At 51.0% G+C, this 54,717-nt stretch carries 63 protein-coding genes, 3 tRNA genes and 4 pseudogenes (1 of these 70 only partly in view); 38 read left to right on the top strand and 32 right to left on the bottom strand.

Features of this window, described 5'->3' with window-relative positions; translation table 11 throughout:
- Nucleotides 1-566, top strand: a protein-coding gene (locus GNG27_RS14985) for an IS3 family transposase (RefSeq protein ID WP_089518920.1); it begins 582 nt to the left of the window's first position. Within the gene, nt 1-566 belong to an annotated coding region that runs on past the window's edge; the region does not span the whole gene.
- A 281-nt stretch (nt 567-847) separates the two neighbouring features.
- On the opposite strand, the gene GNG27_RS14980 is transcribed toward GNG27_RS14985, so the two are convergent.
- On the bottom strand, nt 848-1,159 hold the full coding sequence (locus GNG27_RS14980; protein WP_156264160.1) for a helix-turn-helix domain-containing protein: 312 nt from the start codon (nt 1,157-1,159) through the stop codon (nt 848-850).
- A 98-nt stretch (nt 1,160-1,257) separates the two neighbouring features.
- On the opposite strand from GNG27_RS14980, the gene GNG27_RS14975 reads away from it, so the two are divergent.
- Entirely contained in the window at nt 1,258-1,827 is a 570-nt protein-coding gene (locus GNG27_RS14975) for a helix-turn-helix transcriptional regulator (protein WP_156264159.1), read from the top strand.
- On the top strand, nt 1,821-3,209 hold the full coding sequence (locus tag GNG27_RS14970) for a DEAD/DEAH box helicase (protein WP_156264158.1): 1,389 nt from the start codon (nt 1,821-1,823) through the stop codon (nt 3,207-3,209). The genes GNG27_RS14975 and GNG27_RS14970 overlap by 7 nt, the downstream gene beginning before the upstream one ends.
- Nucleotides 3,210-3,528: 319 nt before the next feature.
- Here GNG27_RS14970 and GNG27_RS14965 read toward each other — a convergent pair whose 3' ends face one another.
- From GNG27_RS14965 to GNG27_RS14950, 4 genes are all read right to left on the bottom strand, one after another.
- Nucleotides 3,529-3,864 (bottom strand): hypothetical protein, encoded by a 336-nt coding sequence (locus tag GNG27_RS14965; protein WP_156264157.1) that lies wholly within the window; start codon nt 3,862-3,864, stop codon nt 3,529-3,531.
- Nucleotides 3,865-3,957: 93 nt separating this feature from the next.
- Nucleotides 3,958-5,820 carry a hypothetical protein gene (locus tag GNG27_RS14960; protein ID WP_156264156.1) on the bottom strand — a complete coding sequence of 621 codons (1,863 nt, stop codon included), beginning with the start codon at nt 5,818-5,820 and terminating at the stop codon, nt 3,958-3,960.
- The gene (locus tag GNG27_RS14955) at nt 5,810-7,687 is read right to left on the bottom strand and encodes a hypothetical protein (protein ID WP_156264155.1); all 1,878 of its coding nucleotides are present in this window, start codon (nt 7,685-7,687) and stop codon (nt 5,810-5,812) included. Before GNG27_RS14955 ends, GNG27_RS14960 begins: the two co-directional genes overlap by 11 nt.
- On the bottom strand, nt 7,684-9,108 hold the full coding sequence (locus GNG27_RS14950; protein WP_156264154.1) for a site-specific integrase: 1,425 nt from the start codon (nt 9,106-9,108) through the stop codon (nt 7,684-7,686). Before GNG27_RS14950 ends, GNG27_RS14955 begins: the two co-directional genes overlap by 4 nt.
- Nucleotides 9,109-9,180: 72 nt before the next feature.
- On the opposite strand from GNG27_RS14950, the pseudogene GNG27_RS14945 reads away from it, so the two are divergent.
- Both GNG27_RS14945 and GNG27_RS14940 read left to right on the top strand, forming a co-directional pair.
- A pseudogene (locus tag GNG27_RS14945) lies at nt 9,181-9,495 on the top strand (DNA cytosine methyltransferase); the annotation flags it as partial.
- Complete coding sequence (locus tag GNG27_RS14940; protein WP_142486323.1) at nt 9,479-9,970, top strand: very short patch repair endonuclease; 492 nt, start codon at nt 9,479-9,481, stop codon at nt 9,968-9,970. The pseudogene GNG27_RS14945 and the gene GNG27_RS14940, both read left to right, overlap by 17 nt.
- On the opposite strand, the gene yedA is transcribed toward GNG27_RS14940, so the two are convergent.
- A complete protein-coding gene (gene yedA, locus GNG27_RS14935) occupies nt 9,942-10,856 on the bottom strand; it encodes a drug/metabolite exporter YedA (protein ID WP_156264153.1) in 915 nt (304 codons plus the stop codon). The two genes, GNG27_RS14940 and yedA, sit on opposite strands and share 29 nt — an antisense overlap.
- Nucleotides 10,857-11,034: 178 nt before the next feature.
- Here yedA and GNG27_RS14930 point away from each other — a divergent pair, with 178 nt between their 5' ends.
- From GNG27_RS14930 to dgcQ, 3 genes and pseudogenes are all read left to right on the top strand, one after another.
- Nucleotides 11,035-11,952, top strand: coding sequence for a DUF808 family protein (locus GNG27_RS14930; protein ID WP_156264152.1), 918 nt, complete (start codon nt 11,035-11,037; stop codon nt 11,950-11,952).
- Between the two features lie 78 nt (nt 11,953-12,030).
- On the top strand, nt 12,031-12,213 hold the full coding sequence (locus GNG27_RS14925; protein WP_156264151.1) for a YodC family protein: 183 nt from the start codon (nt 12,031-12,033) through the stop codon (nt 12,211-12,213).
- A gap of 113 nt (nt 12,214-12,326) precedes the next feature.
- Nucleotides 12,327-13,997 (top strand): annotated as a pseudogene (gene dgcQ, locus GNG27_RS14920) (cellulose biosynthesis regulator diguanylate cyclase DgcQ).
- Here dgcQ and GNG27_RS14915 read toward each other — a convergent pair.
- Both GNG27_RS14915 and yodD read right to left on the bottom strand, forming a co-directional pair.
- Nucleotides 13,979-14,791 carry a mannosyl-3-phosphoglycerate phosphatase-related protein gene (locus tag GNG27_RS14915; protein ID WP_156264150.1) on the bottom strand — a complete coding sequence of 271 codons (813 nt, stop codon included), beginning with the start codon at nt 14,789-14,791 and terminating at the stop codon, nt 13,979-13,981. The pseudogene dgcQ and the gene GNG27_RS14915 sit on opposite strands and share 19 nt — an antisense overlap.
- Before the next feature lie 297 nt (nt 14,792-15,088).
- Entirely contained in the window at nt 15,089-15,316 is a 228-nt protein-coding gene (gene yodD / locus GNG27_RS14910) for a YodD family peroxide/acid resistance protein (RefSeq protein ID WP_039032546.1), read from the bottom strand.
- Nucleotides 15,317-15,444: 128 nt separating this feature from the next.
- Here yodD and dsrB point away from each other — a divergent pair, with 128 nt between their 5' ends.
- A complete protein-coding gene (gene dsrB, locus GNG27_RS14905; protein WP_185902371.1) occupies nt 15,445-15,633 on the top strand; it encodes a protein DsrB in 189 nt (62 codons plus the stop codon).
- 99 nt (nt 15,634-15,732) lie between these two features.
- Here dsrB and rcsA read toward each other — a convergent pair whose 3' ends face one another.
- The 14 genes from rcsA to fliF all read right to left on the bottom strand — a co-directional run bounded on the left by rcsA (nt 15,733) and on the right by fliF (nt 27,221).
- The gene (gene rcsA, locus GNG27_RS14900; RefSeq protein ID WP_142486316.1) at nt 15,733-16,356 is read right to left on the bottom strand and encodes a transcriptional regulator RcsA; all 624 of its coding nucleotides are present in this window, start codon (nt 16,354-16,356) and stop codon (nt 15,733-15,735) included.
- 293 nt (nt 16,357-16,649) lie between these two features.
- Complete coding sequence (fliR, locus tag GNG27_RS14895; protein WP_156264149.1) at nt 16,650-17,435, bottom strand: flagellar biosynthetic protein FliR; 786 nt, start codon at nt 17,433-17,435, stop codon at nt 16,650-16,652.
- 2 nt (nt 17,436-17,437) lie between these two features.
- Nucleotides 17,438-17,707: a flagellar biosynthesis protein FliQ gene (gene fliQ / locus GNG27_RS14890; protein WP_142486314.1), complete on the bottom strand. Its 270-nt coding sequence runs from the start codon at nt 17,705-17,707 to the stop codon at nt 17,438-17,440.
- A 10-nt stretch (nt 17,708-17,717) separates the two neighbouring features.
- Nucleotides 17,718-18,455, bottom strand: a complete 738-nt coding sequence (gene fliP, locus GNG27_RS14885) for a flagellar type III secretion system pore protein FliP (protein WP_142486313.1) — start codon at nt 18,453-18,455, stop codon at nt 17,718-17,720.
- The gene (gene fliO / locus GNG27_RS14880; RefSeq protein WP_156264148.1) at nt 18,455-18,829 is read right to left on the bottom strand and encodes a flagellar biosynthetic protein FliO; all 375 of its coding nucleotides are present in this window, start codon (nt 18,827-18,829) and stop codon (nt 18,455-18,457) included. Before fliO ends, fliP begins: the two co-directional genes overlap by 1 nt.
- Before the next feature lie 2 nt (nt 18,830-18,831).
- Complete coding sequence (fliN, locus tag GNG27_RS14875; protein WP_032612268.1) at nt 18,832-19,245, bottom strand: flagellar motor switch protein FliN; 414 nt, start codon at nt 19,243-19,245, stop codon at nt 18,832-18,834.
- Nucleotides 19,242-20,246, bottom strand: a complete 1,005-nt coding sequence (gene fliM, locus GNG27_RS14870) for a flagellar motor switch protein FliM (protein WP_142486310.1) — start codon at nt 20,244-20,246, stop codon at nt 19,242-19,244. Before fliM ends, fliN begins: the two co-directional genes overlap by 4 nt.
- 4 nt (nt 20,247-20,250) lie before the next feature.
- Nucleotides 20,251-20,718, bottom strand: a complete 468-nt coding sequence (fliL, locus tag GNG27_RS14865) for a flagellar basal body-associated protein FliL (RefSeq protein ID WP_156264147.1) — start codon at nt 20,716-20,718, stop codon at nt 20,251-20,253.
- Nucleotides 20,719-20,829: 111 nt separating this feature from the next.
- Nucleotides 20,830-22,023 carry a flagellar hook length control protein FliK gene (fliK, locus tag GNG27_RS14860; protein WP_156264146.1) on the bottom strand — a complete coding sequence of 398 codons (1,194 nt, stop codon included), beginning with the start codon at nt 22,021-22,023 and terminating at the stop codon, nt 20,830-20,832.
- Nucleotides 22,020-22,463 (bottom strand): flagellar export protein FliJ, encoded by a 444-nt coding sequence (gene fliJ, locus GNG27_RS14855; protein WP_142486307.1) that lies wholly within the window; start codon nt 22,461-22,463, stop codon nt 22,020-22,022. The genes fliK and fliJ overlap by 4 nt, the downstream gene beginning before the upstream one ends.
- A 20-nt stretch (nt 22,464-22,483) precedes the next feature.
- A complete protein-coding gene (gene fliI, locus GNG27_RS14850) occupies nt 22,484-23,854 on the bottom strand; it encodes a flagellar protein export ATPase FliI (protein ID WP_142486306.1) in 1,371 nt (456 codons plus the stop codon).
- Nucleotides 23,854-24,561, bottom strand: a complete 708-nt coding sequence (gene fliH, locus GNG27_RS14845; RefSeq protein ID WP_156264145.1) for a flagellar assembly protein FliH — start codon at nt 24,559-24,561, stop codon at nt 23,854-23,856. Before fliH ends, fliI begins: the two co-directional genes overlap by 1 nt.
- Entirely contained in the window at nt 24,554-25,549 is a 996-nt protein-coding gene (gene fliG / locus GNG27_RS14840) for a flagellar motor switch protein FliG (protein ID WP_156264144.1), read from the bottom strand. The genes fliH and fliG overlap by 8 nt, the downstream gene beginning before the upstream one ends.
- Entirely contained in the window at nt 25,542-27,221 is a 1,680-nt protein-coding gene (gene fliF / locus GNG27_RS14835) for a flagellar basal-body MS-ring/collar protein FliF (protein WP_156264143.1), read from the bottom strand. Before fliF ends, fliG begins: the two co-directional genes overlap by 8 nt.
- Nucleotides 27,222-27,448: 227 nt before the next feature.
- Here fliF and fliE point away from each other — a divergent pair, with 227 nt between their 5' ends.
- Complete coding sequence (gene fliE, locus GNG27_RS14830; RefSeq protein WP_142486302.1) at nt 27,449-27,763, top strand: flagellar hook-basal body complex protein FliE; 315 nt, start codon at nt 27,449-27,451, stop codon at nt 27,761-27,763.
- Between the two features lie 68 nt (nt 27,764-27,831).
- Nucleotides 27,832-28,245, top strand: coding sequence for a lipoprotein YedD (yedD, locus tag GNG27_RS14825; RefSeq protein ID WP_156264142.1), 414 nt, complete (start codon nt 27,832-27,834; stop codon nt 28,243-28,245).
- Between the two features lie 47 nt (nt 28,246-28,292).
- Here yedD and amyA read toward each other — a convergent pair whose 3' ends face one another.
- The 4 genes from amyA to fliD all read right to left on the bottom strand — a co-directional run bounded on the left by amyA (nt 28,293) and on the right by fliD (nt 32,084).
- Nucleotides 28,293-29,780, bottom strand: coding sequence for an alpha-amylase (amyA, locus tag GNG27_RS14820; RefSeq protein ID WP_156264141.1), 1,488 nt, complete (start codon nt 29,778-29,780; stop codon nt 28,293-28,295).
- A gap of 98 nt (nt 29,781-29,878) precedes the next feature.
- Nucleotides 29,879-30,244: a flagella biosynthesis regulatory protein FliT gene (gene fliT, locus GNG27_RS14815; RefSeq protein ID WP_156264140.1), complete on the bottom strand. Its 366-nt coding sequence runs from the start codon at nt 30,242-30,244 to the stop codon at nt 29,879-29,881.
- The gene (gene fliS, locus GNG27_RS14810; protein ID WP_156264139.1) at nt 30,244-30,654 is read right to left on the bottom strand and encodes a flagellar export chaperone FliS; all 411 of its coding nucleotides are present in this window, start codon (nt 30,652-30,654) and stop codon (nt 30,244-30,246) included. Before fliS ends, fliT begins: the two co-directional genes overlap by 1 nt.
- A gap of 20 nt (nt 30,655-30,674) precedes the next feature.
- Nucleotides 30,675-32,084 carry a flagellar filament capping protein FliD gene (gene fliD, locus GNG27_RS14805; protein WP_156264138.1) on the bottom strand — a complete coding sequence of 470 codons (1,410 nt, stop codon included), beginning with the start codon at nt 32,082-32,084 and terminating at the stop codon, nt 30,675-30,677.
- Between the two features lie 266 nt (nt 32,085-32,350).
- Here fliD and GNG27_RS14800 point away from each other — a divergent pair, with 266 nt between their 5' ends.
- The 8 genes from GNG27_RS14800 to sdiA all read left to right on the top strand — a co-directional run bounded on the left by GNG27_RS14800 (nt 32,351) and on the right by sdiA (nt 39,969).
- Nucleotides 32,351-34,114: a FliC/FljB family flagellin gene (locus tag GNG27_RS14800; RefSeq protein ID WP_156264137.1), complete on the top strand. Its 1,764-nt coding sequence runs from the start codon at nt 32,351-32,353 to the stop codon at nt 34,112-34,114.
- Between the two features lie 162 nt (nt 34,115-34,276).
- The gene (gene fliA, locus GNG27_RS14795) at nt 34,277-34,996 is read left to right on the top strand and encodes an RNA polymerase sigma factor FliA (RefSeq protein ID WP_032612078.1); all 720 of its coding nucleotides are present in this window, start codon (nt 34,277-34,279) and stop codon (nt 34,994-34,996) included.
- Between the two features lie 55 nt (nt 34,997-35,051).
- Complete coding sequence (gene fliZ, locus GNG27_RS14790; RefSeq protein ID WP_142486293.1) at nt 35,052-35,603, top strand: flagella biosynthesis regulatory protein FliZ; 552 nt, start codon at nt 35,052-35,054, stop codon at nt 35,601-35,603.
- 88 nt (nt 35,604-35,691) lie between these two features.
- Nucleotides 35,692-36,492 (top strand): cystine ABC transporter substrate-binding protein, encoded by an 801-nt coding sequence (tcyJ, locus tag GNG27_RS14785; protein ID WP_142486292.1) that lies wholly within the window; start codon nt 35,692-35,694, stop codon nt 36,490-36,492.
- Between the two features lie 107 nt (nt 36,493-36,599).
- Nucleotides 36,600-37,586 (top strand): D-cysteine desulfhydrase, encoded by a 987-nt coding sequence (gene dcyD / locus GNG27_RS14780; RefSeq protein ID WP_142486291.1) that lies wholly within the window; start codon nt 36,600-36,602, stop codon nt 37,584-37,586.
- A 21-nt stretch (nt 37,587-37,607) separates the two neighbouring features.
- Complete coding sequence (gene tcyL / locus GNG27_RS14775) at nt 37,608-38,276, top strand: cystine ABC transporter permease (protein WP_142486290.1); 669 nt, start codon at nt 37,608-37,610, stop codon at nt 38,274-38,276.
- Nucleotides 38,273-39,025 carry an L-cystine ABC transporter ATP-binding protein TcyN gene (gene tcyN, locus GNG27_RS14770; protein ID WP_142486289.1) on the top strand — a complete coding sequence of 251 codons (753 nt, stop codon included), beginning with the start codon at nt 38,273-38,275 and terminating at the stop codon, nt 39,023-39,025. Before tcyL ends, tcyN begins: the two co-directional genes overlap by 4 nt.
- 221 nt (nt 39,026-39,246) lie before the next feature.
- Nucleotides 39,247-39,969, top strand: a complete 723-nt coding sequence (gene sdiA, locus GNG27_RS14765) for a transcriptional regulator SdiA (RefSeq protein WP_142486288.1) — start codon at nt 39,247-39,249, stop codon at nt 39,967-39,969.
- Nucleotides 39,970-40,035: 66 nt separating this feature from the next.
- Here sdiA and GNG27_RS14760 read toward each other — a convergent pair whose 3' ends face one another.
- Nucleotides 40,036-40,260 carry a DUF2594 family protein gene (locus GNG27_RS14760; protein ID WP_103180123.1) on the bottom strand — a complete coding sequence of 75 codons (225 nt, stop codon included), beginning with the start codon at nt 40,258-40,260 and terminating at the stop codon, nt 40,036-40,038.
- A 472-nt stretch (nt 40,261-40,732) separates the two neighbouring features.
- Here GNG27_RS14760 and uvrY point away from each other — a divergent pair, with 472 nt between their 5' ends.
- The 6 genes from uvrY (at nt 40,733) to GNG27_RS14730 (ending at nt 44,275) form a co-directional block, all read left to right on the top strand.
- A complete protein-coding gene (gene uvrY / locus GNG27_RS14755) occupies nt 40,733-41,389 on the top strand; it encodes a UvrY/SirA/GacA family response regulator transcription factor (protein WP_142486287.1) in 657 nt (218 codons plus the stop codon).
- Nucleotides 41,386-43,218, top strand: coding sequence for an excinuclease ABC subunit UvrC (gene uvrC, locus GNG27_RS14750; protein ID WP_142486286.1), 1,833 nt, complete (start codon nt 41,386-41,388; stop codon nt 43,216-43,218). The genes uvrY and uvrC overlap by 4 nt, the downstream gene beginning before the upstream one ends.
- Nucleotides 43,219-43,274: 56 nt before the next feature.
- Complete coding sequence (gene pgsA / locus GNG27_RS14745) at nt 43,275-43,823, top strand: CDP-diacylglycerol--glycerol-3-phosphate 3-phosphatidyltransferase (protein WP_032612063.1); 549 nt, start codon at nt 43,275-43,277, stop codon at nt 43,821-43,823.
- 152 nt (nt 43,824-43,975) lie between these two features.
- A tRNA-Gly gene (locus GNG27_RS14740) sits at nt 43,976-44,051 on the top strand.
- Between the two features lie 51 nt (nt 44,052-44,102).
- Nucleotides 44,103-44,176: transfer RNA gene (locus GNG27_RS14735), tRNA-Cys, on the top strand.
- Between the two features lie 12 nt (nt 44,177-44,188).
- Nucleotides 44,189-44,275, top strand: a tRNA-Leu gene (locus tag GNG27_RS14730).
- A 126-nt stretch (nt 44,276-44,401) separates the two neighbouring features.
- On the opposite strand, the pseudogene GNG27_RS23745 reads toward GNG27_RS14730, so the two are convergent.
- The 3 genes and pseudogenes from GNG27_RS23745 to GNG27_RS14720 all read right to left on the bottom strand — a co-directional run.
- A pseudogene (locus GNG27_RS23745) lies at nt 44,402-44,488 on the bottom strand (integrase); the annotation flags it as partial.
- 38 nt (nt 44,489-44,526) lie between these two features.
- Entirely contained in the window at nt 44,527-45,048 is a 522-nt protein-coding gene (locus tag GNG27_RS14725; protein ID WP_231600402.1) for a hypothetical protein, read from the bottom strand.
- A 58-nt stretch (nt 45,049-45,106) separates the two neighbouring features.
- Nucleotides 45,107-45,361, bottom strand: coding sequence for a hypothetical protein (locus tag GNG27_RS14720; RefSeq protein WP_156264136.1), 255 nt, complete (start codon nt 45,359-45,361; stop codon nt 45,107-45,109).
- 1,000 nt (nt 45,362-46,361) lie between these two features.
- Between GNG27_RS14720 and GNG27_RS14715 the strand changes: the two genes are divergently transcribed.
- The gene (locus GNG27_RS14715) at nt 46,362-46,595 is read left to right on the top strand and encodes a hypothetical protein (protein WP_156264135.1); all 234 of its coding nucleotides are present in this window, start codon (nt 46,362-46,364) and stop codon (nt 46,593-46,595) included.
- Nucleotides 46,596-46,914: 319 nt separating this feature from the next.
- Here GNG27_RS14715 and GNG27_RS14710 read toward each other — a convergent pair whose 3' ends face one another.
- Nucleotides 46,915-47,547, bottom strand: coding sequence for a LexA family transcriptional regulator (locus tag GNG27_RS14710; RefSeq protein WP_156264134.1), 633 nt, complete (start codon nt 47,545-47,547; stop codon nt 46,915-46,917).
- Between the two features lie 99 nt (nt 47,548-47,646).
- Between GNG27_RS14710 and GNG27_RS14705 the strand changes: the two genes are divergently transcribed.
- From GNG27_RS14705 to GNG27_RS14670, 9 genes and pseudogenes are all read left to right on the top strand, one after another.
- On the top strand, nt 47,647-47,847 hold the full coding sequence (locus tag GNG27_RS14705; RefSeq protein WP_156265153.1) for a Cro/CI family transcriptional regulator: 201 nt from the start codon (nt 47,647-47,649) through the stop codon (nt 47,845-47,847).
- Nucleotides 47,848-47,872: 25 nt separating this feature from the next.
- Entirely contained in the window at nt 47,873-48,427 is a 555-nt protein-coding gene (locus GNG27_RS14700) for a YmfL family putative regulatory protein (RefSeq protein WP_156264133.1), read from the top strand.
- 163 nt (nt 48,428-48,590) lie between these two features.
- Nucleotides 48,591-48,803: a DUF4222 domain-containing protein gene (locus GNG27_RS14695; protein WP_156264132.1), complete on the top strand. Its 213-nt coding sequence runs from the start codon at nt 48,591-48,593 to the stop codon at nt 48,801-48,803.
- Complete coding sequence (locus GNG27_RS14690) at nt 48,760-49,677, top strand: conserved phage C-terminal domain-containing protein (RefSeq protein WP_156264131.1); 918 nt, start codon at nt 48,760-48,762, stop codon at nt 49,675-49,677. Before GNG27_RS14695 ends, GNG27_RS14690 begins: the two co-directional genes overlap by 44 nt.
- Nucleotides 49,678-49,682: 5 nt before the next feature.
- Nucleotides 49,683-49,865: a helix-turn-helix domain-containing protein gene (locus tag GNG27_RS14685; protein ID WP_156264130.1), complete on the top strand. Its 183-nt coding sequence runs from the start codon at nt 49,683-49,685 to the stop codon at nt 49,863-49,865.
- A pseudogene (locus tag GNG27_RS23740) lies at nt 49,831-49,947 on the top strand (phage regulatory protein/antirepressor Ant); the annotation flags it as partial. The gene GNG27_RS14685 and the pseudogene GNG27_RS23740, both read left to right, overlap by 35 nt.
- The gene (locus tag GNG27_RS14680) at nt 49,944-50,966 is read left to right on the top strand and encodes a DUF968 domain-containing protein (RefSeq protein ID WP_156264129.1); all 1,023 of its coding nucleotides are present in this window, start codon (nt 49,944-49,946) and stop codon (nt 50,964-50,966) included. The pseudogene GNG27_RS23740 and the gene GNG27_RS14680, both read left to right, overlap by 4 nt.
- Before the next feature lie 409 nt (nt 50,967-51,375).
- Nucleotides 51,376-52,833, top strand: coding sequence for a glycosyltransferase family 2 protein (locus tag GNG27_RS14675; RefSeq protein WP_156264128.1), 1,458 nt, complete (start codon nt 51,376-51,378; stop codon nt 52,831-52,833).
- An 11-nt stretch (nt 52,834-52,844) separates the two neighbouring features.
- On the top strand, nt 52,845-53,189 hold the full coding sequence (locus GNG27_RS14670; RefSeq protein WP_156264127.1) for a hypothetical protein: 345 nt from the start codon (nt 52,845-52,847) through the stop codon (nt 53,187-53,189).
- Here GNG27_RS14670 and GNG27_RS14665 read toward each other — a convergent pair.
- On the bottom strand, nt 53,155-53,406 hold the full coding sequence (locus tag GNG27_RS14665; RefSeq protein WP_156264126.1) for a hypothetical protein: 252 nt from the start codon (nt 53,404-53,406) through the stop codon (nt 53,155-53,157). The genes GNG27_RS14670 and GNG27_RS14665 overlap by 35 nt on opposite strands.
- A 166-nt stretch (nt 53,407-53,572) precedes the next feature.
- Here GNG27_RS14665 and GNG27_RS14660 point away from each other — a divergent pair, with 166 nt between their 5' ends.
- Genes GNG27_RS14660 through GNG27_RS14650 form a run of 3 tightly spaced genes read left to right on the top strand, consistent with a single transcriptional unit; the run spans nt 53,573 to nt 54,698 of the window.
- Nucleotides 53,573-54,160: a hypothetical protein gene (locus tag GNG27_RS14660; RefSeq protein ID WP_370462875.1), complete on the top strand. Its 588-nt coding sequence runs from the start codon at nt 53,573-53,575 to the stop codon at nt 54,158-54,160.
- Entirely contained in the window at nt 54,157-54,498 is a 342-nt protein-coding gene (locus tag GNG27_RS14655; protein ID WP_156264124.1) for an HNH endonuclease signature motif containing protein, read from the top strand. The genes GNG27_RS14660 and GNG27_RS14655 overlap by 4 nt, the downstream gene beginning before the upstream one ends.
- Complete coding sequence (locus GNG27_RS14650) at nt 54,498-54,698, top strand: hypothetical protein (RefSeq protein ID WP_103856713.1); 201 nt, start codon at nt 54,498-54,500, stop codon at nt 54,696-54,698. Before GNG27_RS14655 ends, GNG27_RS14650 begins: the two co-directional genes overlap by 1 nt.
- Nucleotides 54,699-54,717: the final 19 nt, after the last annotated feature.

Below are 54,717 nucleotides of genomic sequence, written 5' to 3'. Positions count from 1 at the left end.
CACGTAAAGGCGAGGCCAGTATCGTGTCGCCCAACAGGCTCCAGCGACAGTTCAATCCGGATGCTCCGGATAAGCGTTGGGTAACGGACATAACCTACATCAGGACCCACGAAGGCTGGCTGTATCTTGCCGTGGTTGTTGATCTGTTCTCACGCAAAATTATCGGCTGGTCCATGCAATCCCGGATGACAAAGGACATTGTCCTGAACGCACTGCTGATGGCTGTATGGCGCCGTAATCCCCAAAAACAGGTGCTGGTTCATTCGGATCAGGGCAGTCAGTACACAAGCCATGAGTGGCAGTCGTTCCTGAAATCACACGGCCTGGAGGGCAGCATGAGCCGTCGCGGTAACTGCCATGATAATGCGGTTGCAGAAAGCTTTTTCCAGTTGTTGAAACGCGAACGGATAAAGAAAAAGATCTACGGAACGCGGGAAGAAGCCCGCAGCGATATTTTTGATTACATCGAAATGTTTTATAACAGTAAGCGTCGGCATGGTTCCAGCGATCAGATGTCACCGACAGAATATGAAAACCAGTATTATCAACGGCTAGGAAGTGTCTAGATTATCCGTGGCGATTCAGGTCTGGTCAATCGCCAAACCAACTCGACTGAGGGATGGCAATCTTAGCATTAACCTGCCTTTCCATAATGTAAGCAGCGTCCGCTTTTGGAAACGAGCCATCGGTCTACCTATTTAGGACTCAGCCTTGGATTCCATGTGGCACAATTATTTATTGGTTCGAAATATCTAAGTTAAGGAGTTTAGGAGAGCCGACTAGTCTGCTGAAGATACAGATCTGATGCGTTCATGCAGAGGTTTGATCATCCTGTGATAACCGAGAGCTATAACTGGCTTTTTTTCAAAGTAGCAATGAGTTCAGCCTGTTGTTCTTCTGTCATACTGGCTATCAGGCAAGCTAATTCTGCCGTCATTTCGTTCTCGCAAAAGAAGTAGTTTATAGGAACTCCAAGCTCATCGGCCATGCGCTTAAGGGTATCGATATCTGGGATGTGCCTTCCTTTCTCATAATGGTTCATGCGACCACTCGCTGAACTTGGTTCCATACCAATCCGGATACCCAATTCTCGCTGAGTGATCCCGGCTTTGGTTCTGGCTGCTTTGAGTCTGTCAGGTATCGGGTTTGGGTGCGCCACGTAATCATCATCATTGCCTTGGAGTGCTTAGATTGTCTAAGTTTCGCCAGTTTCTGTATACTTAGCAATCCTAAGTTCAAAAGTTTGGAATTTTGTTAATGACGTCTGCAGTAAAGTTGCATCCCTACATTTATAATTTATTGATAGAGAAGGATTTTAACGAGTTCAGTGCTAATCACCTCAGGGATGCATTACTGAAAATTACGGATGAATACAGTGAGGTAAGCGAAGCTAGGAAGTTCATCTATCGTCAGCTTCACCGACTAGAGGCATTGGGATTTGTATGCAAAATTGAGAAAAGTGATGGGCGATCCAAGAAATTTTACAAAACAACGGAGCTCTTTTATTCAACGGCATTTACAACGGGAAAAATACCCAAAAATTCACGTCTTCGTACTGTGCAGGCAAAAGTTGATTCAGAGGTATCTGATTTAGATATTTTTTTGAATGACCTCAAAAAGGAAAAGCTTATTCACGAGGCCAAACTTGCCGTGGTTCTTAGTGAAATAGAAGAGTACCAGTCTCTAATGGAGCGGTTTCCTACCAAGAAAAGTTATCTGACAGCCCTCTATCAGCAGGCAAAAAATCAGTCGGCTGCATTACTGGGTCGAGTGACGGCTTTATCAAAAGTACTTGGGCAGAATAGCAACGAGCACCGTACATGCTGAGGAAATGGCAGGACCAGTGTGCTGGAGCAGCACTAAAGAAATTCCAATCGGGATCGCCACATTTTTTATGTCTAGCTTGCCCCGGTGCGGGCAAAACAGTTATGGCTGCTGAGGTCGCAAAGCGAATGCTAGAACTCGATATGGTTGATATCATCATATGCTTTGCCCCTTCAGCAGTAGTGGTCTCATCGATAAAAAGCACTTTCTCCCGAATTTTGAAAAGTAACTTTTGTGGAGGCTTGGGATCTTTGGGAACTGCTTACACTTATCATAACCTTATGTATTTTGATAATAATTTCTGGGATTCGTTACAACGACACCGGTTGTTAGTGATTTTTGATGAAATCCATCATTGCTCTGGCGATACAATAGATAATGCCAACGTTTGGGGTGGGGAAATCCTTACTAAAGTTCAAAAATTTGCAAGTTATACCTTGGCATTAACCGGAACCCCATGGCGAACTGATAATGTGCCGATAGTATTATCAAATTACACCGATCCAGATGGTGAGATCTGCTGCGACTACATCTACGGCCTGCACGAAGCCATTATGGATAATGTTTGTCGTAAGCCTAAGATTACGTTGATCAATAGTGATAATTTAGTTTTTTCATCAGATGAGAGCACAAAAAATTTCGGATCTGTCTCTGAATTCTTGAGAGAAAAACTAGTTCCTTATCAATCAATAATTTCACACCCCGAAGCAATGAAGTATGTCATTAAAGCCGGGTGCGAAAAACTCAACGAAATCAGAAAGGTTAATTCTGATGCAGGTGGTCTGGTAGTTGCTTCTTCAGTAGAACATGCGTACCAACTTCTAGAAATTCTGGAAAATGAATTCGCCCAAACGGCAACGATTGTGACATATCATGATAAAGAAGCCCTTTCAAAAATAGGGCATTTCAGGCAAGGAACTACCGAATGGATTGTCAGTGTGGGCATGATAAGCGAGGGTACTGATATCCCAAGACTTCAGGTCTGCTGCCACTTGAGCACTGTTAAAACTGAACTTTATTTTAGACAGGTGCTCGGCAGAATTCTTCGTATAAATCAAAGAAAAAACCAGGAGGCTTGGTTATTTACTATAGCTACAGAAGAATTAACCTTATACTCGGAGAGGTTAATAAAGGACTTACCTAAAGATTATAAAATTATGCAGGAGTCTCCTGATTCATTATTAATTAAAACAGATGGTAATTTAATCGAACCATTAGTGAGAAAGCAGATAAATGATATGAATAATGAGGAACAACTATCCCTTGACATGTGTTTTAATGAAAGTCAACAATCAACCTGCTCTGTGAAAGACAGAACTTACTCTTTAAGAATTAATTCATTTTATCAACAAGTTATAGATGCATTTGTGTATCCCACTGTATGATTACTAATGGCTCAAGTATATTGAGATTGACAGTGGATTTCTGCAAGGATGCATTCACCGTTCTTCGATTGAATTTAATTGTCCGTACATGTTTTTAGAATGTCTTCAAGCAAAGTTATTACCATATCCGAATTATTACGTAAGATATATATGAATAAAATTCATGTTCATCAGAAAGTTAATGTAAAATACATAGGGATTTCATTAGTTCATTATAATAACACGTTGAGAATGCATTTTTAAATCGAAAGCCTGCTTTTGAAGGATCATGAATATCTCAAAGACAGGCCTGAATATATTTAAATAATATTTATTGCTTTTAAGTGAGTTGTTTGCTTTTTTTTAATTCCTGCAGTTCTATGATTAAACATATTTCTCTTGCAAGAGAATTGTCAAGCTGATTTTTTAACTCCAAAATTTCAAAACGAAGCTTTTTTAAATTGATATCATCGTTGTCTTTTCGTTTCGTTTTTAAATTATCAATTTTTCTAATTAAATCAGTGAATATTGGTCTGGACTTTTTTATGCTACCCTTAGATTTTCCTGCCTCAAGCGAAACAGCGTCATAACTTATTTTTGTGCCTAATGCAACTATTATCGGCGCATTGTTGATTAAGCGTTCTAAAGCAGAATAATACTCATCTATATTGTTCATCAATTGTCTCCGGATTTTGAATTATATACATTCAGATATTTTTCAAGCAATTGAAGATCTTGCTTCTCCGTTCTATATGCTAAAGAGTTAACTTCAATCTTTTCTAGTAATTTTAATAACTAACTCGAGTTTGTCTTTTTTGATAATGGCATTTTCACAAGATAAGCAACTAACTAAAGAACGAGTTGAACGTTGAGTACATGCTTCTAATGTTGTACAACCGCCAAGACATGTTTCTGTGTAAGCCAATTGTCCTAGTTTAAATAATCGAAAAGTTTCCTTTTTATCAATAAATATGTTGTTTTTAATATTGTTGTTAATTATATTTCCTTGTGTGCCAAATAACTTACTATCAGACAATAATATCAAATTCACGTAATCCAATGCCTGGGCATAACTTTGTGTTTCTTGGTATTCTACAGCAAAGTGGGACTTGTCATTTGAAATTAAATCCTGTGCAAATGCGCTTTCGCGAGAATAGTAAAGGGTCATTTGAGTTGATAAGTGCTGTAATTGTCTGCGCAAAGACGTTAATGATACTAATCCAGATCTTGAAGCATACAATGCAAGAGAACGTCTAAATTGATGTGTTTGCAGAGGCCAGTATTGACCAATCCCAAATTTAGATTCTGCTTCCCAAGCTCTAAACGGATCGATTCTCTTTAGTTCAGAGATATCCTCTTTCGTAATCATGACATTTAGCCATGAGATTTTCTTCATTTCATCATTCGGTGCTAACTCGGCACATAGTATTATAGAATTATCTACTTTAGGTGCTTTTCTCCCTAAACCTAAATAAGATGTACGCACAAAAAGAGGAGCGTTGTAAACTTCAGAAGAAAAATCTTCTATTTGATTAACTATAAAGAGACCTATTTTACGAGAAAGGCAAGATGCATTATAGCCAACTTCATTAGTTACCCATTTAGCCTCTCTTTCCGATAGTTTGGTCGTTTTACCATTTATAATATAATGATTCTGACCATTTTTATGATAAATTTGTGCGCAATCAATATTTAAATTGGTTGCTTCATCTATTCTCATGCCCGTGAAGATCTGGATCGCTAACCGGCACCTAAATAATATACTATTTAATAGATATAATATTCCTTTAATATTTTTATTGGCACCAAAGTAGTCAAATACAAAGTCTAAATTGTAATTTTTTATGATGTTGGAAATGTTATACTCTGGAGGAATGTTATTATATCTGGAGTTGTGTGGCAGTTTACATATTTCAACGTATTTAGATTTTATTTCTAGGATTAAATCTAAAAGAATATCAATGTTTTCAGTTAGAAATTTTATATCTGAAGTAATGCTAGTAATGTACGAAAGATAGATTCTAGGGGGGATTGGTGGGAATTGTTTTAGATTGTTTCTGTAATTTATTATAGTTGCATTCATTTCGGTCAGTTTTTTTATATCACAAAATTCAAATGGCTTATGCGCATTATCAACATCATTAAAAGCCAATAAAAATCTTCTTACATCATACATTGTCCCCGGCTTTAATGACATAAAACAGTTATTAAGATGCTTTTTAGATACTAATAATTCAGGGATGGTAATATTGAATTCAGTGCAGTATCTGGCTAAAGTATTCAATGTATAACCAAGTTTGGATATATTTTTAACCTGATATGTTTTTCCATTTCTATACCAGATGTAAGCAAAAACCAACTTTTTTAAACTGGAAATAATACTGTCTATAAAATATCCTGTCTCACCTTTATTCCAATGTTTGAATGAAAGTAGACAAGGGCGATTTTTTTTATCGTAACAACTAAAATCCCACTCATCGTCGGAGTATTTTGATATAACTTCCCCATAAATATTTCGACTAATAACATGAGATGGCAATGGGGAATTTTCATCTGACAGATAAATAGGATCAGTGGGAGACATTTTTTCTGTCAGGGAAATATTAGGCGAAAGAAAATGATTAGTATTCATCTGTTATCGCCCCAATGTTCACTAGCATTTCTAATTTCCCTTCCCAATATGAATCAAGATTGCCCTGTGTATACACTTCATATTTCATCTTATCTACTAAAGCGATGTTGATTTCAGCTATATAATTAACTATTTCATCAATTCGTATCAATACAGGATCATAAATTTTATGCCAGTCATCATAGGATCTAGATAACCCTTGAGTATTCTCAATGCAATATTTACAGCTAAGGATCTTTCGTAAATCATTTTCATCCGCATGTATTGAAAAATTAGCACAAAATAAACAGCCCTCTGGTTGCTTACAGTCTGATTTGAATGCAAGTTCGCCAGAAATATTTATTGGGTTATCAATCTCTTTACATCCGCCGACAGAAATTAGTGTTTTATGTGGAGTTTCTGTTACCGTAACTACATTGGATAATTTGGTTAGGAAGTCACTAAGGTCCTCTGTTTGTTTGGTTAATGTCCCCGAAGAGTAATGATTCAGTATTGTCGATTCAGAATTTTGTAAAAGTTTCGCCGCAACAGACGGGTCTGCATTGTTAATTAACCATTCAGCCTTCAAACATCTCCATTCTCGTGCAACAATTAAACCTTTCGTATAGCCTAGGTCAAGCATCAAAGACTTTATATTTTTTGATATATAAACTAAATCTATATGGGATTCATATTTTTCACTAAATGATGGTATTAAAAAGTCAGATCGATTCCCGAGTAAATAATAACTCCTTAACTTCAGGTATATCTTAAAAACAGGTAGAAATTTACTGGTTATTCTAAAGTGTACTTTTTTATTAAATGCTCTAAATTTTATCAAGCAAAAATCAATACTTTCTTTATGAATATCATACTCATCATTCCATTTTATATTTAATAATTGAGTGGGGTTCATTCCTGTATTTGCTATTAAGAGAAAAGTAAAAGATGCAATTGCGTCACGTAAAAAATCCCGTTTTTGCTGTGAATTGATATTTATATCGTAATCATTCGTCTTTTTAAGAAGCAGAATGGAACGACGAATGGTTCTACTTTGAGTCTCGCGGTCAGTGATTCCAATTTCCCTAAGCTCTTTAGGTGTAACTATTCGACCATGTTTGTAATTAAAGCCGGAATTTACTTTTTTCTTCTTTGTTGTCCCATTATCGTTCAAATTGGTCTGACACCAGCTTTTTATCGGGAAAATCCAAACAGTATTTTCATGGATGTTTAGAAATTCAGGTACTTTCCATGCATAGGGGTATGTTCTTTTATGAGTAATAAAATCATATGCACCATTAATAACTGAGTGTAAAATTTGAATGTTTTCACTAGCATGTAGGTCGTCCGGGGGGAGCGTTAACTCTCTATCTCTTCGGGATGCTTTCACATTTGGAAAGTATTGATGGAGTTCTTCAGCAACTATTCCCTTTAACATATGTATTAAAGTTTTTATTTTTTCTGTTATTGTGCTTGATTTGCTTTTGCCTAAAGCAACTTGTTCCCAACAATGATTGACATATGCACGAAGAGCATCAATGCAGTTCATGTCATTCTCTAGACAATTATGTATTCCTTTTGAATCACACCATCTGATGAATTGAAATAATCGTGATAGATTATACGATATTTTGGACTCGCGTATTCCTCCAAAAAGTAACTGATTGATTACTTCTCTGTAAATCTTTCTCACAAGAGTTTTTCTGCTGATGTTAATGTTATCTGCATATATATTGGAGCCACTTATTACTATTTTTTGATAAAAGAATGAATTAATATAATGATTCCTTCTGTTGAAATTAATAGCAATTACACTAAGGTCTATTAACTCTAAATTTTCATTAAATGGTTGTGATATTATAGTGGATGTTGAATTTAAATTATTCATAAACACTCCTGATTGACATGCCCTAATAGGGTATTAATATAATCCTCATAATTCTCTTGATGTGCAATCAATGTATCAAAATTACTTCTATAATTTAAATACCTATCAGTCATTTCAGTGGTGGCATGCCCCATTCTTGCTTTCACGTACTCTCTAGCTTTATGCAAACTTAGTTTTCCTTCTTCCACCAATCGCATCTGTGATTCTGACAAGTTCATACCAAACGTAGCGCGTAAATCATGAAACCTGAAAATATACCTATCATTAGATAGTTTAACCTTCATTGTAGGAATAACTCTCTTAGATATAAATTGTCTTACAGCCTCTCCATTGTGCATTGTTCTTTCATTAGACTGAGTATTTGAAGATTTTAACGATTCTTTGCTAATATAATATGGAGCTCCTCTATTACTTAAAAACAAGTAATCATTAAACACATCATTTTTTATTTTATTTACTCTATTAAGATAGCGCTCGCTCAAAATATAAATCCTGATTTTGTTATATAGTAATTTCGGGAAGATAAGTATCAAGTTCTTATCCTTCTTTGTATCGATATTGGTACCATGACCGGTTGCTAATGTGAAACTACTATCATTAATATCTATTGATTTAGAAAAATGTGACTTTCTTAAAGTCAACACAGTTTGTATCCTTGCACCTGTAAGCAATGCAATTAGATGGATTAATAACATTTCAGTGTTTCCAGTGTTATTTATTGTATCAATTAATGCTAATTGCTCTTGTTTAGGTAAAGGTCTTAGTCTGCCTTCATCGATTATCTCGTTAGAAAAAGGATCATCATTAGGGATGTTTTTTATTTTTAAATCAGTGGAGATTTTTTTTAGATGGAATACAGAACCCTTGGAATCATGGGCTTTTATATATAAGTCACTTTCATTCCAGAGCGGGTATGATGGTTTAAAGTGATTTTCCTCAGTTAAGTAGCGATAAAATTTAATCATTGAAGATACTCTTCTTTTTGCTGTGTGAGAACTAAGTTCATCATTTTGAACAAGAAGGAGTAAATAATTCCTGTATCGATATGTCGGCCGTAATAATTTCATTTTAGGAAAGCTAAACATATCTATATTATTATCATCAATATAATTTTTGAAGTGAGTTAAATCTGACATGATGCTGTGATAAGTTGATATTTTATAGTTAAAATCGCTATTTGCTTTTGAAATTATGTATAAAACACCCTCTCGCCATGGCGAACCATCTTTGTTTAAGATTATTGGGAAGTAGTTGTAGTTATAACTTTTGATTATCTTCCTATTTACTTTAATGGGCGGCACAGCCTTTTTTGAGTAGGAGTTCTTTGAATCAAGCTCAACGAGCTCCCCCTCGGGGTCGTTTACATGTGTGACCCTTGTCATGGTAACTTGTCTTAAGGTTTTCTTCCGGTTTAGACTCATTGCAACTCCTACTGATTGATTGTCATTTTTTTAAATCTACAAAGTATGGTGCTTATGCTTGAATCTACAAGTAACAAAGATGGCGCGGAGATCCTTATCGACCGGGGCTGGGACAAAGCCCTTGGCGAGCGGGATTTCGACGATCCTGAAAACCAGCGTCATCGCCCGCGCCGTCTGACGCCGCGCGAATGTGCTCGTCTGATGGGCTTTGAAACCCCGCAGGGCTACCAATTCCGCATCCCGGTGTCTGACACCCAGGCCTACCGTCAGTTTGGCAATTCGGTAGTGGTACCGGCGTTTGCCGCCGTCGCCCGACTGCTGGAGTCGCGTATTCTGCAGGCGGTAGCGCAACGTAAGGCTGAGACTGTTAATGGCGGACGTACATAATAAGGCCACCCGCAGCAAAAACATGCGCGCCATCGGCACGCGGGATACGGCCATTGAAAAACGGCTGGCTGGCCTGCTGGCGCAGGTCGGCTTTGAGTTCCGTGTGCAGGATGCCAGCCTTGCCGGGCGACCTGATTTTGTGATTGATAGCCACCAGTGCGTGATCTTCACGCATGGCTGTTTCTGGCATCGCCACGACTGCTATCTGTTTAAGGTCCCGGCGACCCGCACCGACTTCTGGCTGGAGAAGATTGGTAAAAACGTTATTCGCGACAACCGCGATATCGCGCTGTTACAGCAGCAGGGCTGGCGGGTGCTGGTGGTGTGGGAATGCGCGCTGCGCGGCAGGCTGAAGCTGGATGACAGGGCGCTTACTGAGCGTCTGGAAGAGTGGATCTGCGGCGGCGGCGAGACCGCGCAGATCGACACCCTTGGCATTCGCCCGCTTAAGGTTTCTCCGCCTGACACGGCGTAACCACCGGTTTGGCCGGGAACAGATACTTGCCTAAGGTCACCAGCACCACCGCCATAATAATGATCCCCAGCGCCATCCACTCTACCGTGGAGAGCGATTCCCCGCCGAGGCCCGTACCCAGCAGCACGGCGACCACCGGGTTCACGTAGGCATAGCTGGTGGCAACCGCCGGAGAGACATTGCGGATCAGGAACATATAGGCATTAATCGCGATCACCGAGCCGAATATCGCCAGATAGCCCACCGCCAGGAAGCCTGACAGGTCGGGAAGGGCAGTCAGCTTCTCGCCGGAAAGCATCGACGCTACCAGCAGCACAATCCCCGCGGTGACCATCTCAATGGCCCCGGCCATCATCCCGGTGGGTAATTCAATGCGCGAGCCGTACACCGAACCAAACGCCCAGCTCATCGACCCGATCAGGATGAGCAGCGCACCCCACGGGTTACCGCTCAGGTTTCCGCCGCTGTTGAGCAGAATAATGCCTGCCATCCCGATGGCGATCCCCAGCCACTCCAGCTTGCGCGTTTTGATGCCAAACAGGCGGCTGAAGCAGAGGGTGAACAGCGGAACGGTCGCCACCACCACCGCCGCGATCCCGGAGGGCACGTTTTGATGTTCCGCGACGGTAACAAAGCCGTTCCCGACAGCCAGCAGCAGGACGCCGATCAGAGCGGCGTTGAGAAGCGGGCGCAGCGGCGGCAGCTTATGGCCGCGCAGGAATAAAAACGCCAGCAGCAGCACGCCCGCAGAAAGAAAACGCACTCCGGCCATCATCAGGGGCGGCCAGCTCTCCACGCCGATACGGATCACGAAATAGGTGGAACCCCAGATGATATAGAGCGCAAACAGCGCGCCCGCTAATGGTAAAACGTGCCTGAAACGCATACTCCCTCACAATGAAATAATTCGGTCGCATAGAGTTAACGTGAAAACTATCGCGCTGGCGAGCGCTTTAATTGTGTTACATAAGTGAATTATTTGTTGACTTAAACGGGATAGTTTCGGGGTTCCGGGTTTTACTCCATACTGTTCAGGTTATTAACAAAAAAGAAGGAACGTTATTTTGGCGGGAAGTAGCTTATTAACACTGCTGGATGATATTGCCACGCTGCTGGACGATATTTCGCTGATGGGAAAACTGGCGGCCAAGAAAACCGCGGGCGTGCTGGGGGACGATCTCTCTCTCAATGCCCAACAGGTCTCGGGCGTGCGCGCCAATCGCGAGCTGCCCGTAGTCTGGGCCGTGGCGAAGGGGTCACTGCTCAATAAAGTGATCCTCGTGCCGCTGGCGTTGCTGATCAGCGCCTTTATTTCGTGGGCCATTACGCCGCTGCTGATGGTTGGCGGGGCATTTCTCTGCTTTGAAGGGGCAGAGAAAATATTGCACTCGCTCGAATCGCGTAAAAATAAAGGGAAGGAGAGCCCGGAAGCGCGGCAACAGCGTCTGGAAGCGCTGGCCGCACAGGATCCTGTCACCTTTGAGCGGGATAAAATCAAGGGCGCGATCCGTACCGACTTTATCCTGTCGGCGGAAATTGTGGCTATTACCCTGGGGATTGTGGCGGATGCGCCGCTGCTGAACCAGGTGCTGGTGCTGTCCGGGATCGCCTTTGTGGTCACCCTGGGCGTCTACGGCCTGGTGGGCATCATCGTCAAACTGGATGACGTCGGTTACTGGCTGAGTGATAAAACCAGCGCGCTGGCGAAGATGACGGGTAAAGCCCTGCTGGTGGTAGCCCCCTGGCTGATGAAGTCCCTGTCGGTAATCGGCACCCTGGCCATGTTCCTCGTCGGCGGCGGGATTGTGGTGCATGGCATTGCGCCTCTGCATCATGCCATCGAACATTTCTCTGAGGCTCAAGGTGCTGTTATTGCGACTGTTTTACCCACCTTACTGAATCTGGTGCTCGGGTTGATTATTGGCCTCGTGGTGGTCGCGGTGGTGAAACTCGTGGAAAAAATGCGAGGTCGCTCACATTAATAACTTCTGGCTATACCAGGCATAACTGTTATTCCTCGACTAAATTGATACAGTTTCACACTGATAAAGGAGGCGGTTATGGTCTTTCTGGTCAGCGATGAAGTTAAGCCAAAAAACGGCGGTCCACGTATGGTCGTCACCGGCTATGCAAGCGGAATGGTGGAGTGTCGCTGGTACGACGGTTACGGCATCAAGCAGGAAGCGTTTCGTGAAGAAGAGCTTCAGCATGGTGACGGCACCCGGCGACAGGACAAGGCTTAAGTCACGCTACGCCCGGCAATGCCGGGCGTTTTTGTGCGCTATAATCGCTTACAGGCAGTAACATTGCCGTCCCCGCCCATGCGGATGGCGCAGGTGGCTTTCAGGGAGTGTGTGTGCAGCCCGACGATATTGTAAGAAAAGAGGTTTTTTCGGCACGTCATCGTTTTCATCCGGGCCGGGTTGTAAATATTTGCTTTATTGCTGTCCTCATCGTCTCCACGTTACTGACCTGGCGCGAGGCTGTGGTGCTGGAAGACGCCTACGCCGCGACTCAGCACACCCATCTTGAGAACGTGGTCAACTCGCTGGATCGCCAGCTGCAGTTCAGCGTCGAAAAGCTGCTCTTCTTTCGTAACGGCATGCAGGATGCCCTTGAGACTCCGCTGGCCGCGCCTGTGCTGCATGACACGGTCTCCCGTTTCAATGACCTGCGAAACAAACCTTTCTGGCAGTTGGCCTTCGACGAGCGGCGTACTTTACCGCTGAACGGCATTTCCGATGCTTTTGTACAGCAGACCACCAGCCTGATACGCGACGACGAACGGCTCGAAAAGGAGATGAGCGCTGCCTTTGAAATGGGCTATTTGCTGCGGATTAATGCCCCGGCGGCGCACGCGAAGCGCATCGTTTATGTCTCGCGTGCGGGGTTTTATGTCTCGACCGATCCAATCGATACCGTACGCGACATTCCCACCCGCTATTATCAGCTGGTGACCAGCCCGTGGTTTACCCAACAATCAGAGCGCGACAATCGGTCCCGCAGCGTGCGTTGGCTTACGCTGATAAATGAAAAAATCGTTAACGTCAGCGTGCCGGTCGACTATCAACGTTACTGGTACGGCGTGCTGGCGATTGATTTTACCTTCCAGGGGCTTAAGAAACTGCTCCAGGATACGGTAGGGGATAACGGCGAAGGGGAGTTCCAGCTCTACGACAACAGTTTTACTCTGCTCGCCACCTCGGAGAGCGTCGCCAGTCATGTGAACCATTTTGACGAGCGTGAGCGGGCGCAAATTGCCAGCACGCTTGAGAACGATACCGTAGGGGAGATCCGGCTGGGGAGCCGTTACGTTAACTGGCAGCATCTGGACCACTTCGACGGTGTTCTGCTGCGCATCCACACCTTACGGGAAGGGGCGCACGGCGATTTTGGCAGCATTACGATTGCCCTGACGCTGCTGTGGCTGCTGTTCACCGCGATGCTGATTGGCTCATGATTTGTGATCCGCCGGATGGTCAGCAACATGTACCGGCTGCAACACTCGCTCCAGTGGCAGGCATGGCACGACCCTCTGACGCGGATCAATAACCGCGGCGCGCTGTTTGAGCGGGCGAAAGCGCTGGCGAAAAGATGCGAACAGCAGCATCAGCCCTACTCGGTAATGCAGTTGGATCTTGACCATTTTAAAAGCGTTAACGACAGGTATGGTCATCAGGCGGGCGACAAGGTGCTCACCCATGCGGCCAGGTTAATCACCAGTACGATACGGGAGGCGGACGTCGCCGGGCGCGTGGGGGGCGAAGAGTTTTGCGTCGTCCTGCCGGGGGCCGGGCCTGAAGAGGCGATGCGGATTGCAGAGCGGATCCGCGCGCGCATCAACGACCGCGAAATCCTGGTGAAAAAGAGCCAGACGGCGCGCATCAGCGTGTCGATCGGCGTCAGCAGCGCCCGTGAAAGCGATAATTATGACTTCGAACAGTTGCAGTCCATCGCTGACGCTCGTCTCTACCAGGCGAAACAGCGAGGAAGCAACCAGGTTGTTGGTCAGGACGAGAAGAAGTGATCCAGCCCTTCACGCCAGCCCGCGGGGCCGGGCTGTTGGGTATGGTAAACCCGCTCAGGATCGTCGTTTTTCAGCTGTACGCCCTGGCGGTTAATCCCTTTGACCACCACCGCCAGGTCCACGCTGTCCAGCAGAGGGGCATCGTTTGGCCCGTCACCCAAGCCTAAGGTTGTAGGAAGCATGCCGTCGCGCTGCAGGTACTGCTCGTTGAGCCAGCTGATGGCCTGATCTTTACCGCCCCGGGCGTCGAGGATGTGCCAGAAGCGCGCGCCCTGAACCAACTTAAGCCCGAGTTCTACCAGCGCCGCCTCAAAGGCCGCCATTTTTTCGTCGCTGTCGCGCCAGATCAGCGTTACCGAGGCTTCGTGCAGCCGCGCCAGCATCGCGCGTTCGCGGCTGAGCCCGGTCCACTCGCTAATCACCCGATCGTCGACATCATCGAAGGTAGTGAACCTGTAGCCCGCATCGTCGCGCAGCTGATTGATTACCTGGACGATGTCGGTATGGGGAACGCCGTTGATCAGCCGGGGGGCGTCGGGATGGTCGTTCCAGCGTACATCCAGCTGGATCACCGCGCCGTTTTCGGCAATAAAGGGCAGGCCATCCAGCCCGAGATCGCTCTGGATCTCCAGCATTTCAGCCGCCGTTTTGCTGCTGCAGAGAACGATCGGGATTTGATGGTCCTGCAACCTCTCCAGCCAGCCGGCCGCAGGCTGCCAGTCGTAGGTATGAATATCCAGTAGCGTGCCATCCAGATCGCTATAGATGAGCAGCGGGTCCTCAAGTGAAGGCATAGCATCTCCCGTAACAGATGAAAGTTGCAGATAAGATTTATCTTAAAAAAACAGAGCGGAAAAGTTTCTCTTATGGAACCGATCCCGTTCAGGCCGCGTCCCAGGCTTGTTGGCAACCATAACTAAAACTTTAATTTCGTGTAGTAACTATAAATGTGAAAAATATATCCTTGTCTTACAAAAATTTTGCAGATAATGTCATCACGACATCAGATTTCCTGGTGTAACGAATTTACAAGTGCTTCTTGCATAAGCAAGTTTGATCCCGGTCACCCCATGACCGGGATTTTTTTCGCCTCAGCGATTAACTTCCGTCACGCTAAAATCATGGATATCGAGCTCGAACGCCTCAGCCAGCTCGCGCCAGGTGTGATAATCCCGGTCATTCACTCTCACGCGGGTAGGGTCATCCTCGATCCGTTTTACCTCACTCTCGCTGATTTCATTGATCGCGGCGAGCAGGGCATCGACGTCAACGTTCACTTCGCGTTTTGCCGTTTCGCTGTACTCTTTTGCGGTCTTCATCACTTACTCCTCATTTCACGGGGTGAAGTTATTAGTATAGACCGCCGATAAAAGCGCCAATCACGCGGCAACACGCTGCCAGTTTTCACGTTTTGTTCTACACTGGCTCAAAACCAGAGGAGGATTCTATGAAGGTTAACGATCGGGTGACAGTCAAAACGGACGGCGGGCCGCGCCGCCCGGGTGTTGTCCTGGCAGTTGAGCAGTTTAATGAAGGCACGATGTATCTGGTCTCACTGGAAGATTATCCGCTCGGGATCTGGTTCTTTAACGAGCTTGGCCACCCTGACGGCATTTTCGTCGAAAGCCAGGAGTAAGGCCCGTGTCGGGTAGCGCGGGCTGGCCCGACCCGTTTACAGCAGGGAAAAATCTCTGGCATAGCCAGAGATCGGGGAATAATTGAAAAGGGGAGGGGGTTAACGCAGGTTAACGTAGATTCCGTTGGTCACATTGTCTGTCAGACGGACGACATGATAGATCACTTGCTTATTATGCGTTTTTATCTTCCTTTTAATATTTCCTTTATGTGACGAAACGGTCTTGGCTTTGATATTCATCTGATCGGATATCTGAATGGTTCCCTGTCCTGCCATCCACATTCGCAGCATACTGGATTCAGTCCGGCTTAATGATAAAGTCGGAAAATTAAATTCCGCTACATTCTTTATCTCTTTGCTTAAATAATCCCCCACCAGGTCATCCAGTGACTCGGGCTTAATGGATTTCGAACTAATCAGAAGATTCTGACGTACCCGTAAATATTCGTCGAAATGAAGATTGGCAATTGCCATAAATACAATAAACAGCGTGCCGGGATGTTGATTAATGATGTGCTTTATTTGCTGACTGTTGGCAGGATCGTGAATGAAACAGTCCTCATTAATAAACACCACACCTGGCGCCAGCGCCTCACACGCGGCGGCAAGTTCGTCAACGTTATGTACGTCGTTGATGTCTTTTTTCTTTACCCCTCTGCTGGCCAGATACCCGGTTAACCCTAGCCGGGTGTAACTGCATAAATCCATAATGATCGTTGACATGGCATACCCTCACTCAATGCATAACGATAATTTACCATCGGCCTGAGAGCTCTATAACAGCCATACGGGATGGAATAAATAATTACCTGTGAGCATTACAAGGACTTTCAGGCGAACTCACTATCCCGTAAAGTTACGTATAATTTGCCAGGAAACATCTTAAAGTAAAGTAAATGTTTAATATTGTGAGGTGGGTAAAAACATTCAGGCCGCACCAGATATATCCTGGCAGATGTTTCTCAATTCTTATTTTAGGAATATCCTCAAAGAGACAATATAAAACACAGGGGTTATTACTTTGTCGACAGTTCGCTCAGGATATTGCTCAGCAGATTAAATACCTCACTGAATAAGCGTTCGCAGAAAGGTGCAATAAGGGGCATTAGCAGGGAAATAAGCAAAAGACCGACGGTCAGGGTGATCGGGAAACCAATAACAAACACCGAGAGCTGGGGAGCCATACGGTTCAGTAAACCCAGCGCGAGGTTGACGGTCAGTAGCAGGGTGATAACAGGTAGCGCCAGCATCAGGCCATTAAGGAAGATCATTCCGGCCGCGCGGGTCAGGGCCATAAAGGCGTTGCTGTTCACCGGCTCGCCGCCAATCGGCAGGCTATGGAATGTGTCCACCAGTATTGAAATCAGCCACAGATGACCATCAAAGGCCAGAAATAGCAGCATTGCCAGCAGGTCGATAATACGGGCGATGATCGGCATGTTAAGCCTGCTGCCCGGGTCGAAGAAGGTGGCGAATGACAGGCCCATCTGCAAACCGATCAGCTCTCCGGCAGTACGCACGGCGGCAAAGGCAAACTGCATGGTAAAGCCGATGGCCACGCCAATCAGGATCTGCTGCAGCCCAACCCACAACGCCGGGGCCGAAAAAATCGGCACGTTCACCGGCGGCAGGCTCGGGGCAACGATGATGGTAATAAGAATGCCAAGGCCGATTTTTACCCGCTTGGGGATCGCCCGTTCACTGAAGATCGGCGCGGTGGAGATCAGGGCCATAATGCGCAGCAGGGGCCAGAAGTAGAGGCCGAGCCACTCAAGCCATTGATCGCTGGTGATTTGCAGCATAGCTAGCCGATGATGTACGGCAGGTTGGTAAACAGATTACGCATGTAATCCAGCATCAGGTTCAGCATCCACGGCCCGGCAACAATGATCGCCACGAACACGGCGATGATTTTCGGGATAAATGACAGGGTCATTTCGTTAATCTGCGTGGCGGCCTGCAGGATACTGATAATCAGACCGGTGACCAGGGCCACCAGCAGCAGGGGAGCGGCAACGGAGATCGCGACCTTCATCGCTTCCGTGCCCATCATCATGACCGATTCTGGCGTCATTGCGCGCTCCTTAACTGTAGAAACTTTGCGCCAGCGAGCCGACCAGCAGCTGCCAGCCGTCCACCAGCACAAACAGCATCAGCTTGAAGGGCAGGGCAATGGTTGCCGGAGGCACCATCATCATCCCCAGCGCCATCAGCACGCTGGCGATCACCAGGTCGATAATCAAAAACGGAATGAAGATCGTAAAACCAATCTGGAAGGCGGTTTTCAGCTCGCTGGTGACGTAGGCGGGCAGCAGAATGCGCATCGGCACCGCTTCCGGACCCTGAATCGGCCCGGCGTTGGCCAGACGGGCAAACAGGGCCAGGTCTGATTCGCGGGTCTGACGCAGCATAAATTCTCGCAGCGGCTGCGCCCCTTTCTCCAGCGCCACCTGCATTGAGATCTTGTCTTCGCTGAACGGCTGATACGCATCGACATAAATCTTGTCGATCACCGGCGACATAATGAAGAAGGTCAAAAACAGGGACAGACCGAGCAGAACCTGGTTCGGCGGTGCCGAAGGGGTGCCCAGGGCATTACGCAGCAGACCAAAGACGATGATGATGCGGGTGAAGCTGGTCATCATCAGCAGGATTGCCGGGATAAAGGTGAGCGAGGTGATAAACACCAGCGTCTGAACCGGCAGGGTCCAGCTCTGGCCGCCCCCGGCCATCGGCGTGGAGATCAGGCCTGGCAACTGGGCGTACACGGCGGGAGCAAACAGGCCAAGGCCTGCAAGCGCAAGGGATAAAACAGGGCGCATCACGATCTCCCGGAACGCTTAAGCAAACTCTTCATCACGGACTGAAAATCCGGTGGAACCTCTGGGCTGCTTCCTTCAGAGACCAGCGCAGGCGGCAATGTATGCAGGATATTGATTTGCGAGGCGGTCACACCCAGCACCAGCCGGGCGTCTTCCACTTCCACGATCACCACGCGTTCGCGCGGCCCCAGCGAGGTGCTGGCCGTAAGCTTCAGCCCGCGCGCACCGGCAGTTTTACCCGCCAGGCCGACGCGTTTTGCCAGCCAGGCGACGATCAAAATAAAAGCAATGATCCCCAGCAGCGCACCGCTGACCTGCAGCAGCGGCGAACCGGGCACTGCAGAGGGTTGAGAGACGGTGGCCTGGGTCTTCATGTTTAGCGGCTCAGACGACGCATACGTTCGGACGGGGTGATGATGTCGGTGATACGCACGCCGTATTTATCGGCGACAACCACCACCTCACCCTGGGCAATCAGGTAGCCGTTGATCAGAATATCCAGCGGCTCACCGGCCAGACCATCCAGCGCCACCACGGAACCCTGCGTCAGGCGCAGCAGCTCTTTAATGGTCATTCGGGTACGACCCAGCTCCACGGTCAGCTTGACCGGGATATCCATAATCAGATCGATATCCTGCAGCGTGCCGCTGACGTCACCGCCGCCCAGCTGCTGGAATACCGCATCGGCAACGCTTTTGCTGGCCGGTGCTTTTTGTTCGTTTAACGCCTCAGCCCACAGATCGTCCAGTGCTCCGTTGTTGTCATCGGACGGATTGTTCATATCACTCATTTGGGCTGTTCCTCATTCAGAGAATTCAAAATCGGGTTAATCAGGTGCTCAACGCGTAACGCGTATTGATTGTTCACGGTGCCATACTGGCTGGTCAGCACGGGCACGCCATCCACATGGGCAATGATGCGATCGGGTTTTTCGATCGGCAGCACATCGCCGGGTTTTAATTTTAAGATCTGCGATAAACGCAGCGGGACGTCGGCAAAGTTCGCTACCAGTTCCAGCTGGGAGTGCTGTACCTGGCGCACCAGGTTCTCACGCCAGTTCTGATCTTCATGGCGGGAGTTTTCCAGCGGCGGGTTCACCAGCACTTCGCGCAGCGGTTCAATCATGCTGAACGGCAGGCAGATATTGAACTCACCGGTCAGGTTGCCGATCTCCACGTGGAACGGGGTGTTAACCACGATGTCGTTTGGTGAGGTGGTGATGTTGGTGAACTTCACCTGCATCTCGGAACGGACATACTCCACGTCCAGCGGATGAATCGCTTTCCACGCGTCGCTATAGCCTTCAAGGGCCAGCTTCAGCATGCGGTTGATGACGCGCTGTTCGGTATGGGTAAACTCGCGGCCTTCCACTTTGGTCGGGAAACGTCCGTCGCCGCCGAACAGGTTATCCACGGCGATAAACACCAGGCTTGGCGAGAAGACGAACAGACCCGTGCCGCGCAGGGGTTTCAGATGGATCAGGTTGAGGTTCGTCGGTACCGGCAGGTTACGGGCGAACTCATGATACGGCTGAATGCGGATCGCGCCGACGGTGATATCCGGGCTACGACGCAGCAGGTTAAACAGCCCCATACGGAACTGACGGGCAAAACGTTCGTTGATGATCTCCAGCGCCTGCAGACGCTCGCGCACCACGCGACGCTGGGTATTGGGATCGTAGGGGCGAATGTCACTTTCGCCCACTTTACCCGGTTTTGGATCGTCGGTCTTATCGCTGTCGCCGTTAAGCAGCGCATCGATTTCCGCCTGAGAAAGAATACTGTCGCCCATGTCGTTACCGCAGAATGAAAGCTGTATACAGAACGTCAGTGACTTCCTGCTTAGGTTGACCGCTTATCAGAGGCGCGGCCAGCGTTTGCTTAATGTCTACCACCAGTTTTTGTTTACCTTCATCGGTAGACAACTGCGCGGCATCCTGACGCGAGAACAGCAGCAGCAGACGGCTGCGCACTTCCGGCAGATATTCACTCAGACGGGCGCGCGTGGCCTCGTCTTTCAGACGCAGCGTAATGCCCACGTAGAACACGTGCTCGGCATCACCCAGATTAACGGTAAAAGTATCCAGTGCGAAAAAGACCGGGGCCGCCGGCGGTGGTGGCTCCGCTTTGGCTGCGGCTGACGGTGCTTTATTCATGCGCCAGTAGCTGTAACCTGCTGTAGCGCAGGCGGCGAGCGTAATTAACACCAGAAGCGGGATCCAGATGGAACGCTTACTTTTCTTGGTGATGGCGGAGTCAGTCATCTGATTCGTGCTTCCTGTTTCGGGACTGCTAATGGGGTGATTATCCCGTGTCCGCTCGCCGTCAAAGGGTCGAAAAGACGGGGATAATCACGCTACCTCTGGCGTTTAGGTTTAGGCGAAGATATCGACAGCGTTGTTTCCACGTGCCGCGGACTGCAGGGAGGCAGGCACTGCCAGCAGCTCATCGCTCTCTTCATCAAATCCGCCCGGCGCGCCGGAGCGGGAAGTTTGCTGCTGATGCTGAGAGGAGGCATGCTGTTGGCCATTAAAGTTTTCACTGCTGATGCTGCTTTGCGTCAGCTCAATGCCGTTTTCCGCCAGCTGGGTACGCAGCACCGGCAGGGCCGCTTCCAGCGCCGCACGAACGTGGCTATGGCCTGACACCATCTGCAGCTGCGCCTGGTTATCATCCAGCTTGAGCGTAATTTGTACCTGACCCAGATCTTCCGGATGCAGACGCAGCTCGGCGCTCTGCTGGCCCTGGCGGGTGAACAGGGTGATGTGCTGGCTGATGGTCTGCTGCCACTCGTTGCTGCCCAGCTGGGCGCTGACCACGGGCGCTGCGGCAAAGGTCGGTTGCGCCGAGGTAAGATTGCTGACAATCGGCCCCATAGTGACGGTTGGCCCGGTCGGGGACGGCGCGCTCTCTGCCGCCTGCTTTGTGGTGGACGCGGCAACGGCTGGCGTCAGCTGAGAGTCGGAGGCTAATGCCGCATCTTTATCCTGGGCTACGGCTTTGGCGCTGCGCAGGGCATCGGTATCCAGCGCAGGCTGACGGCCACGATCGCTGGTCAGGGTTGCATCAACGTCCAGGCCCCCGGCGCTCACCGGTTGAGGTGCGGCGGCGGTGGCCGTCTGCTGGTGAGGCAGCATTGCCATCAGGGCGCTTAATCCCGCCAGCTCGTCATCGCTAAGCTCGGTTTTGCTGTCGGCCTCTTTGGCCGCCTGGGTCAGGCTCTTCAGTACGTCGCCTTTAAGCGCGGGCAGCAGGCCGGTGCTCAGACCGGGCTGGGAGACGCCCTCGTCGGTGACGCTGAGATCCTGATGCGCCAGTAGTTCGGCCAGCTTTCCGGCGTCGGTATCAGCATCGATGGCGTCGGCTTTCAGCGCCACGCTTGCCCGCTTGCCGCCCGCTGTCTGCAGATCGTTCAGCGTCAGCCCGGCCTCTTTGCCCTGGCCTTTGGCATCGCTTAACGCGCCCGCCAGCAGGGCAAGAAAGTCCTGCGCGCCGTCGGCCGCTTTTCCGCCCCGGACGCCGCCCGTAAGGTCGGTGTCGCCCGAAAGCAGTTGTTGAAGGGTGATCATTCCGGTGTCCTCATTGTTGCGCGCTGGGCAAATTCATCCATTTTTTTCTGATCGAGACGGCTTTCCGCCAGGGTTGCTGCGGCAAGCTGGCGATCCTGCAAGGTTTGCCAGGCCTGTAAACGCTGCTTCTTCTCACGCCAGAAGTTCAGGGCCCGGTCAACCTTCTCGGTCCACTGAAACACCTGCTGGCGATGCTGATCTATGGCTTTCTCCAGCGTCTGGATGAACTGTTGATAGTTAATCCAGCGCTGGCTGCCGATACCCTGGGCCATGTCGGTGTTGAGGTTGGTGCGATACTCATGCTGGTAGTCGATCAACATCTTCAGTTGCTCTTCCGCCTGTTGATGCCCGCGGCGCATCGCGCCAAGCTGCTGTGCGGCATTATCAACGTCTTTCTCGGCCAGATCTTTCAGCGTGGCTAATGCGCCGTGTTGTGCCATGACATTCGCCCTCTATTCTGTTACACCTGCGGGAAAATCATCTCCAGAGCCTGGATCGAGCTTTCCCAGTCGGCTTTTTCAAAAATACCCTGTTGCAGATACGCCTCAAGGTGCGGCCACAGGGCTATTGCCTTGTCGAGCATCGGGTCGCTGCCTTTGGCATAGGCGCCGACGCTGACCAGATCGCGGTTGCGCTGGAAGCTGGAGAGCAGCTGCTTAAAGTTACGCACGCGGGCATAGTGCTTCTCGCTAATCAGCGCCGTCATTGCGCGGCTGATCGAGGCTTCGATATCAATCGCCGGGTAGTGGCCCGCTTCGGCCAGACGGCGCGACAGGACGATGTGACCATCGAGGATCGCACGCGCCGAGTCGGCAATCGGATCCTGCTGATCGTCGCCTTCGGTCAGAACCGTATAAAACGCGGTAATCGAGCCGCCGCCGCTGATGCCGTTACCGGCGCGTTCAACCAGCGCCGGTAATTTGGCAAATACCGAAGGCGGATAGCCTTTGGTCGCCGGCGGTTCACCGATCGCCAGGGCGATTTCACGCTGCGCCATCGCATAGCGGGTCAGGGAGTCCATGATCAGCAGGACATGCTGACCCCGATCACGGAAATCTTCCGCGATGCGCGTGGCGTAGGCGGCACCCTGCATACGCAGCAGGGGAGAGACATCCGCCGGGGCGGCAATCACTACCGACCGGGCGCGCCCTTCGGCACCGAGGATGTTCTCGATAAAATCTTTGACTTCACGGCCACGCTCGCCAATCAGCCCCACCACGATAACGTCGGCCTGGGTGTAGCGGGCCATCATCCCGAGCAGCACCGATTTGCCGACGCCGGAGCCGGCAAACAGGCCCATACGCTGGCCGCGACCGACGGTCAACAGGGCGTTGATCGGGCGCACGCCGGTATCCAGCACGTGCTCGATCGGCGTACGTTGCAACGGGTTAAAGGGTTGCGTGATCAGCGCCCCGGTTTCGGCGGTATCGGGGGAGGGCAGGCCATCGAGCGGTTTACCGCCGCCGTCCAGCACCCGCCCGAGCAGCGCCGGGCCGAGCGGCAACTGCTTGCCGCTGTGCAGTCCGTCGGCGGATAGGTTTTTGGCGTAAACGCGCGCGCCGGGCAGAACGCCTTCCACCTCTTCCAGCGGCATCAGGAACAGACGCTGGCCGTTAAAGCCAACCACTTCGCTCTCGACTTCGCGGATCTCGTTCCCGTCCTGGCGTTCGATAATGCAGGTGGCCCCCAGCGGCAGTTGCAGGCCGGTCGCCTCCAGCACCAGGCCGGTGGCGCGGGTTAAGCGGCCATAACGGCGAACGGACGGCAGCTGCGCCATCTTCGCTTCAAAATTGTCGAGACTGTTGAGCCAGCGGGTGAGGCGTGCGGTCATCAGATGACTCCCGGTGCTGCCAGGCGGCACAGTTCCTGCCAGCGGGTTGCCACGCTGGCGTCCAGATCCCCTTCATCGGCAGAGACTTTGCAGCCGCCGTGATGCAGGCTGGGATCGCCGCGCAGGCGCCAGCCGTGCAGGCTCAGGGTCGCGCCGAGCATCTCTTCCACTCGCTGCAGATCGTCCGGGTGGACGCGCAGCTGTGGTTTGCCGCTGAACAGCGGCTCCTGCTGCAGCAGACCCTGGATCTGTTTAATCAGCGACGAGTTATCTACCGGCGGGGTATGGCCGATCACCTGACGTGCCGCCTCGAGCGCCATCTGCATCAGGCGCGAGGCGATAACGCTGTCCAGCGCGTCCAGCGTATTCTGGAACTCGCTGACCAGCTGCTGCATCCGGGCATGGATCGGCGCCTGCTGTGAGCGCGCCTGTTCTAACCCTTGCGCCATCCCCTGGGCCAGCCCTTCCTGATAGCCCTGGTCGTGACCTTTCTGCCGGCCTTCGTTTACGCCGGCGGTGTAGCCCTGATCGTGGGCCTGCATCTGGATCTGCGCCAGCTGCTGCGCGCGCAGCTCCTCTTCGCTCAGTTCAGGCTCTGCGTTCTCCTCATCCATCCCGTCGGAGTCGAGGTTGGCAGGGACAAATTCCGCGCGAGGAGGGGAGAGGTCATCCGGCGTCCAGACCTTCCACGGCAGTTCATCAGACATAGGTATCCTCGCCGCTGCCTACCACCATCTCGCCGGTTTCGGCCAGACGACGCACAATAAGGAGGATCGCTTTCTGTTCGTTTTCCACCTGAGACAGACGCACCGGGCCACGGTTGGCAAGGTCGTCGCGCAGGATATCCGCCGCACGCTGGGACATGTTGCGCAGGAACTTCTCGCGCAGCGGCTGTTCGGCGCCTTTGAGGGCGATAAGCAGCGATTCGGAGTCCACTTCCTGCAGCAGGCGCTGGATACTGCGGTCGTCCACGTCGACCAGGTTTTCGAACAGGAACATCTCGTCGATAATTTTCTGCGCCAGTTCGCCGTCGAACTCGCGCACCGCGGTAATGACGGCCTCTTCCTGCTGCGTTTTCATCAGGTTGATAATTTCTGCTGCCGTTCTCACGCCGCCCATTTTGCTGCGCTTGAGGTTCTGGCCGTCGAGCAGACCGTTCAGTACTTCGGTCAGTTCCGCCAGCGCCGCCGGCTGGACGCCGCCGAAGGTGGCGATACGCAGCATCACATCGTGACGCAGACGTTCGTCGAACAGCGCCAGAATATCGGCCGCCTGGCCACGCTTGAGGTGGACCAGGATAGTGGCGATGATCTGCGGATGCTCGTCGCGAATAAGGTCGGCGGCGGTCTGCGGCTCCATAAAGTTGAGCGTTTCGATACCGCTGGCGGTATCGCGGGTCTCGAGAATATCCTCCAGCAGGCTGGCGGCGCGCTCTTCTCCGAGCGCCTTGACCAGTACTGAACGCAGGTATTCGTTGGCGTTGACGTTGAGCGCCGCAAACTGTTCGGCTTCCTGTTCAAACTCCGCCAGCACTTCGGTCAGCTGCTTGTTGGAGATCTGACGCACGTTGGCCATCGCCGAGCTGAGAACCTGCACTTCACGCTGGGAGAGGTGTTTGAACACCTCTGCCGCCCGGTCCTCGCCAATGGTCATCAGCAGGATGACGCTTTTATCCGTTCCGGTAAGGTTACTCATTTTCGTTACTCATCCACTGGCGAATGACCAGCGCCACGACGCGCGGATCGTTATCTGACATTTCGCGAATACGCTGGCTCATTACTTCAGCGCCCATGCGCTGGTTAGCACGGCGTTGCTGCATTTGTTCGTCTTTGCTGAGGCGCACTTCCACCGCTTCCTGCGTCTCTTCGCGCAGCAGGGTTCTCTCTTGCAGCGCTTTGGCCTCTTCTGCGCGGCGTACAAGCTGCGGACGTACCGCTTTACGCCACAGCAGCCAGGCAACAATCACCACCAGCAGCCAGCGACCGGCTTCAATCAGCAGCTCGATAAATGCCTGCTTCTGCCAGAACGGCAGTTCACCGCTGGTATCGTCAACGGCGCTGAACGGCGAGTTCACGACGTTAAGGGTATCGCCCCGTTTCTCTGAATAACCCATGGCTTCACGGGTCAGGTCTTCGATCTGCTTCATCTGCTCGGTGGTCAGCGGCAGGGGCTTACCATCCGGCAGGGTTTTGTAGTTGACGACGACCGCCACGGAGAGACGCTGCACATCACCGGTGTTCATTTTGGTGTGACGGATGGTGCGATCGACTTCGTAGTTAGTGGTTTCGTTGCGGCTGCTGGTCCGCGGGCCAGCGTTGGCCGCCGCTGCGGTTTGCTGCTGCGCGCCCTGCTGTCCGTTCTGCTGGTTCTGCGCCGGGGCATTAATCGGCGCGGTATTGGCCGGGGCTGGCTGGTTAGAGAGCGCACCCGGTACGCCGCCCGCGTTCGGGCCGCCGATTTGTAAGTTTTCATTCACCTGACGCGAACGCATCACGGCCTGAGCGGCATCGCCGTTCGGACGATACTGCTCTTCCGTCTGCTCTTTATCCGCAAAATCGATCTGCGCGGTGACCTGGGCATGAACGTTGCTGGTCCCGACAATCGGGCCGAGGATGGCTTCGATACGGCTCTGAACGCGGTTTTCCACGTCGGTGGCATATTTCAGCTGCGCGTCATTCAGATCGCGATCGCTGGTGTTGGATTTGGTTAACAGGCGACCCATCTGATCCACCAGGGTCACGTTACCCGGCGGTAAACCCGCTACGGCGCTGGAGACCAGATGGACCACGGCGCTGATCTGCCCTTCATCCAGCGCACGGCCAGGCTGCAGATTGACGGTAACGGAGGCCGAAGGGGCTTTCTGTTCGCGGACAAACAGGGTCGGTTTTGGCATTGCCAGGTGCACGCGGGCACTTTTCAGCGGGCCGAGGGTTTCGATGGTGCGGGCCAGTTCGCCCTCCAGCGCGCGCTGGTAGTTAACCTGCTCGCTGAACTGGCTGATACCGAATTTTTCCTGATCCAGCAGTTCAAAGCCTACCGCGCCGCCTTTCGGCAGACCTTGCTGGGCTAGACGTAAGCGAAGTTCGTGAACTTTATCGGCAGGGACTTCCAGCGCGCCGCCATTATCCGAGAAACGGTAGGGGACGTTCATCTGGGTTAACTGGGTGACGATAGCGCCGCCATCCTGGTCCGAGAGATTGCTGAACAGCGTGCGATAGTCAGGCTGTTTGGCCCATAAGACCATCGCGACAACAATAGCGATAGCGGCAGCACCTGCCACGATCAACGGCACTTTAGGGTTCGCGCGCAGGCGGCTCATCCATTCGAGAGATTTAGTTTGAGGGCTGGATGTTGCTGACGCACTCATAGCGCACCTCGTGGCTCATCGTGGATTTCATTATTCGTGTGGAGAAACAAAACAGACTCCCGGGTCGGCAAACACAACAAAAATTCCATAATCATGGCTGTGCCATTATTTGATGAAACGGGAATTTCTATGGGTCAAATAACCTGGTTTTTTAACGCTATTTAGCGCCTTTATCTCATTGACAGACTGGTACTCTTGAGCGCGTAAAAATCCATCAGGGGAAAGTCATGGCAATACAGGGGATTGAAGGCGTCATTAGCCAGTTGCAGGCAACGGCAATGACCGCCCGTAATCAGAACGTGGCTGACGTGCAGTCGACGGTCAGCTTCGCGGGTCAACTGCATGCGGCGCTGGACCGGATCAGCGACACGCAAACCGCGGCGCGCGTGCAGGGCGAAAAATTCACCATGGGCGTGCCGGGCATTGGTCTCAACGATGTGATGACCGATTTGCAAAAAGCGTCGGTATCGATGCAGATGGGCATTCAGGTGCGTAATAAGCTGATGCAGGCGTATCAGGACGTCATGAGTATGCAGGTTTAGTTCCTCTGGTGCTGGCACCAGTCTCGCTTTAATGCCACACTGTTTTTTTCTGCATAAATGGAAAAATGATGAAAAAAATAGCAATGATGGCGGGGCTGCTGGCGTTAACCGGCTGTGTGCAGGTCGACCGTTATCAGGACGTGATCAAGCATCCTGTCCCGGCCGAACTGGCGGGGTACTGGCAGTCGAAAGGGCCGCAAAGCAGAATGGTCAGTCCGGAAGCGATCGCCACGCTGGTGGTGACGCAAGAGGGGGATACCCTTGACTGCCGCCAGTGGCAGCGCGTGGTGGCCGTGCCGGGTAAAATCATGCTGCGCTCGGATGATTTTTATAACGTCACCAGCAAACTGGATATCTACCCGCTGGAAAGGGAAGGCTCCGCCATTGAGTATGACGGAATGATTCTGCAGCGCGTCGAGCGGCCCACCGTTGAGTGCACAAATTATCTGAGTAAAAACCCGCTGGAAAGTAAGCTGCCATAAGCGATATGTAGGCCGGGCAAGCGTAGCGCCGCCCGGCTTTTCACCACTTACAATGCCGCCTCTATGACCCAGACGCTGACGCTGCCCCCGTTGCAGGTAAACATGCCGGTGCCGGTTTCGTCGGTGGTGACGATCTCCTCCCGGTTGCCGAGAAAATCTTTCCATCTTCTGTTGCCGTAGTTCTCACCCAGCGTCAGGGTCTTTTCACCCTCATCGCCGTTCGAGAGCACGACCACGCAGCCCGGATCCTCATCGGTGCCGCTGCGGCTGAAAGCAATGCAGTTAGGGTGATCGAACCACAGGGTCTGAACGCCGTGGGCAAAACGCTGGCGGGCGAGGATCAGCTGGTCGAGCTGTTCAATCACCGGCATCTCGATATGGTACATCTCGCCGTCACCGCCGGTGTCGTCATAGCTGGCACCGTACAGATCGGGATAGAAGACGCTCGGTACTCCGTTCTCCCGGAGCAAAATCAACGCGTAGGCCAACGGTTTAAACCAGGCTTCGACCGGGGCCTCCAGCGCCTGTAGCGGCTGAGTGTCGTGGTTAGCTACCAGCGTCACCGCGTGGAAGGGATCGACTTCTACCAGCGTGCCGGTAAAGATCTGGCTCATGTCGTAATCACGCCCCTGCAGCGAGGCTTCGTGAAATTTCATGTGCAGCGGGGCGTCAAACAGCATGGTTTGTCCATCCACCTGATCGATATAGTGCTGCAATTTATCGACATCTTTAGACCAGTATTCCGCCACGATAAACAGCGGTTTCGGCGCGACTTCCTGCACGTGCTCGATCCACTCTTTATAGAACCATGCCGGAATATGTTTCACCGCATCCAGACGGAAGCCGTCGCACTGGGTCTGCTCCATCAACCAGCGCGCCCAGTATTTGATCTCCTCGGTCACCGCACGGTTACGAAAATCGATGTTTTCGCCCATCAGGTAATCAAAGTTCCCCATCTCGTTATCGACCTGATCGTTCCAGCCATCACTCGTGTAATCATTAACGATCTTGAAGATGCCGTCTTCATCGGGATTTTCGATATGATCGATGCCGCTGAAGCATTTGTAATCCCAGACGAATTCCGAGTACTGTCCGGCGCGCACCGGGAAGGTGTAGCGGGTCCAGGCTTCACACTCGACGATCTCGTCGTGGATCTGATTGCGATCGTCGGCGTTGACCCGCTGGACGCGGATGGCCTCTTTCTCGTCGGCGCCCATCTTGTGGTTGACCACCACGTCCATCAGCACCGCGATGTCGTTGCGCTTTAACGCCCCGATAGCGGCCAGCAGCTGGGCTTTGTCGCCGTATTTGGTGGGGATGGATCCTTTTTGATCGAACTCGCCGAGATCGAAGAGATCGTAGCAGTCGTAACCGACGGAGTAACCACCGGACGCCCCTTTATACGCCGGGGGCAGCCAGACCATGTTAATACCGATATCGTTGAGAAGATCGGCGCGCTCGGCCACTTCCGGCCAGAGTTGACCGCCGTCAGGGTAATACCAGTGGAAAAATTGTAAGAGAGTGGGGTTTTTCATGAACCGTTTCCATGAGATCGCGGATCTCTAGTATGGAATACAGTTTGCAGAAATGCCTGACGTACGAAGCGAAACCTTTTCGTACGTCAGGATAATCGCTATTCCTGAGTCGCCTGGGGCACCAGAATGTGGCCACCCTGTTTGCCGTAGGCGGAGAGAACTGATTTTTGGATGGACGTTTGGCCCACCATTTTTGACAGTTCATCCATCCGGCTCTGCAATAGCGCTTTGACCTGGCTTTCGTTATCCAGGATCCCACGCAGGGTGGGCCTGAGCTGCTCCTGTAACTGCAGAGAGAGTTCAGATTCCTGAGTGACACGTGCCAGCGTATGCACCGCATTAACATAATCGGTTTCACAGGCGATCAGTTCATCCCACAAGCCATTACTGGCGAGCCGCAGCATTAACTTGCTGTGATCAAGTAACTGCTGATAAAGGGTGTAGAGTTGCGGTGCTGTGGTCATTAGACGGCGTCCTGAATCAGATGTGGCGAGCCGGCCGCTTCCTTCCAGCCGTCTGCGATATTGCGCAGCAGGTTTTCCACTTCTTCGATGGCGCTGACATCATTGCGCACATTCGCCTGCAGAAGACGGCGGACCATATAGGCATAAAGGCCAATCAGGTTTTGTGTTAACTCATCGCCATTATCTTCATCCAGGCCCAGTTTCAGCCCGTTTTCGATAATGTTAATGGCTTTGGAAAGCGCCTGGCCTTTTGCCGGGATGTTACCGTCCTGCAGGAACAGACGCGCACGGACCAGCGCGCTGAGCGCACCATCAAACAGCATGATAATCAGCTGCTGCTGGCTGGCACTCATCACCGCACTTTCAACCTCAATTTTTGCGTAGGCTTGCGTGCCTTTTGCGCCGTACATGTTAATCCCCTCGGTTCAGATTAATTTTTGCTGCTGGTGTTTTCGAACTGCTGAGTCAGATAGCTGCTGGTGGAGTTCAGCGAGTTCATCATCACGTCAAGCTGGGTAAACTGCTCTTTGTAGCGCGCGACCATCGTATCGATTCGTGCGCTGGCTGCGTTGTACTGCGTTGTTAAGTTGTTCAGCGTTTTGCTGACGCCATCTTTTGCGGCCTGGATAATGCCGGTACTGGAGAGCCAGCTGGTGGTGCTTTTGCCAATGGTGGTAGTGATACCGGTCGTCTTTCCATCGCCAATCAGCAGATCTTTAATCCCGGAGGCGCTGGTTTTCATCGCCGCACTCAGTTTGTCCGCATTCACTTCAAGCTTGCCGCTATCCGGATCGGTGGTGATCCCTACCTGCGACAGCGTTTTAATGGTGGAACCGCCCACGGAGCTGCTCAGCAGGCTCTTTAACTGAGTCTGGATGGTGCGTAACGTGGTATCACCCAGCAAGGCGCCATTGCTGCTGCTCTGGGCATCGGCCCCGGCATCGACGGCGGTATATTTGGTCAGGCTGCTGAAGGTGTCCTGCAGCGCGTTATAGGCCGTCACCCAGTCATTAATCGCTTTTGTCGCTTTAGTGTTGTCGGTAGCAATCGTTAAGGTCTGGTTACCGGTCGTGACGTCGCTCAGGTTCAGGGTAATATCTTCCAGCGCATCGCTGATGGTATTGCTGCTGTTTACGATATCAACGTTATTGACCTTCAGCTCGGCATTCAGCGCGGTCACGCTCTCTTCCATGCCATTGCTACCGTCGCCTTTGGTGCCGTTGTAGCCCATAAACGCCTGCAGCGCGGTGTCTCCGCTGACGCTAATTGTCATCGCATTGTCTTCACCGGTCTCTTTCGAGCTGATAGACAGGCGATATTCACCGTTGCCGACGTTAATGATACTGGCGCTGACGCCGGCATCGGCTTTGTTGATCGCGTCGCGGATCCCGGTCAGCGAGGAGTTCGCCGCGCTGATATCAATGGTGACCGGTTTTTTATCGCCGCCTTGCTGAATCGTGATCTTGCTGTCGCTGGTGGCGAGGGCCGCTTTATTGTCTTTCTGTATGCCACTTGTCAGGGTTTGCGCCTTGGCAAGCTGCGTGACTTCAATGGTGTATTTCCCGGGCAGCGCGCTGCCTGTGGTGGTCGCGCTGAATGCCGTGCTGCTGCTGGTCGTCGTCGTGGCCGTAAACAGATCGGCTTTACTTAATGCGGTATTGGCGGTCTGAAAAGATTCCAGGGCGCTTTTCATCGTGCCGTAAGCGCTAAGTTTTGACGTATAGGAAGACTGCTGATTAGAGATCGGGGTCAACTGCGCTTTTTGTGCGGCGGTCAGACTATCCAGAATATCACCTAACTTCAGACCAGAGCCGACTCCCAACGAAGAAATACTTGCCATTTTAGTTCCTTAAAGTAACGACACGTAAAACGAATAAAGGGGTTATCGGCGTTAACGGAACAAAGTTTACGGTTTATTTCTTTTTTTAATGGCGAGAAAAGCGGGAATAGAGAGGAGTATTTCCGTGACTAAAAAAAATCATGAGATTCGTAAAAAAATTCTAAAGGTTGTTTTGGACCAGACGATAACACTCTTGACGGCGAAGAAGCCGAAGGGTGGAAACCCAAATCTAACTCAAGATTTGATGAACAACAGGAAACGAAATCATGGCACAAGTCATTAATACCAACAGCCTCTCGCTGATCACTCAGAACAACATCAACAAAAACCAGTCTTCAATGTCTACTGCCATTGAGCGTCTGTCTTCCGGTCTGCGTATCAACAGCGCAAAAGATGACGCTGCTGGCCAGGCGATTGCTAACCGTTTCACCTCTAACATTAAAGGTCTGACTCAAGCTTCTCGTAACGCCAACGACGGTATCTCCGTTGCGCAGACCACTGAAGGCGCACTGTCTGAAATCAACAACAACCTGCAGCGTATCCGTGAACTTACTGTTCAATCTCAGAACGGGACTAACTCTCAGCAGGACCAGGACTCTATCCAGGACGAAATCAAATCCCGTCTGGACGAAATTGACCGCGTATCCGGTCAGACCCAGTTCAACGGCGTGAACGTGCTGGCAAAAGACGGCTCCATGAAAATCCAGGTTGGCGCAAACGATGGTCAGACCATAACTATTGATCTGAAAAAAATTGATTCTGATACACTGGGTCTGAATGGTTTTAACGTAAATGGCAAAGGTTCTATAGCGAATAAAGCTGCCACTGTAAGTGATGTTACTGCTGCAGGCGGTACTCAACAATCCGACGACGGTTATTACGATATTACAACTAGTAACACTGTACTCACCACTAAGGCAGCATTCGCTAAGCTAGCTGATGGGGATACTGTTTCAACAGTTAAAGGAGGTGTTACTACTAATTATACCTATAATGCTGCGAATGATAGTTTTACCACGGGTAAAACTATTACTGGTTTAGCGGGAGACTCGACTGCCCGTGCTGCGCTGACTGCTAGTCTTAAAGCTGAAACGGGTAAATTAGTTAGCGGTTCCTGGACTACTAATAACGGCACTGTTAATTTCGACACTGATTCTGATGGTAAAATTACTATCGGTGGTGAAAAAGCATTTATTGACACAGCAGGTAACCTGACTACTAATGCTGCGGGAGCAGGTACTATTGCTGCAACAACAGCAGATTTGGTCAAAGTAGGTTCTTCATTTAGTGGATCAGGTGGCACCTTAAGCTTCAACGGTACTGACTATGGTATTGCTAAAGGTACTGACCCATCAAATACCCCTACTAATTTTACTGACGACGTCTCTGGCAATATCACCTATAAAGCCACTGTAAGTAAAGATGTTGTTCTTGCCGAGACTGCTTCAGCTGGCACAGCTACTACAGTTGGCATGAAGTCAGGTGTTATGTCTAGCTCCTTGGCCTTTACTGATGGTACATCTACTGATACTTATACAGATGCTGAGGGTGCAATTACCAAAACTAAAGAGTACACAACCTCATATGCAGTCAACAAAGATACTGGCGAAGTTACGATTGCAGATTTTGCTGCTAAAAATAGCGCGAATGCAGTAATTGATGATGCTAAGTATAAGCCAACTACTGGCGCAGTGGTTAATCTGAATTCTTCTGGCAAATTGACCACTGATGCTACCAGCGCCGGAACTGCAACTGCCGATCCACTGAAAGCACTGGATGATGCGATCAGCTCCATCGACAAATTCCGTTCTTCACTGGGTGCTATCCAGAACCGTCTGGATTCTGCGGTAACCAACCTGAACAACACCACCACCAACCTGTCTGAAGCGCAGTCCCGTATTCAGGACGCCGACTATGCGACCGAAGTGTCAAATATGTCTAAAGCGCAGATCATCCAGCAGGCCGGTAACTCCGTGTTGGCTAAAGCTAACCAGGTTCCTCAGCAGGTTCTGTCTCTGCTGCAGGGCTAATCGCCTGACGATGCTCAAACCCCGCTCCGGCGGGGTTTTTTACTTTCCAGAAAACCAATAACCCCCAAATAACCCCCCATTCCCCCCCCTATTCACACGATTAAAAACCCTCCAGAAACGGATAATCATGCCGATAACTCAACTAACGCAGGGCTGTTTATCGTGAATTCACTCTATACCGCTGAAGGTGTAATGGATAAACACTCGCTGTGGCAGCGTTATGTTCCGCTGGTGCGTCATGAAGCATTGCGGCTTCAGGTGCGGCTACCGGCGAGTGTGGAACTGGACGATCTGCTACAAGCGGGCGGTATCGGGTTATTGAATGCAGTTGACCGGTACGACGCTCTGCAAGGAACGGCATTTACGACTTACGCAGTACAGCGTATTCGTGGTGCGATGCTCGACGAACTGCGCAGCCGGGATTGGGTGCCGCGCAGCGTTCGACGCAATGCACGCGAAGTAGCGCAAGCAATGGGGCAGCTGGAACAAGAGCTCGGACGTAACGCAACGGAAACGGAAGTTTCGGAGCGTCTGGGGATCTCAACGGCTGACTATCGCCAGATGTTGCTCGATACCAACAATAGCCAACTCTTCTCCTATGACGAGTGGCGCGAAGAGCATGGCGATAGCATCGAACTGGTGACGGACGATCATCAGCAGGAAAACCCGTTGCACCAGTTAATGGAAGGCAATGTGCGCCAGCGCGTGATGGAAGCCATCGAAGCTTTACCGGAACGCGAGCAGCTGGTGCTGACTCTTTATTACCAGGAGGAGCTCAATCTCAAGGAGATTGGTGCCGTGCTGGAAGTAGGGGAGTCGCGGGTTAGCCAGCTGCACAGCCAGGCCATTAAACGCTTACGTACCAAGCTGGGTAAGTTATAGGTGATTTATATCACCCGTTAAGTGCCGCACAACGTATTGACAACCAGGAGTTATCATGACGGTGCAGCAATCAAAAAGACGGCCATTAAGCCGCTACCTGAAAGATTTTAAACACAGCCAGACGCATTGCGCCCATTGCCACAAGCTGCTCGATCGCATCACGCTGGTTCGTCGCGGCGAAATCGTCAATAAAATTGCGATTTCCCGTCTCGACACCCTGCTGGATGAGGCCGGATGGCAGCAAGAGCAACAGGAGTGGGTGGCGTTATGTCGTTTTTGTGGCGATCTGCACTGTAAAGAGCAGAGCGACTTTTTCGATATCATCGGCTTTAAGCAATTCCTGTTTGAGCAAACAGAGATGAGCCATGGCACGGTGCGCGAATATGTCGTGCGTCTGCGTCGTCTGGGCCAGCATCTGACCACGCAGCGTATCTCCCGTGATTTACTGACCAGCGGCTATCTGGATGAGAATCTCGAGCCGTGGCTGCCTGCGACCAGCACCAACAACTATCGGATTGCGCTGCGCAAGTATGCGCAATTTAAAACGCAAATGCCGGTGACGCCGAAGCAGAAAGTCCACCGCGAAACAACTTCTGATATATATTAAAAATGAATAACATGTAGCGCAGTCGTGTTTGACCTTGCGGCCGAACGCCCTACACTACAATCAAAATTCCAATGATATCGGGGTAAGTATGAAATTTGCACTTCTGGGTCGTCAGGCGCTGATGGGTGTAATGGCCGTTGCGCTGGTAGCCGGTATGAGCGTGAAAACGTTCGCGGCAGAAGGTCTGTTAAATAAAGTCAAAGAGCGCGGCACGCTGCTGGTTGGGCTGGAAGGCACTTATCCTCCGTTCAGCTTCCAGGGTGACGACGGTAAACTGACCGGGTTTGAAGTGGAGTTCGCCGAAGAGCTGGCGAAACACCTCGGCGTGAAAGCGTCGCTGAAGCCGACCAAATGGGACGGCATGCTGGCCTCGCTGGACTCCAAACGTATTGATGTGGTGATTAACCAGGTCACCATCTCTGACGAGCGTAAGAAAAAATATGATTTCTCCACCCCGTATACCGTCTCCGGTATCCAGGCGCTGGTGAAGAAAGGCAACGAAGGCACCATTAAATCTGCTGCCGACCTGAAAGGCAAAAAAGTCGGTGTCGGTCTGGGGACCAACTACGAAGAGTGGCTGCGCCAGAACGTGCAGGGCGTCGATATCCGTACCTATGATGATGACCCGACCAAATACCAGGATCTGCGCGTAGGCCGTATCGACGCCATTCTGGTTGACCGCCTGGCGGCGCTGGATCTGGTGAAGAAAACCAAAGACACCCTCGCGGTTGCTGGTGATGCCTTCTCCCGTCAGGAAGCTGGCGTTGCGATCCGCAAAGACAACGACGACCTGGTGAAAGCCGTCGACGGTGCGATTGCTGAGATGCAGAAAGACGGCAGCCTGAAAGCGCTCTCCGAGAAATGGTTCGGGGCAGACGTCACAAAGTAAGCAGTTGAATGCAAAAAAAGGCGCTTTGATAAGCGCCTTTTTTATTTCCTCGCCAGCAACGTGCATAATAAAAATAGACAGACTTAGACAGGGTTATGGAGGTTTTCATGTCATTACAGAATCTAACGCGTTTTCCGCGCCTTGAATTTATTGGCGCCCCGACGCCACTGGAGTATTTGCCGCGCTTATCGGACTATCTCGGGCGCGACATCCTTATCAAACGTGATGACGTGACGCCGATGGCGATGGGCGGCAACAAACTGCGCAAGCTGGAGTTCCTCGCAGCGGATGCCCTGCGGGAAGGGGCCGACACGCTGATTACCGCGGGGGCAATCCAGTCCAACCACGTGCGCCAGACCGCGGCCGTTGCGGCAAAGCTGGGCCTGCACTGTATCGCCCTGCTGGAAAACCCGATTGGCACAAAGGCAGAAAACTACCTCAGCAACGGCAACCGTCTGCTGCTGGACCTGTTCAACGTGCAGATTGAAATGTGCGATGCGCTGACCGACCCGGTGGCGCAGCTGAGTGAACTGGCCACCCGCGTTGAAGCTCAGGGCTTTCGCCCGTATGTGATCCCGGTTGGCGGCTCGAACGCCCTGGGGGCATTGGGCTACGTCGAAAGCGCGCTGGAGATCGCCCAGCAGTGCGAAGGGGCCGTGGGCCTCTCCTCGGTGGTGGTCGCCTCCGGTAGCGCAGGAACGCATGCCGGGCTGGCGGTAGGGCTGGAGCAGTTGATGCCGGACGTCGAGCTGATTGGCGTTACCGTGTCGCGCAGCGTAGCTGACCAGAAACCAAAAGTGGTCACGTTACAGCAGGCCGTGGCCCGGCAGCTGGAGGTGAGCGCCAGCGCCGATATCATTCTGTGGGATGACTACTTCGCGCCGGGTTACGGCACGCCGAATGACGAAGGCACCGAGGCGGTCAAACTGCTGGCACGTCTGGAGGGGATCCTGCTGGATCCGGTCTATACCGGTAAAGCGATGGCGGGTCTGATCGACGGCATCAGCCAGAAGCGCTTTAAGGATGAAGGGCCGATTCTGTTTATTCATACTGGCGGGGCGCCGGCTCTCTTTGCCTACCATCCTCACGTCTAAATCACAGGCAGAAAAATCATAATGCAAGAAAGTATTCAACTGGTGATGGATTCGTTGCCTTACCTGCTGAAAGGTGCGGTGTTTACGCTGCAACTGAGTATTGGCGGGATGTTCTTTGGGCTGCTGCTGGGCTTTGTTTTGGCGCTGATGCGACTGTCGCCTCTGCTGCCCGTGCGCTGGCTGGCGCGTTTTTATATTTCTATCTTCCGCGGCACGCCGCTGATTGCCCAGCTTTTCATGATTTACTACGGCCTGCCGCAGTTTGGCATTGAGCTGGATCCCATCCCGGCGGCAATGATCGGTCTGTCGCTTAATACTGCTGCCTATGCGGCGGAAACCCTGCGCGCGGCGATCTCCTCTATTGAAAAAGGGCAGTGGGAAGCTGCAGCCAGTATCGGCATGACCCCATGGCAAACCCTGCGCCGGGCAATCCTGCCCCAGGCCGCACGGGTGGCGCTGCCGCCGCTGAGCAACAGCTTTATCAGCCTGGTGAAAGACACCTCGCTGGCGGCCACCATTCAGGTGCCGGAGCTGTTCCGCCAGGCGCAGCTGATCACCTCGCGCACGCTGGAGGTTTTCACCATGTACCTGGCCGCCTCGCTCATTTACTGGGTGATGGCGACGGTACTGTCGGCGCTGCAAAACTATTTTGAAAACCAGCTTAACCGCCAGGAGCGTGATCCGAAATGAGTGCTATCGACGTTAAAAACCTGGTGAAGAAATTTCACGGCCAGACGGTGTTGCACGGGATCGACCTGGAAGTGCAGGAGGGCGAAGTGGTGGCGATCATCGGGCCAAGCGGCTCCGGTAAAACCACGCTGCTGCGCAGTATCAACCTGCTGGAACACCCGGAAGGCGGCACCATCCGCGTGGGGGAGATCACCATTGATACCGGCAGGTCGCTGAGCCAGCAAAAGGGACTGATCCGCCGCCTGCGTCAGCACGTTGGCTTCGTCTTCCAGAGCTTTAATCTGTTTCCACATCGCACGGTACTGGAGAACATCATTGAAGGGCCGGTGATTGTCAAAGGCGAACCGAAAGAGGAGGCCACCGCCCGCGCCCGCGAGCTGCTGGCGAAGGTAGGGCTGTCCGGCAAGGAGAGCAGCTACCCGCGTCGTCTTTCCGGCGGGCAGCAGCAGCGGGTGGCGATTGCCCGCGCGCTGGCGATGCGTCCTGACGTGATCCTCTTTGATGAACCGACGTCGGCGCTGGATCCGGAGCTGGTGGGGGAAGTGCTGAACACCATTCGTCAGCTGGCGCAGGAAAAGCGTACTCTGGTGATCGTCACCCACGAGATGAGTTTTGCCCGCGACGTGGCGGACAGGGCCATATTTATGGATCAGGGGCGTATCGTTGAGCAGGGGCCGGCAAAATCATTGTTTGCCGATCCTCAGCAGCCGCGCACCCGGCAATTCCTCGAAAAATTCCTCATGCAGTAGCATATTTGTTCTCAATTGCTCCGGAATTAAACGCCGGAGCAATATATTCACCCACGCTATGAATGCCATCCTGATTTTATCCCGTCTTAACCGCCCTAAGTGTATAAAATGTGTAGATAATTATCGTTGGGTCGATATTTTATACATATAAATAAGATTTATGTGTTAGTTTAAGAATCCATAATAATGATTATCTTTTACAGGGGCTTAATTCGGTCAGTATGAAGGATTTAGATTTTTTCACATGGCGACGGGAATGCTTCCTCCGTTTTCAGGAGATGACTTCTGCCGACGAGGTATATCCCGAACTTCAGCGACAAACTCAGAACCTGGGGTACGATTTCTTTTCCCTCTGCGTTCGTCATCCGGTACCTTTCACGCGGCCTAAAGTCTCGGTACATTCGACCTATCCGCAACAGTGGATGGCCCAGTATCACGCAGAAAATTTCTTTACCATCGATCCGGTGCTCAAACCCGAGAATTTCGTTCACGGGCATTTACCCTGGAACGATGCCTTATTTGCAGAGGCGCAACCGTTATGGGACGGCGCGCGCGACCACGGGCTGCGTAAAGGGATCACCCAGTGCCTGATGCTGCCTAATCATGCAATGGGATTTCTGTCGGTCTCCAGTACCAGTCTGTCCGTGAACCTTATGGCGGGTGAAGTGGTTGAATTGCGTCTGCAAATTCTGGTGCAACTGGCGTTGACCACGCTGCTACGGCTGGAACATGAAATGGTGATGCCACCGGAGATGAAATTCAGCAAGCGCGAGAAAGAGATTCTGAAATGGACGGCGGAAGGGAAAACATCCGCAGAAATAGCCATCATTCTTTCTATTTCTGAAAATACGGTGAACTTCCATCAGAAAAATATGCAGAAGAAATTCAATGCGCCGAACAAGACGCAGATAGCGTGCTATGCGGCAGCGACGGGGATTATCTGACTACACTTCTGTTCTGCGTGGCAGGCGAGTAAACGGCTGAATGCACTGCGTTCAGCCGTTTTTGTTTTATTGACGGTAAGCTTGCTTGATCTGCTTAACGGTGCTGGAAAATACCTCGGCCTGAGCCTGGTCTTCCATCTGGGCAATCTGGCGTTCCATCTTAATGATCACACGGCCGGCGTCCGCCTGACCCATCGCCTGCAGCATCAGGGTCAGCAGGGATTTCAGACAGGAGACTTCCTGTGCCAGTTCTTGATTATTCTCCGCAGTGGCGAAATCAGGTGTGCTCATTTATTTTCCTCGTGATAAAAACAGCGCTTAAGCGCATAGATCAAAGTTAAGGCGGCGGAGTATATCACAAGCCGTCAGGAAAAACGCAGTGCTTGTTTTTTGTACTTTCTCCCGTTTTGTTTATTCAATTGAACAAACATTAACGCTGAATTTTCTAAGACTTTAGTGTGGGTTAATTGTTTAACGAAGGTAGGATGGAAGTTAATTATTGTTACAAATTTAAAAGGTGTATTTTAACAGCATTAATAGAGTGCTTAAACTTTGTAAGTTTTTGAAAACATCCGCCTAAAAAAAGTGGCCGAAGGCGCATCGCGCAAGGCTTCCGTTTCCAGTTGATGTACAACTTAATTTCCAAAAAAGAGAGCATTGTCGAAGCCATGCTTTTTTTAACGTTTTCAGTTTCGGATAAAAACCGTTAATATATGCCGAATTAACTGTCTGTAGCCGTTATCCCTATTCTGGAGAATTTCCTTTGATCAACGTCCTTCTTGTTGATGACCACGAACTGGTGCGCGCAGGGATACGACGCATTCTTGAAGATATTAAAGGTATTAAAGTCGCTGGTGAGGCCTGCTGCGGTGAAGATGCCGTAAAATGGTGCCGGTCGAATAGCGCTGACGTTGTCCTGATGGACATGAACATGCCCGGCATCGGCGGCCTGGAAGCGACGCGCAAAATCGCGCGATCCTTTGTTGATACCAAAGTGATCATGCTGACGGTTCATACTGAAAATCCCCTTCCTGCAAAAGTAATGCAGGCTGGCGCTGCTGGCTATTTAAGCAAAGGCGCAGCTCCCCAGGAGATGGTTAATGCGATCCGCTCCGTATTTTCCGGGCAGCGCTATATCGCTTCTGATATTGCACAGCAGATGGCACTCAGCCAGATTGAGCCAGAAAAGACCGAATCACCCTTTGCCAGTTTGTCTGAGCGCGAATTGCAGATTATGCTGATGATTACCAAAGGCCAAAAGGTGAATGAGATCTCCGAGCAGCTTAATCTCAGCCCGAAAACGGTGAACAGCTACCGCTACCGTATGTTCAGTAAACTGAACATACATGGCGACGTTGAACTCACTCACCTGGCCATCCGTCATGGTCTGTGCAATGCCGAGACCCTAATTAGTCAGTGAGTGATGTGTTTGAATCCAGTGCTTTCCTGAAAACTGTTACTAGCCAGCCAGGCGTCTACCGGATGTATGACGCCGGCGGGACGGTTATCTACGTCGGAAAAGCGAAAGATCTCAAAAAGCGACTTTCCAGCTATTTCCGCAGCAATCTTGCCTCCCGCAAAACAGAAGCGCTGGTCGCTCAGATCCAGCAGATCGATGTCACTGTGACCCACACGGAGACCGAAGCGCTGTTGCTGGAGCATAACTACATCAAGCTCTATCAGCCGCGTTATAACGTGCTGCTGCGCGATGACAAATCCTATCCGTTTATCTTTCTCAGCAGCGACACCCATCCGCGTCTGGCGACCCATCGCGGCGCTAAACATGCGAAAGGCGAGTACTTCGGCCCGTTCCCTAACGGTTATGCCGTGCGGGAAACGCTGGCGCTGCTGCAAAAAATCTTCCCGATTCGCCAGTGCGAAAACAGCGTCTACCGCAACCGCTCCCGCCCTTGTCTGCAGTATCAGATTGGTCGTTGCCTCGGGCCCTGTGTGGAAGGGCTGGTCAGCGAAGAGGAGTATGCGCAGCAGGTAGAATATGTGCGCCTGTTCCTCGCCGGTAAAGACGATCAGGTCCTGACCCAGCTGATTGCCCGCATGGAGAAGGCCAGCCAGGCGCTGAACTTTGAAGAGGCGGCGCGGATCCGCGATCAGATCCAGGCCGTACGTCGGGTCACGGAAAAACAGTTTGTCTCCAATACCGGCGATGACCTGGACGTGATTGGCGTCTCCTTTGATGCAGGCATGGCCTGCGTGCATGTGCTGTTTATCCGTCAGGGCAAGGTGCTGGGCAGCCGCAGCTACTTCCCGAAAGTGCCGGGCGGCACCGAGCTGGGCGAAGTGGTGGAGACCTTTGTCGGCCAGTTCTATTTGCAGGGCAGCCAGATGCGAACCCTGCCGTCGGAAATTTTGCTCGATTTTAATTTGAGCGATAAGACGCTGCTGTCCGATTCCCTGTCGGAGCTGGCAGGTCGTCGGGTGAACGTTCAGACCAAACCGCGTGGCGATCGGGCCCGTTACCTTAAGCTGGCGCGCACGAACGCGGCGACGGCACTGAGCACCAAACTGTCTCAGCAGTCCACCGTTCATCAGCGTCTTGCCGCGCTGGCGACCACGCTGCAGCTGCCGGAAGTGAAACGGATGGAGTGTTTCGACATCAGCCACACGATGGGTGAGCAGACCGTTGCCTCCTGCGTGGTGTTCGATGCCAACGGGCCGCTGCGCGCGGAGTACCGTCGCTACAACATTACCGGTATCACCCCCGGGGATGACTACGCCGCAATGAATCAGGTGTTACGCCGTCGCTACGGCAAAGCCATTGAAGAGAGTAAGATCCCGGACGTTATCGTCATTGACGGTGGTAAAGGGCAGCTCGGCCAGGCAAAATCGGTGTTTGCCGAGCTGGATGTCCCCTGGGATAAGCATCATCCGCTATTGCTGGGCGTGGCCAAAGGGACCGACCGTAAAGCCGGGCTGGAAACGCTGTTCCTGGAACCGGAAGGGGAGGGCTTTAGCCTGCCGCCGGATTCACCCGCGCTGCATGTGATCCAGCATATTCGCGACGAGTCGCACGATCATGCGATCGGCGGCCATCGTAAGAAACGGGCAAAGGTCAAAAACACCAGTACGCTGGAAACGATCGAAGGGGTCGGGCCAAAGCGTCGCCAGATGCTGCTGAAATACATGGGCGGTTTGCAAGGATTACTCAACGCCAGCGTGGAGGAAATTGCAAAAGTGCCGGGTATTTCGCAGGGGCTGGCAGAAAAGATCTACTACTCGTTGAAACATTGAGGGCTCTGTAGCAACATAGGGCTAATAATTACTGACAACAAACAGTTACCGTCACTATGCGATTAAACATCCCTACGTTGTTAACGCTTTTCCGCGTCGTCCTTATCCCTTTCTTTGTGCTGGCGTTTTACCTGCCGTTCGTCTGGGCGCCTTTTGCCTGTGCCCTGATCTTTTTTGTCGCGGCTGTGACCGACTGGTTTGACGGCTATCTGGCGCGTCGCTGGAACCAGAGCACCCGTTTTGGCGCCTTCCTCGACCCGGTAGCTGATAAGGTGATGGTCGCCATCGCCATGGTGCTGGTGGTGGAGCATTATCACAGCTGGTGGGTGACACTGCCTGCCGCCACCATGATTGCCCGTGAAATTATCATCTCGGCCCTGCGCGAGTGGATGGCCGAGCTGGGTAAACGCAGCAGCGTGGCGGTCTCCTGGATCGGCAAGGTGAAAACCACCGCGCAGATGGCGGCGCTGGTGTGGATGCTGTGGCGTCCTAACGAGTGGGTGGAGTGGGCTGGTATCGGCTTGTTTATGGTCGCGGCAGTGCTGACGCTCTGGTCAATGTTGCAATATTTGAACGCTGCACGCGGCGATTTGCTTGATCAGTGATCGTTTCGCCGTAATTTTCAGCAAACGATCTTGAGTTAAGAAAAATAACGTTGACTCAAAGCGTCAGGTAAGTAGAATGCAACGCATCGAACGACGGCACGGTTCGTTAGTCGATAACAAAATCAAGTGATTAGCACAATGACTTGATGATTGCGGGAATAGCTCAGTTGGTAGAGCACGACCTTGCCAAGGTCGGGGTCGCGAGTTCGAGTCTCGTTTCCCGCTCCAAATTTAAGACAGTCGCAATAGCGGGTGTCAGTCGCAAGACAAAAGATTTAAGGCGCGTTAGCAAAGCGGTTATGTAGCGGATTGCAAATCCGTCTAGTCCGGTTCGACTCCGGAACGCGCCTCCACTTTCTTCCCGAGGCCGGATGGTGGAATCGGTAGACACAAGGGATTTAAAATCCCTCGGCGTTCGCGCTGTGTGGGTTCAAGTCCCACTCCGGCTACCATGGGAAAAGAAGAATAAAATCAATGATAAGCAGTGTCGTATAAACCACCGAAAGGTGGTTTTTTATTGCCTAAATTTCGCCATTCGCCATTCTTTCGCCATTCGTTTTCACCATATGAAGAGGGCATTACTGCCCCCCGACTACTGGAACGATAGGGATTTTTCTGTCATAGCGTGCAGTCTGTGACGCATTTTTATGGCCAGCTATCAGTTCGCTTGATAGTCCCGTCTCGGGACATCTGCTTGAATGAGTTAGCCATTGTTAACATCCTCGCCAGCTTTCTCTTCACGACGAATGTATGCAGCATAACTTTCTGCTCGTTCAGCAGTGAGTCTGTAACTGCATTGTATGTTTACCGAACAGCCTTTTTCATCGGCAAACTTGCGGTACAGGATGGCCAGTTCATCAACGGCATTGGATTTAAACTCTTTAATCACAGAGTCAGTAACAGGCGTAAGTTCTCGCAGCTCTCGCTGAGCTTCCAGCAGATGCATATTGGTGCGCTTCTTGGTGTGACGCTCGACAATGCGATCACACTCTTTAGCCCAGCAGGTAACATCATCACGAAGGAGGGTGTTTTCGATAGCCAGAACGGAGCGCTGCTGCATTGCCTCGCAAAGCGCCACACTGGAGATATCCAGGCGGTTAGCCAGTTCGGTCATGATCCCGCGATATGCCGGGGGAAGGAGAGGGGCCGCTTTACGAGCAGCGTCGATCAACTGCTCTCTGGTCATGCGTGGTTGTAACTCGGTGACGGTCTGTGCGTTCGTCATGGTTAGTTTCTCCGTTATATAAGCGTCCTGCACGACGCTGAATTTTTGGCCTTACAACTTAAAAGAGGCCGCCTTGGTCTTTTGGGGAGGTGCGTTTTCGCTTAGTGATTTCAGCTTTTGTTACCTGCTTGTCTGCCCAGGCTTTCGCATGCCGCATCACATCATCGAAAATTGCTCCTTTCTTGCTGGCTTGCGACATACGTTTATATAAATCAATCGCTTGCCATGCCCCCCCCTGAGCCACCGAAGAGGAAAAGCCTTGTTTAATCAGCAGTTCCTTAACGTTTTTCTCAATAAATTCGAGGTGGTTCATCAGTCCTCCAGTGGAAAATCCGCTGAATTTTGGTTGCACGAATCCCGCGCCTGACGGCGATGAAAATATTTTGGGTTCGCTTTAATAAGCACCCAGGGTAGGGCGCTTAATGAAGCGGGCGACTGCCATCGCCGGTTAGTTCTCCACACAGCTGGAAGCGCACTCCAACGTTTCACACCTGTCACCCATAACTGATGGATTAAGGAATGCGCTTTCAGCTGTGAAAATGGGCGGTCGGCATTAAGTACATTCACAACTACCGACCGCCAAGACTACACACAGCTTTCGTTACTACGGGTTACCACGCTGGCTACGTGATGGGGTTGTGGCCGGTAACCAGCCGGAGACTTCCAACTTCTTCTTCGCTTCAGGTACCAAGCTGAAAATCTACTTCCACAACGGTTAGAGCACTATCTCCGGTTCTATCGTCAGTCTGCTAAGCAGATACCGTCCCCTAAATGCTCTGACCTGTTGTGTTCGTGGGGTCTACTTCCCTCCTGTCACGGCTCTTTCCCCGCGTCATCATGTGTTCCGGTACATGAAACCCTTATGCTGGTCTTTCCCGGCTGTCATCGTGCTTCCCCTGTTTGCCACGATGGGACGTCTACTTCCGATCTGTCACTGCCTTCAGTCGGGCATTCGACCTTCGGTTATCGCTCCGTCGTCAGCGCCACTGTCCAGGACATTTATTAGGACCGTCTCCAAGTGGTAACTCTTCCAGTCCCGCTAAGCACCCGTCGCGATGCTTAAAGTGAATGGCTGATATCCTCGTCTCTTCCGAGGTGTCACACCTAACCGCCACGCTGGTGAAACGTCTCTGACTGTCGTTCGTGCCTGGCTTGCACATTCCGGCTACCCGGCATGGAAAGTAGCTTAAAGGAACCCTGCCGGACCGCTGCGACACATGTGCCATATGCCGTACTGCAAAAGTGCCTGTCTTTTCACCACGTCAGGCTCGGTGGTATTCTTGGAGTTCTCACACAACCAAGACGGTAAATCTATGAATAACGATATTGTTGAGTTAAGACTCTCCGCTATTGAGGCTGCGGTTAAGACCATTTCAGCTGCAATATGTGCCAATGAGGGCCCACTCTCAGATGATTTGCACAACCAAATACAATTACTACGCGATCAACTTTCAAATACAGGAAGCACTGTTAAACAGGAGGCCATCACCTATCAGACCATTAAGCTTCTTGATTCGCTTAATTGCGACCCGCGGGATCCGTTTTAAAAAACTTCTCGTTGAAGGTATCCATTTTTGATTTTGCTCTCGCTCTTCGCTCCGCTTGAAGGGTAAGTTGCATGCCCGAAAGAGCACTAAAAACGGCAGCTTGAAATACCAAAAACTGTGCCTCATCGCTGCATTCGGCAGTAACTTGCCCGTCAACTACTAGCTCTATCTTCATGGCTGTCCCGAAATGTTCGCTGTTGATAAGTTAGATATTAGACTTCTTACATTTGTAGTCAAGTTTATTTTGTAAGTTTGCTTACTTTTATTTCGCGAGCACAAAAAAACCCGCGGTGAGCGGGTTTGTGAGCGAGATTGAAAGTTAGAGATCTATGATTATCTGCTTCACTATGCCGATTAAGTTCGTATCTTGATTTACTTCTATGGGCTTGAAAGCTGGGTTCAATGGTATTAGGTACGAATATGGAGGGTCAATTGCGAGCTTCTTCAGCGTTGCCTCACCACCAGAAACAGTTTGTGCGACCACGATTTTTCCATTGGCCTGATCAACAAACCCATACTCTGGCTCAACTATTACTATTGATCCTTCAGGGATGCTAAGTTCGAGGCTTGAGGTCATTGAGTCGCCTTTTACACGAAGAGCAAAAGCAGAATCTGAAAGCTTCCTGGTGGTCTTCACTAGTTCGTTGCTTGGGTTGCCAATTACTTCCGTCCAGTTACCTGCCTGAACCCAAGATATTAAAGGAACTTCTCTTGCTGAAATGAGATTAATGTTGATGCCGTTTTCAATGTCTCCAGTTCCGAACACCAACCACTCCGGAGAGCAAAGAAGGCATTTACACACAAGTATCAAGTTCTCCCCTGATAGTTTAGTGAGGTCGCTCTCCCACTGAGTTACTGCGGACGCGCTGACTCCAGCCCACTTAGCCACATCACGCTGAGTGAGTTTTTTTTGCTTTCGCCTAAATCTCAGTCTGCTGCCAACGGTGTCCATAAAATCTCCTCGTATTTCATGTTAGCAATCTTACATTTAATTGACGTAAGCATGCTGTCCATATACGATGTAAGAATGCTAACTATTGAGGGGCAAAAAATGTTAAAAGGCATAGTCGTAAATTATTACGGCGGCATTTCAAAAACTGCTGTAGCGCTTGGCGTAACCCACAGTGCGGTTTGTCAGTGGGGGGTGGTGATCCCTGAAAAGCAAGCTCTCTACATCGAAAGGCTAACGAAGGGGAAGTTGAAATACGATTCCTCCTTTTACCACAAAGCTATCAATTCTCAATCTAAATAGTAACCACAGGATCAAGGGGTTAACCGTGGGTATAGAGCCTAAATGGAAAGTTGAAAAGCAACCCGCCTGGCTGGTGGCTGCAATCAGGAAGACGATTGCAGCGCTACCTGGCGGCTACGCCGAAGCTGCTGAAATTCTGCGTGAGACGCAAAATTCTCTATTCAACCGTCTCCGTGATGGAGGGGATCAAATATTTCCTCTCGGGTGGGCAATGGTGCTACAGAGCGCTGCCGGTGTGAGTTACATCGCTGATGCATTCTCACGTGAAACCGATAACGGAATTCATGTTCCCGGTGCGGTGCCTGATGATGAAAACGAAGAGATAGGCCTGAAACTGGCTGAGCTGGTGGGTCGGCTTGGCGAGTTAGTCAATGCATACCGCCATTACATTGAAGACGGCGTAGTTGATAAAGGCGAATGGCAGAGCCTTAACGATATCGCATATCAATTCAGGGTCACTCTCATGACGTTCCTGAATCTTATTTCCCGTGTTTATTGCCTTCCAGAAATGGGTGAGGCCCGCGAGTGTGCAGCTCCGGGCCCCTTGGCGTGTCGTATCAGTGGAGAAACTAACGCATGAACAGTTTAACGGTAAATCACCGTCTGCCGCAACTACGTGGCGTTCCAGTGCATGGGGCCTCGTCGTTTCGGTATGAGCGCATGGTATCAGGCCGCTGGGTTCCGTGTAACCACAGTAGGGCAATGGCAATCGTGGGGGTATGGCGTCGAAAAGCGGAGGTCTTATGCCAGAGCTTGATCGCAGGTTCAGGGACCACTACGGCGTCCCGGTTCGAGTTATCCGGTGGGAGCCAGAGAGTCGACGCGTTATATACCTGCGCGACGGCTACGAGCATGAGTGCTTCAGCCCTCTTGAGCAATTCCAGCGCAAATTTACAGAGTTAAAGGACTGCCATGAGCCTGCTAATGCCATCCCGGCCAATAGTGATAAACCCTGACCTTGCGTACAGCATTGGCCTCAATGAGGCGATTGCGTTGCAGCAGGTGAACTACTGGCTGAAAGAGACAAACTCCGGCCTGGAGCGCGACGGCGTGCGCTGGATCTATAACACCAACGAGCAGTGGCTGGAGCAGTTCCCGTTCTGGTCGGAGTCCACCCTGAAGCGCACCTTCACCCGCCTGAAGACTCTCGGCGTGCTCAAAATTGAGCAGTTGAACAAGTCCCAGCGCGACATGACGAACTACTACACAATCAACTACGAAAGCGAGCTTTTAGACGAGGTCAAAGTGACTAAATCCAGGAGTTCAAAATGCGCTCGTCCATTAGGTCAAAATGAACCGATGGAACAGGTCAGTGTGAAACGATCCATCGGGTCAAAACGAACCGCTGTCATCAGGTCAAAATGCACTGATGTTCTTACAGAGAATACAACAGAGAGTACTACAGAGAATAAAACCCCTTCTTGTCCGGTTGCGTCGCAACCCGACCGTGATGTGTTGATCACCGATCAGGCGAAACAGGTTTTGGTTCACCTGAACCAGGTCACCAACTCCCGTTATCAGGTTTCAACCACCTCGCTGCAAAACATCCGTGCCCGAATTGGCGAAGGTTTCACGGTAGAAGAGCTGTCTCTGGTGGTGGACTACTGCAACGCCAAGTGGGGTGACGATCTGAAAATGTCCGACTATCTGCGTCCACAGACGCTGTTCCAGCCGTCCAAGTTCCCAGGCTACCTGAAGTCGGCAAACAGTTGGGACAAAGCTGGTCGTCCAGAACGCGTTAACGGTGAATGGGCCCGCGAAGATGGAATATTCAAATCCAGCTTCAAAAACACCGACTACGGCAAAATTCCGCATGGTTTCAGGGGATAAAAATCATGAGCCTGATGAAAACACTCGAAATGTTTATTGCCGATAACCCCGGCTTAACCAGTCGTGAGATTGCAGATGCTTTCGCAGATTACAGCATCGACTCTGTTCAACGCACTGTCTGCCGGCTGCATGATTTCAACTTCACCACCCGCGACCGGCACCACCAATGCATCGAACTACGCGTTTAGCCAGGCACGCTTTACGGCGAAGGGTGTGCGATGGGTAGGTGGCCTCTGGGCGGAGCATATCGCTAAGGGGCAGATGGCGTGAGAGCTTTACTTACACCTGAGATTGCACCTATCGCCGGGGTTGTGCTCTTCCGGCCCGGAACCGAGTTGATGTGGCTGTTCCGTCAGGGACGCGTTGTGATCGAAACTCCCGGCGAACAGCTGGCAGATATGCCGTCTGGAGTCTTACCACAATCTCATCAGCCCCTGGCCGAGGATTCCAGCTTACAGGCAGTTTTCGAAAACCCCAGGGTGATCCAGCGCGCTGGTGGCCTGTCTGTTCTTGATGCCTGGCTGATGAAAAAACTTGAGTGTCAGTGGCCTCATAACGACTGGCACGCGGACGAATTCACCATCATGCGGCACGAACCCGGCAGCATCCTCCTTTGCTGGGGATGTGATAACCAGTTGCGTGATCAATCCACTGAAAGGCTGGCAGGCATTGCCCGTAAAAACCTGGTATCCTGGCTGTTGAAGACCGTAAGCGGTCAACTTGGCTTCAGTGAGGACCACGTGCTTACGCTGCCGGAGTTCTGCTGGTGGCTGGTGAAGAACGGCCTGGCAGATGTTATCCCGGAAAGCATGGCCATTAAGGCTCTTAGGCTACAGCCAGAACCTATGCAATCAGTAATGCGCGAAAGTGACATTACTCCATCGTTACCAGCGGTTGAACTGCTGCAGGAGAAAGCAAAAAAGATAGTGGCCGTGAAGGTTGATCCAGATACCCCGGAATCTTTCATGCTGAAACCCAAGCGCCGCCGCTGGGAAAATGAGAAGTACACCCGTTGGGTTAAGTCCCAGCAGTGTATGTGCTGTAACAACCCGGCAGACGATCCCCACCACCTGATTGGCCACGGGCAGGGTGGAATGGGTACAAAGGCGCATGACCTGTTTGTGATACCTCTGTGCAGAGAGCATCACGACGAGTTGCACGCTGGCCCTGTGGCATTTGAAGCGAAATACGGCGACCAGTTAAAGACCAGTGCAATGACGCACTGCGCTGCCTGTCCATTGCTCGCACCAAAATGCAGGAAGCCTGTATGTGGGCCTGTCGTGCTGTAGCGCGCCCTGACTCTGATTGTTAAGCCATTACAAAGCCCATCTGCTGGTGGGCTTGATAATGGCTATCCCCTAAAAGGGTTAAAACATAAGTATCCTCTCTAGGGGATAATGAGGTCAATTTTCTGAGTGAAGATTGCGTATTTGCCTTCTATCTGATCCCCATTTTTTTCGCCATTTCATCAATTAACAAATGTTCCCTGTAGTTCATGGCTGATATAGCACATCCACAGCCTGAGCAACGTACAAAGTAAAACTGGTGAGTACTTCCTGATACTTTGGTTTTCATGTCCAGTTCAAAACTGGTCGATTCGCATTTAGGGCATTTGGTGCTGAAAGCCATGACTAATTCCTTTTCAAATGTGTGGGAAAGATTAGTTTACGACAATCTCTGACATGGTTATAGGTCACTATGGAAGTTATTATTGATGGTACAACTTATGTTCCCTCTGATGCCAATCAGCCAAGAATCGGCATCGCCATAACAACGCATAATCGACCAGAAGTTGTTAAGCGATCTTTCGAGCAGCACATGAAGCATCTGCCTGCTGGTGCATTGCTGGTGATGATCGACGATGGCTCAAAACCTGCAGCAGTAGTACCTGACAACGTGCAGCTGATTCGCCATGAATCATCGCTCGGCATTGTCGCCTCGAAGAACGCCAGCCTGACCGCGCTTATGGATGCAGGATGTGAGCATCTCTTCCTGTGGGATGATGATGCCTGGCCGATTGCCGATAACTGGCATCTGCCCTACATCCAATCACCAGAACCGCACCTGGCTTACCAGTTCCTCGATCTGGCTGGCCGCAATAAGCTGAACGATATGGCTGTGCTGTATCGGGATGATAAGCACATCGCTTACACCGGTCAGCGCGGCGTGATGCTCTACTTCCACCGCAGCGCGATAGAGAAGGTAGGCGGTTTTGATAAAGTGTACGGTCGCGGAATGTATGAACATCCAGATCTAGCCCTCCGCATTCACAACGCCGGGTTATCGACCTGGGCGTTCGCTGATATTGCTGGCTCTGAAAAGCTGATTCATTCGATGGATGAGCATGAAGAGGGCACGCGCTCAATACCGCGGCCTGAACGCGAGAGTCTGGCGAAGGCAAATGCAATAATCTACAGCGGCCGCCGGGATAGTGGCTATACAGCATATGTACCTTATCGACAGCAGCATGATGTTGTTATCACGTCTCTCCTGACAAACCAGCCCGATCCGCAACGCAACGTTAAGATGCCAGCCGATGCAGCCTTATTGCAGGCGTGGGCCAGTTCCATTAGTGGTGCTAAGGCTGTGGTGCTGGCAGACGAGCTTACTACTGCGCCGGAAGGTGTAACCCTGCAGTCGGTTCCTCCATTGAACATGAGCCCATACTTTGCTCGCTGGCTGCATATCTATCAGTACTTGAGAGCTCATCCTGAATATCGCTTCGTCTGGTGTACCGACGGTACTGATGTTGAGATGCTTCGTGAACCTTGGGCAGAAATGGAAGCAGGTAAAATCTACGTTGGCTCCGAGCACAAGACGTATGCCGAAGAGTGGATGAAGGCCAATCACCACGGCAAAGCCTATAGCGAGTTCCTCGAAAAGTATCGTAACGATCAACTGCTTAATGCTGGCCTGATTGGTGGCAGCCGTGAAGATGTAATGGAGTTCGCCCACCGGATCATCCGTCAGCATTACCTGATTGAAAGCCACCGCTTCTGGAAGATGGAGTCAGCACCCTCAACGCTGGTGGACATGGGTGCTTTCGGGATGGCTGCAAAGTCATTCGGTGATCGAATCGTCACAGGCCCTAAGGTTCACACCGTTTTCAAAACTGATGGCTACGGCAAAGAAAGTGCCTGGTGGAAGCATAAATAACTGGAGGACTTATGATTTCGTATGAGGTTGAGTTTCCTACTCATAAATCGTTTAGCTTAAACATTGGTGGCTATGCTGCGGAAGAGGGGCTGAACTGCAGAACTACTGAATTTATCGGTGGGGACGTCAAAGTACAGCTCGAAAAGAAGGCACTGTTGATGGTGCCTTATCGTGAAGACATCACGCCAGATTTCACCTTGGAAGGTTACAAGCTGCGTGCGGTAAGCCATGCTGAGAGTGTTATCGCTAAGCTTGTAGAAGCGGCCCAGGAACAGGCCGCGGAGTATTCATTGAATTTGGGTATTGTCAAAAGCGCAACAATTAGTGATGAGATGAATTCTTCGGATAAACCTTGATCGCGTCGATCTGGTTAGCAAGGTCATTCAAAGCTTTCTGTGCAGCTGGTAAATCACCATTATTTAATGCATCTCTCTTCAGTGCATCGACTACATCTGACTTAACCGCTGGCATCTGAAGGGAAATTGAAGCAATAGCATAAGAAATAGCCGCTTCAAGAGACTGTAGTCGGTAATGCACAGTTTCTGTTGTTACGTGAGCTTTATCTTTTTCCACTTGGTTTCCTTAGCAGAGGCTATCAGCCATACCTCTGAGTATGGGTTCGCCAGTGTCCCACCACTGACGGGCTGAATGCTTACCTTAACCAGGGTTAAAGCGAAGTAACACCCTGATATTCAGACAGTAGCCGCCATCGCGCGGCTTTTTTATTGGAGATTAGCTGGTGGCTGAAGGTATCAAGTATGTGGTGGTCGGCCACCACTCACGCTTAGGGAACGCGCATTGGCTTTCTGCAATACTAGGTGCTCACCTGCTGATTGATGATGGTGACCACGGAGCGAACTGGAATCACCGGCGCGCGCTTGAATGGGCCGCCGAACAATCCTGTCGGGTAGTGGTGCTGGAAGACGATGCTCTACCCGTGCACGGGTTCGCTGACAAGGTGGCTGACTGGCTGGCCCGTTTCCCTGACGACATGCTGAGCTTTTATCTGGGTACCGGCCGACCGCCGCAGTATCAAAAAGAAATAGCCGGAATGCTGGTGAATGCTGATCGCGTCTGTGGTGATCACATCGTGATGAGTAAGTTGATTCACGGTGTCTGCTATAGTCCACCTCCGGACAGGTTAGCGAGCATGCTTGGTGCATGGAATAAAACTCTGGCAGCTGATTACGCCGTCGGTGAGGCTTTCGGTGGCCGGGTAATTTACCCTTGTTACTCGCTGGTGGATCACGCTGATATGCCGACAGTTGAGCGTCACCCGGACAACGAGCCGAGGACAGAACGCCGCCGAGCATGGAGGCTGGCATGAGTAAAGAGCCCCGCGTATATGGCAGTCGATGGGATAAAGCCCGCCTGCGTTTCCTGCAACTCCATCCCTTATGCGTGATGTGCGAGCAGCAGGGGCGCATAACGGCGGCCACGGTGGTTGACCATATCGAACCGCACAAACTTAAAGATGCGCTTAAGTCGGGTAACCCGCTGGCCATCTCGAAGGCACAGCACCTGTTCTGGAGTAAAGAGAACTGGCAGCCACTGTGCAAAGCCCACCACGACTCAACTAAGCAGAGAATGGAGAAGAGCGGCACCGTCATCGGCTGTGATGCCAACGGCTACCCACTCGATCCTGCGTCTCACTGGAGCACGTAATGACACAAGACCAGCAAACCATTCTGATGTTTAAGGGCCTGATTGCCTCACTGCCTGAAGAAACCCAGGCGAAAGTTAAACAGGCTGAGAATGCTATTCGCCAGCTACTGACCGATTACCCTGATGGTGAGGCGGTGATTGCACTGGGTCTGGTTGGTGCCGAGCTGCAATGTGATGGCCTCGAACATGTGAACAAGTAAAATCATTTCATTTGCAACT

Source organism: Leclercia sp. 119287, from assembly GCF_009734485.1.
GTDB lineage: Bacteria > Pseudomonadota > Gammaproteobacteria > Enterobacterales > Enterobacteriaceae > Enterobacter > Enterobacter adecarboxylatus_C.
This window is presented reverse-complemented; position numbering and strand designations above follow the sequence as displayed.

Excerpts from the sequence above, each read along its gene's own strand:
- pgsA (WP_032612063.1), top strand. The coding sequence starts at position 43,275 with ATGCGATTAAACATCCCTACGTTGTTAACGCTTTTCCGCGTCGTCCTT.
- fliD (WP_156264138.1), bottom strand. The coding sequence starts at position 32,084 with ATGGCAAGTATTTCTTCGTTGGGAGTCGGCTCTGGTCTGAAGTTAGGT.
- GNG27_RS14915 (WP_156264150.1), bottom strand. The coding sequence starts at position 14,791 with ATGCCTTCACTTGAGGACCCGCTGCTCATCTATAGCGATCTGGATGGC.
- yedA (WP_156264153.1), bottom strand. The coding sequence starts at position 10,856 with ATGCGTTTCAGGCACGTTTTACCATTAGCGGGCGCGCTGTTTGCGCTC.
- fliJ (WP_142486307.1), bottom strand. The coding sequence starts at position 22,463 with ATGGCACAACACGGCGCATTAGCCACGCTGAAAGATCTGGCCGAGAAA.
- GNG27_RS14710 (WP_156264134.1), bottom strand. The coding sequence starts at position 47,547 with ATGGACACCGTTGGCAGCAGACTGAGATTTAGGCGAAAGCAAAAAAAA.
- GNG27_RS14650 (WP_103856713.1), top strand. The coding sequence starts at position 54,498 with ATGACACAAGACCAGCAAACCATTCTGATGTTTAAGGGCCTGATTGCC.
- amyA (WP_156264141.1), bottom strand. The coding sequence starts at position 29,780 with ATGAAAAACCCCACTCTCTTACAATTTTTCCACTGGTATTACCCTGAC.
- tcyL (WP_142486290.1), top strand. The coding sequence starts at position 37,608 with ATGCAAGAAAGTATTCAACTGGTGATGGATTCGTTGCCTTACCTGCTG.
- dcyD (WP_142486291.1), top strand. The coding sequence starts at position 36,600 with ATGTCATTACAGAATCTAACGCGTTTTCCGCGCCTTGAATTTATTGGC.
- GNG27_RS14690 (WP_156264131.1), top strand. The coding sequence starts at position 48,760 with ATGAGCCTGCTAATGCCATCCCGGCCAATAGTGATAAACCCTGACCTT.
- fliL (WP_156264147.1), bottom strand. The coding sequence starts at position 20,718 with ATGACTGACTCCGCCATCACCAAGAAAAGTAAGCGTTCCATCTGGATC.
- fliI (WP_142486306.1), bottom strand. The coding sequence starts at position 23,854 with ATGACCGCACGCCTCACCCGCTGGCTCAACAGTCTCGACAATTTTGAA.
- GNG27_RS14685 (WP_156264130.1), top strand. The coding sequence starts at position 49,683 with ATGAGCCTGATGAAAACACTCGAAATGTTTATTGCCGATAACCCCGGC.
- fliG (WP_156264144.1), bottom strand. The coding sequence starts at position 25,549 with ATGAGTAACCTTACCGGAACGGATAAAAGCGTCATCCTGCTGATGACC.
- GNG27_RS14925 (WP_156264151.1), top strand. The coding sequence starts at position 12,031 with ATGGTCTTTCTGGTCAGCGATGAAGTTAAGCCAAAAAACGGCGGTCCA.
- GNG27_RS14695 (WP_156264132.1), top strand. The coding sequence starts at position 48,591 with ATGCCAGAGCTTGATCGCAGGTTCAGGGACCACTACGGCGTCCCGGTT.
- GNG27_RS14670 (WP_156264127.1), top strand. The coding sequence starts at position 52,845 with ATGATTTCGTATGAGGTTGAGTTTCCTACTCATAAATCGTTTAGCTTA.
- GNG27_RS14655 (WP_156264124.1), top strand. The coding sequence starts at position 54,157 with ATGAGTAAAGAGCCCCGCGTATATGGCAGTCGATGGGATAAAGCCCGC.
- fliR (WP_156264149.1), bottom strand. The coding sequence starts at position 17,435 with ATGCTGCAAATCACCAGCGATCAATGGCTTGAGTGGCTCGGCCTCTAC.
- GNG27_RS14800 (WP_156264137.1), top strand. The coding sequence starts at position 32,351 with ATGGCACAAGTCATTAATACCAACAGCCTCTCGCTGATCACTCAGAAC.
- fliO (WP_156264148.1), bottom strand. The coding sequence starts at position 18,829 with ATGAAGACCCAGGCCACCGTCTCTCAACCCTCTGCAGTGCCCGGTTCG.
- dsrB (WP_185902371.1), top strand. The coding sequence starts at position 15,445 with ATGAAGGTTAACGATCGGGTGACAGTCAAAACGGACGGCGGGCCGCGC.
- GNG27_RS14760 (WP_103180123.1), bottom strand. The coding sequence starts at position 40,260 with ATGAGCACACCTGATTTCGCCACTGCGGAGAATAATCAAGAACTGGCA.
- GNG27_RS14960 (WP_156264156.1), bottom strand. The coding sequence starts at position 5,820 with ATGAATACTAATCATTTTCTTTCGCCTAATATTTCCCTGACAGAAAAA.
- GNG27_RS14950 (WP_156264154.1), bottom strand. The coding sequence starts at position 9,108 with ATGAGTCTAAACCGGAAGAAAACCTTAAGACAAGTTACCATGACAAGG.
- fliK (WP_156264146.1), bottom strand. The coding sequence starts at position 22,023 with ATGATCACCCTTCAACAACTGCTTTCGGGCGACACCGACCTTACGGGC.
- fliQ (WP_142486314.1), bottom strand. The coding sequence starts at position 17,707 with ATGACGCCAGAATCGGTCATGATGATGGGCACGGAAGCGATGAAGGTC.
- fliM (WP_142486310.1), bottom strand. The coding sequence starts at position 20,246 with ATGGGCGACAGTATTCTTTCTCAGGCGGAAATCGATGCGCTGCTTAAC.
- yedD (WP_156264142.1), top strand. The coding sequence starts at position 27,832 with ATGAAAAAAATAGCAATGATGGCGGGGCTGCTGGCGTTAACCGGCTGT.
- GNG27_RS14725 (WP_231600402.1), bottom strand. The coding sequence starts at position 45,048 with ATGACGAACGCACAGACCGTCACCGAGTTACAACCACGCATGACCAGA.
- GNG27_RS14715 (WP_156264135.1), top strand. The coding sequence starts at position 46,362 with ATGAATAACGATATTGTTGAGTTAAGACTCTCCGCTATTGAGGCTGCG.
- GNG27_RS14965 (WP_156264157.1), bottom strand. The coding sequence starts at position 3,864 with ATGAACAATATAGATGAGTATTATTCTGCTTTAGAACGCTTAATCAAC.
- tcyJ (WP_142486292.1), top strand. The coding sequence starts at position 35,692 with ATGAAATTTGCACTTCTGGGTCGTCAGGCGCTGATGGGTGTAATGGCC.
- yodD (WP_039032546.1), bottom strand. The coding sequence starts at position 15,316 with ATGAAGACCGCAAAAGAGTACAGCGAAACGGCAAAACGCGAAGTGAAC.
- fliH (WP_156264145.1), bottom strand. The coding sequence starts at position 24,561 with ATGTCTGATGAACTGCCGTGGAAGGTCTGGACGCCGGATGACCTCTCC.
- GNG27_RS14720 (WP_156264136.1), bottom strand. The coding sequence starts at position 45,361 with ATGAACCACCTCGAATTTATTGAGAAAAACGTTAAGGAACTGCTGATT.
- fliN (WP_032612268.1), bottom strand. The coding sequence starts at position 19,245 with ATGAGTGATATGAACAATCCGTCCGATGACAACAACGGAGCACTGGAC.
- sdiA (WP_142486288.1), top strand. The coding sequence starts at position 39,247 with ATGAAGGATTTAGATTTTTTCACATGGCGACGGGAATGCTTCCTCCGT.
- fliE (WP_142486302.1), top strand. The coding sequence starts at position 27,449 with ATGGCAATACAGGGGATTGAAGGCGTCATTAGCCAGTTGCAGGCAACG.
- rcsA (WP_142486316.1), bottom strand. The coding sequence starts at position 16,356 with ATGTCAACGATCATTATGGATTTATGCAGTTACACCCGGCTAGGGTTA.
- fliT (WP_156264140.1), bottom strand. The coding sequence starts at position 30,244 with ATGACCACAGCACCGCAACTCTACACCCTTTATCAGCAGTTACTTGAT.
- fliF (WP_156264143.1), bottom strand. The coding sequence starts at position 27,221 with ATGAGTGCGTCAGCAACATCCAGCCCTCAAACTAAATCTCTCGAATGG.
- GNG27_RS14955 (WP_156264155.1), bottom strand. The coding sequence starts at position 7,687 with ATGAATAATTTAAATTCAACATCCACTATAATATCACAACCATTTAAT.
- GNG27_RS14940 (WP_142486323.1), top strand. The coding sequence starts at position 9,479 with ATGGCGGACGTACATAATAAGGCCACCCGCAGCAAAAACATGCGCGCC.
- GNG27_RS14975 (WP_156264159.1), top strand. The coding sequence starts at position 1,258 with ATGACGTCTGCAGTAAAGTTGCATCCCTACATTTATAATTTATTGATA.
- GNG27_RS14970 (WP_156264158.1), top strand. The coding sequence starts at position 1,821 with ATGCTGAGGAAATGGCAGGACCAGTGTGCTGGAGCAGCACTAAAGAAA.
- fliS (WP_156264139.1), bottom strand. The coding sequence starts at position 30,654 with ATGTACGGCGCAAAAGGCACGCAAGCCTACGCAAAAATTGAGGTTGAA.
- GNG27_RS14675 (WP_156264128.1), top strand. The coding sequence starts at position 51,376 with ATGGAAGTTATTATTGATGGTACAACTTATGTTCCCTCTGATGCCAAT.
- fliP (WP_142486313.1), bottom strand. The coding sequence starts at position 18,455 with ATGCGCCCTGTTTTATCCCTTGCGCTTGCAGGCCTTGGCCTGTTTGCT.
- GNG27_RS14705 (WP_156265153.1), top strand. The coding sequence starts at position 47,647 with ATGTTAAAAGGCATAGTCGTAAATTATTACGGCGGCATTTCAAAAACT.
- fliZ (WP_142486293.1), top strand. The coding sequence starts at position 35,052 with ATGACGGTGCAGCAATCAAAAAGACGGCCATTAAGCCGCTACCTGAAA.
- tcyN (WP_142486289.1), top strand. The coding sequence starts at position 38,273 with ATGAGTGCTATCGACGTTAAAAACCTGGTGAAGAAATTTCACGGCCAG.